Here is a 56,361-nt window from a genome sequence, read left to right as displayed (position 1 = left end):
ATCGTCGAGGACAGCTGGGACGTCGTCGGGCTGCGGGGCACCGGCTCCAAGGACGTCGTCGTCAAGGACGCCTTCATCCCCGAGAACCGGGTCGTCGCGTTCTCCCGGTTCCTCGACGGCTCGCAGCCGCGCGAGGCCGGGCTGACCAACCCGCTGTACCACATCCCCTTCACCACGGCCTTCCCGCTGGGCATCACCAGCGCGGTGATCGGCATCGCCGAGGGCGCGCTCGCCGCGCACCTGGCCTACCAGCGCACGCGGGTGCAGGTGACCGGCACCAAGGTCACCGACGACCCCTACGTGCTCTCGACCATCGGTGCCGCGGCCGAGGAGATCCGGGCCTCGCGCACCGCCATGCTCGACAACGTCAGCCGCTTCTACGACTGGGCCGAGGCGGGTCGCGAGGTCACCTTCGCCGAGCGCGCCGCCTCCCGGCGCACCCAGGTCGCGGCGGCCTGGCGCGCGGTGCGCGCCATGGACGAGGTCGTCGCCCGCTCCGGCGGCAACGGCCTGCGCATGGACAACCCCATCCAGCGGTTCTGGCGCGACGGCCACATGGGCCTCGCCCACGCGATCCACGTGCCCGGGTCGGTCTTCCACGCCTCGGCGCTGACCGACATCGGCATCACCCCGCCGCCCGGTCCGATGCTCTCGATGATCTGAGGAGAACCCCCATGACTGACATCCGCGGACTCGGCTACCTCCGGGTCCAGACCCAGGACGTCCCCCGCTGGCGCGAGCTCACCGTCGAGTGCCTCGGGATGGCCGAGGCCCCCGGCCCGGTCGAGGGCGGGCTCTACCTGCGCCAGGACGAGCGGCAGGCGCGGCTCGTCGTGCTGCCCGGCGACGCCGACCACGTGCTGAGTGTCGGCTGGGAGGTGCGCGACCAGTTCGCCCTCGCCCGCGTCGGCCGCGCCGTCGAGGCCGCGGGCCTCGGCGTCGAGGAGCTCACCCAGGAGGAGTGCGACGACCGCGGCGTCGAGGCGGCCATCCGCTTCGACGACCCCGCCGGCACCCCGATCGAGATCTTCTTCGGGCCCGTGCTCGACCACGACCCGGTGCGGACCAAGTGGATGCAGGAGTTCGTCACCGGCGACCAGGGCATGGGCCACGTGGTGCTGCCGACGACCGCCTTCGACGCCAGCTACGCCTTCTACACCGAGGTCCTCGGCTTCCTGCCCCGCGGCGCGGTGCGGGTCGGCCCGAAGAAGCCGGTCCCGGGCCAGCCGGTCCGCCGCGTGCGCTTCCTCGGCGTCAACCAGCGCCACCACAGCCTCGCGCTCGCCCCCGCCCCGCACGGCGAGGAGCCCGGCCTGGTGCACCTGATGATGGAGGTCGACACCCTCGACGCCGTGGGCCGCGCGCTCGACGAGATCGGCAAGCGGGGCTTCTCGGTCTCCTCCACGCTCGGCCGCCACACCAACGACAAGATGGTGTCGTTCTACGTCCGCGCGCCCGGCGGCTGGGACCTGGAGTACGGCTGCGAGGGCACGCTCGTCGACGAGACGTACTACACCGCCGAGGAGATCACGGCGGACTCCTACTGGGGTCACGACTGGTCCGGGTCCGAGCCGCTCGCGGCGTTCGTCCCCCCGCAGCGGTGATCGCCGCGGGGGCGTCGGGCACGACACGGCCGGTCACCGGCTGCGACGTGCTCGTGGTCGGCTTCGGCTGCGCCGGCGCGACCGCGGCCGTCGAGGCCGCCGAGGCCGGGGCGTCGGTCGTGGTGCTCGAGCGGGCCAGCGCGCCCGGCGGCTCCTCGGCGCTCTCCGGCGGGGAGCTCTACCTCGGCGGCGGCACCTCGGTGCAGCAGGCCTGCGGCTTCGAGGACTCCGCCGAGGCGATGCACGCCTTCCTCTCGGCCGCCCTCGGGCCGCACGCCGACGAGGAGAAGCTGGAGCTCTACTGCCGGGGCTCGGTCGCGCACTTCGACTGGCTGGTCGACCACGGCGTGGTCTTCCAGCCGTCGCTGCACGACCGGCTGACCTGGATGCCCGACACCGACGACGGGTTGATGTGGCTGGGGGAGAACGCCTGGCCGTTCACCACCCTCGCCGCGCCGGCGCCCCGGGGGCACCGCGGCCCGGTGCCGTTCTACGCCGGGCGGGCGCTCATGGACTCCCTGGTCGCCGCCGCCTCCGCGGCCGGCGTGGTGACCCACACCGACACCCGGGCCACCGAGCTGGTCGTCGAGGACGGCCGCGTCGTGGGCGTCCTGGCCCGCCGCTTCGGGCAGGACGTGGAGTACCGCGCCGAGCGCGGCGTCGTGCTCACCACCGGCGGCTTCGTCGACGACGACCGGATGCTCGCCGACCACGCGCCCGCCCTGCTCGGCCGCGGCAAGGTCAGCGACGGCCTCGACGACGGCAGCGGCATCACCATGGCGCTGGCCGTCGGTGCCGCCACCCGCCGGATGGCCGCGCACGAGACCAGCCTGACCTACCTCCCGGCACTCGCCGCGCGGGGCATGCTCGTCGACGCCCGCGGCCAGCGGTTCGTCAACGAGGACGCCTACCCCGGCATCGTCAGCCACGCGGCGGTCGCCCACCGGCCCGCGCCGTACTGGGTCGTCGTCGACGAGACCGGCTTCGAGGAGCTGCCCGAGCGCGAGCGCTGGGGGGTGCGCCCGGCGTACGCCGCCGAGGACCTCGACGAGCTCGGCGCCGAGCTCGGCATGCCGGAGGGCGCCCTGGCGGCCACGGTGGCGGCGTACAACCGCGACGCGGAGCGGGGCGAGGACACCTGGTTCCACAAGGACCCGCGCTGGCTGCGTCCGCTCGTGGCCCCGTACGCCGCGATCGACGTGGCCGCCGGCTTCCACCCCGGCGCCCGCGAGGGCGTCGCCGAGGGCGGGGGCGTCGTCGGCTTCACGCTCGGCGGGCTGCACACCACCCCCGACGGCGAGGTCCTCACCTGGGCCGGCACGCCCGTCCCGGGTCTGTACGCCGCCGGGCGCTCGACCTCGGGCATCCACGGCGACGGCTACATCAGCGGCACCTCCCTCGGTGACGCCACCTTCTTCGGCCGCCTCGCCGGCCGGAGCGCCGCAGCCGGCCCTTCCTGAGCGCCGCCGATCCCGCTCGCACCGTCCCGTCCCTGGAGGAGCCCATGTCCCGTCTCGTCGTCGTCACCGGTGCCGCCTCCGGCATCGGGGCCGCCGTGCGCCGCCTGCTCGAGGAGCGCGGCGACCGTGTCGTCGGGGTCGACCTCGCGGGGACCGAGGTGACCGCCGACCTGGCCACGCCGGAGGGCCGCGCGGCCGCCGTCGCCGGCGTGCTCGAGGCGTCCGGCGGCGTGGTGGACGGCGTCGTGACCTGCGCCGGGCTGTCGGGCGCCTCACCCGCGCTGCCGCACGTGAACTTCTCGGGCAGCACCGACCTGGTCCTCGGGCTGCGCGACGCGCTGGCCGCCTCGGAGGCGCCCCGCGTGGTGCTCGTCGGCTCGATCTCCGCCACCCGGCCGGTCGACGCCGCCCTCGTCGAGGCGCTGCTCGCGGGCGACGTCGCCGCGGCCACGGCCGCCACAAAGGCGGCACTGGCCGACGGCCGGCCCCAGCAGCTCTACCCGTCGTCGAAGGCGGCCCTCGCGCAGTGGGCGCGGCGCACCGCCGTCGCGCCCGGCTGGGCCGACGCCGGCATCGCCCTCAACGTGGTCGCGCCGGGCGTCGTCCTCTCGCCGATGACCGCCGCGCTGGTCGAGGACCCGCGGATGAAGCAGGTCATGGACGCCGCGGTGCCGATGCCGCTGCACGGCTACTCCGCGCCCGAGGACGTCGCCCGGATGATCGGGTTCCTCGTCGCGGCGGGGACCACCCACGTCACGGGCCAGGTGCTCTACGTCGACGGCGGGGCCGAGGCCACGCTGCGCGACCCCGCCCACTTCTGAGGCCCAGGCCCGGTCAGGAGCGGTCCGGACCGGTCAGGCGCGGGGCCGGGTCGCATCCAGGACCAGGTCGACGATGCGGTCGACGGTCTCCGGCGCCGCGGGGGCGCCCCGCGTCAGGGGCGCCAGGAACAGCGGCGAGACCAGGGCGCTGACCACGGTGTCGGCGCGGTGGACCGGCGCCGCGTCCCCGCGCGCGACCGCCCGGGCCAGCATCTGCTCCCAGCCGGCCACGACCGGGGCGAAGTGCTCCTCGACGGCGGCGTTGAAGTCCGGGTGCAGCCGCGAAGCCATGATCCGCGTGATGCTCACGTCGACCGGGTCGGCCGCGAAGCCCGCCACCCGGTGCGCGAAGAGCCGCACGTCCTCGGCCCACGACCCGGTGTCGGGCACCTCGACCAGCCGGACGTGGTGGGTGAGCGCCTCCGCGAGCAGCAGGTCCTGGGTGGGCCACCAGCGGTAGAGCGTGCGCCGGTTGACCCCGGCGCGCTCGGCCACCTCGACGGTGGTGAACGGGAAGCGGCCCTCGGCCAGCAGGTCGTGGACGGCGCGGCCCACCGCGAGGCGGACCTGCTCGCTGCGCCCGCCGGCGCGCTGCCGCTGCCTGACCGTCACCGCCACCGTCCTTCGCTCGCCCCGGGCCCGCCGAGGCGGCACCCCTGCGCGCAGCGTAGTGACGCGCCGGCCCGTCGCGGCCGCCGCCGACGAGGACGGACGGGACGGACGTCCAGACCCGTGTGCCGTTAAGGCATCATGGCGTTGCTTTAACGACGCCGGTCCGCGAGGCTGGGCGCTGCCGCCCCCGCGACCCGCGTGGACCCCGGCGGCGTCTCGAAGAACCGGAGGATGCAGTGAGCGACCCGTCCCGCTACGACCTGGCGGTGGTCGGCGCCGGCCCGCTCGGCACCGCCACCGCGCGCCACGCCGCCGAGTCCGGTGCCTCGGTCCTCCTCGTCGGGCCCGACGAGCCGGCCGACGTCGCCGGCCACGAGGGCACCTGGGCCGGCTCCTACGACCAGGGCCGGCTGTGCCACGTGCTCGAGGTGCCGCTGGTGACCTCCCTGCTGGCCGTGCGGAGCCGGCGGCGCTTCGCCGACCTCGTCGCCCGCACCGGGATCGACTTCCTCACCCCGACCCACTCGGTCACCGTGCTCCCGGGCACGGCCACCCCCGGCACGAGCTCGCTGTGGTTCGACCGGGACGTGCTGGCGGCCAACGCCGCGGACCTCGGTGTGGAGGTGGACCTGCTCGACGAGGCGGAGCTCGCGGCGGCGTACCCGGCCCTGCGGTTCGAGCCCGGCCACGTCGCCGTGCGGCAGCAGGACGCCTTCATCCTCGACCCGCGGGGCCTGGTGCGGGCCGAGCTCGCCGCGGCGCTGGCCGCCGGCACCGACCTCGTGCGCGAGGAGGTCGTGGAGCTGCGCCGCCCGGCCGGCGACACCGGCGTCGAGGTGGTCGCCGCGAGCGGCGCCCGCTGGCGGGCCGACCAGGTGGTGGTCGCCACCGGCGCCGCCACCAACGCCACCGGCCTGCTGGACCGCGCCCTGGTCACGCCCACCTTCGGCGCGACCGTCGTCCTCGCCGAGGTCGACGGGCCCGACGCGGTGCGGATGCCGACGATGATGATGCTCAAGGTGCGCGAGGGCCGGACCGTCTTCGGCGGGATCGTGATGGCGCCGGTGCGCTACCCCGACGGCCGCTGGTACCTCAAGGTCTCGGGCGACAGCCTCCTGCGCAACCCGCTGGACGGCCGCGAGGAGATCGCCGCCTGGGTCCGCACCGGCGGCGACGCCGAGGACCTCGAGCGGACCCGCGAGCTGCTCGCCGAGCTCCTGCCCGACCTGCAGGTCCGCTCGATGCGCACCCGGCCCTGCCTGGTCTGCGCGACGCCGTCGGACCGGCCCTACCTCGACCGCGCCGACGACCGCACCGTCGTGGTCGTCGAGGGGGAGCGCGGCGCGATGGCGGCCGACGAGATCGGCCGGCTCGCCGCCGGGCTCGCGCTCGCCGGCACCTGGACCGACCCGCTGCCGCAGGAGGTGTTCGCCGCCGCGTGGGCCGAGCGCGGCTGGACCACCGCCGGCCACCTGGCCGGCCAGCTCACCGGCCATCCCACCGGTCAGCTCACCGGGGCGGTGGCCGGATGACCCCGCGCCAGGTGGTCGTGCCGGCCGGCCAGGAGCAGACGTACGCCGCGTGGCACCTGGCCCCCGCCGTCCGCGTCGGCGACCTGGTCTGGTGCTCGGGCGTGCTCGGCACCCGCGCGGACGGGTCGGTGCCCGATGACCTCGCCGAGGAGGTCGACCTGGCACTCCGGAACCTCGCCCACGTGCTGGCGGCGGCCGGCGGCGGGCTGGAGCACGTCGTGGAGCTGGTGACCTTCCACCTCGACCTCGCCGGCCAGGTCCCGACCTTCGCGCGGGTCCGCGACCGCCGGCTCGCCGAGCCGTGGCCGGCCTGGACCGCCGTCGGCGCGGCCCAGCTCGGCGGCGGCCTCCACGGCGTGCGGCTCGAGGTCAAGGCGACCGCGCACCTCTGACCCGCCCGCAGGTCGGCCGGTGGTGGGGCCCGGTCAGCGGGACCGGGCGAGCACGGGGGGGTCGGACGGTGCGCATGATCGCGGCGCCCGCTGCCCGATTCGCCCCGAGGAGACCCGATGACCACCCAGGACCGACCCCTGGCGGGACGTGCCGCCCTGATCACCGGCGCCGGCCAGGGGGTGGGGCAGGGCATCGCGCTCGCGCTGGCGAGCGAGGGCGTCTCGGTGGGCGTGGTCGGCCGCACCGCGGCCAAGCTCGAGGAGACCTGCGCGCTGCTGCGGGAGCGGGGGGTCGAGGCCGAGACGTTCGCGTGCGACGTCGCGGACACCGCGGCCGTCCCCGGGGTCGTCGAGGCCGTCGCCGAGCGGTTCGGCCGCCTCGACATCCTCGTCAACAACGCCTACGCCGGCTCCTACGGCCGGCTGCTCGAGCTCGACGACGACGCGTTCCAGCGCGGCTTCCGCACCGGGCCGTTCGCGGCGTTCGCCTTCATGAAGGCCGCCCACCCCCACCTGCGGGCGACCGGCGACGGGTCGATCGTCAACCTGGTCACCTCGGCGATGGTGCGGTGGGACCCCACGACGTACGGCGCCTACGCCGCCGCCAAGCAGGGGCTGCGGTCGCTGACCCGCACGGCCGCGGTCGAGTGGGCGCCGGACGGGATCCGGGTCAACTCCATCGCCCCGCACGCGCTGTCGCCGGGCCTGCGGTGGTGGACCGAGCACCACCCCGAGGAGGCCGAGGAGTTCGTCGCCACCATCCCGATGCGCCGCATCGGCGACTGCGAGGGCGACATCGGCCGGGCGGTCGTGGCGCTGGTCGGCCCCGACCTGCGCTACCTCACCGGCGCCACGGTCCCCCTCGACGGCGGCCAGGCGTTCTTCGGCTGACCGCCGCCCCGAGGGCCGAGGGCCGGCGGGCCGGGGTCGAGGGGGACCGGGCGGTCAGCGGGAGATGTTCTGCACGCCGGTGGTGTCGAGCTGCGCGACGGAGTACGCCGCGAAGGTCTGGTGCGGCGAGCGGCCGGCGAAGTGCGGCACGAGCTGCTCGTCGAGCTCCTCGAGGCTGAAGACGCCGTCACGCGCGGTGAACGTCCGCTCCACCGTGGGCGCCGCCATCAGCGCGACCATGTCGCCGTAGACCACGAAGACCTGGCCGCTGACGGTGGCGCTCGCCGGGGAGGCCAGCCACGCCACGAACGTCGCGACCCGCTCGGGGGCGAGGATGTCGAGCTCGGCGCCGGACGGGTCGGCGTCGAAGACGCCCGCGGTCATCCCGGTGCGGGCCCGCGGGCAGATCGCGTTGGCGGTGACGCCGTACCGCGCCAGGCCCTGCGCGCTCGACAGCGTGAGCGCGGTGATGCCCGCCTTGGCGGCCGCGTAGTTGGGCTGGCCGGCCGGGCCGAAGAGGAACGCCTCGGAGGAGGTGTTGACGATCCGGCCGTAGACGGGGGCGCCGGCGGCCTTCGAGGCGCCGCGCCAGTGCACCGCGGCGGCCCGGGAGAGGGCGGCGTGGCCCTTGAGGTGCACGTCGAGCACCGTGTCCCACTGGCTCTCGTCGAGGTTGAACAGCATGGTGTCGCGGGTGACGCCGGCGTTGTTGACGACGATGTCCAGGCTGCCGAAGCCGTCCACGGCGGCCGCGACCAGCCGGTCGCCCATCGCCCACTGCGAGACGTCGCCGGTGACGGCGACCGCGCCGACACCGAGCTCCCGCGCCTCGGCGGCCACCTCCTCGGCTGCGGGGCCCACGTCGTTGATGACCACGTTGGCGCCGGCGGCCGCGAGGGCGAGCGCCTCGGCGCGGCCCAGGCCGGCTCCGGCGCCGGTGACGACGGCGGTGCGGCCGGCGAGGGGGGTGCTGCTCATCTGTGCTCCTGGCTCGAGGGGGTCGGTGCTCGCACGCTAGGTCGGCCCCCGTGCCCGGGCCGCGGGGCCGTCCGACTGATCGGGACTCGGGGCCCTGTGGCCGCGCCGGTTGCCTAGCCTCCGAGCGCCGCCACCCCGAGGAGACCCCCATGCCCGAGCCCGTCATCGTCGAGGCCGTCCGCACCCCCGTCGGACGCCGGTACGGCGCCTTCGCCGGGCTGCACCCCACCGAGCTGCTCGGCGTCGCCCAGGCCGCGCTCCTCGACCGCGCCGGCGTCGACCCGGCCGTCGTTGGCCAGGTGGTCGGCGGCTGCGTGACCCAGGTGGGCGAGCAGTCCAACAACGTCACCCGCAACGCCTGGCTGCACGCCGGCCTGCCCTACACCACGGCCTGCACGACGATCGACTGCGCCTGCGGGTCCTCCCAGCAGGCCGTCCACCTCGTCGCCGGCCTCATCTCCTCCGGCGCGATCGACGCCGGCATCGGCTGCGGCGTCGAGTCGATGAGCCGGGTCTTCCTCGGCGCGGCGCTCGCGCCCGGCACCGGCATGCCGGTCCCGGACTCCTGGACGCTCGACCTGCCCGACCAGTTCACCGCCGCCGAGCGGATCGCCGAGCGGCGCGGGATCACCCGCGAGCAGGTCGACGCCCTCGGGCTGGCCTCGCAGCGCAAGGCGGCCGCGGCGTGGGCCGAGGGCCGCTTCGCCGACCAGGTCGTCCCGGTCACCGCACCGGTGCTCGGCGAGGAGGGGCCGACCGGGGAGACCGTCGTGGTCAGCCGCGACCAGGGGCTGCGCGAGACCAGCGCGGAGGCCCTCGCCGGCCTCCGGCCGGTCGTGCCCGGCGGCATCCACACCGCCGGCAACTCCTCGCAGATCAGCGACGGTGCTGCCGCCGTCCTGCTGATGAGCCGCGAGCGCGCGGAGGCCGAGGGCCTGCGGCCGCGGGCCCGGATCGTCGCCTCGGGCATGGTCGGCTCGGAGCCGTGCTACCACCTCGACGGGCCGGTCGACGCGACCAGCCACGTGCTGCGGGCGGCCGGCATGGGCCTCGGCGACATCGACCTGGTGGAGATCAACGAGGCCTTCGCCTCGGTCGTGCTGTCCTGGGCGCAGGTCCACGACGCCGACCTCGACAAGGTCAACGTCAACGGCGGGGCGATCGCGCTGGGCCACGCCGTCGGCTCGACCGGCGCCCGGCTGCTGACCCAGGCCCTGCACGAGCTCGAGCGCCGCGACGCCTCGACGGCGCTCGTCACCATGTGCGCGGGCGGCGCCCACGCCACCGCGACGATCATCGAACGGATCTGAGCATGCCCCGACCGACCAGCACCGGCAGCCTCGGGCTCGACCGGGACCACCTCGACCTGCGCGACTCGGTGCGCACCCTGCTCGAGCGGCACGTCCCGGACACGGTCGTCCGCGACGCCGTCGAGGCCGAGGTCGAGCAGCTGCCGCCGTTCTGGGGCGTCGTCGGCGAGCAGGGCCTGCTCGGGCTGCACCTGCCCGAGGAGGTCGGCGGCGCGGGCTGCACGCTGCTGGAGACCGCCGTCGTCCTCGAGGAGCTCGGCCGCGGGATGGCGCCGGGGCCCTACCTCCCGACGGTGCTCGCCTCCGCCGTCCTGCACCGCGCCGGTCACGTCGACCGGCTCCCCGCGCTCGCGGACGGCACGACGCCGGCCGCCGTCGCCCTCGGGGCCGGCACCCTGTGCGGGGTGCGCGCCGAGGACGGCTCGCTGCGGGTGACCGGCGAGAGCGCGCCGGCGCTCGGGGCCCAGGTCGCGGACGTCTTCGTGCTCCCGGTCGACGTCGCCGGCGAGCGGGCCTGGGTCGTCGTCGACCGGGCCGGCGCCACGACGGACCGGGAGCCCAGCCACGACCTCACCCGGCGCCTGTCGCCGGTGGCGGTGAGCGCCACCGTCCCCGCCGACGACGTGCTCGCGGTCGACCCGCGGCTGCCGCTCGACCTCGCCGCGACGCTCCTCGCCGCGGAGGCCTCCGGGCTGGCCGACTGGGCGACCTGGACCGCGGCGGAGCACGCCCGCGTGCGCGAGCAGTTCGGCCGCCCGATCGGCCAGTTCCAGGGCGTGAAGCACCGCACCGCGTGGATGCTCGCCGTCGCCGAGCAGGCGCGGGTCTGCGCCTGGGACGCCGCGCGCGCCCAGGACCCCTCGGTCGACCCGGCGGAGGCGGCGCTCGCCGCGGCCGTCGCCGGCGCGGTCGCCGTCGAGGCGGCGTTCCGCACCGCCAAGGACTGCATCAACACCCTCGGCGGCATCGGCTTCACCTGGGAGCACGACGCCAGCCTCTACCTGCGCCGCGCCCAGACGCTCCGGCTCGTGCTCGGCCCGACCAGCACCTGGCAGCAGCGGGTCGCCGAGCTGGCGCTGGGCGGAGCCCGCCGCGAGCTGGGCATCGATCTCCCGCCCGAGGCCGAGCAGGTCCGCGCCGAGGTGCGTGCCGAGCTCGCCCCGGCGGTCGCGCTGGAGGGTGCCGAGCAGCGGCGCTACCTCGCCGAGCGTGGCTACACCTCGCCCCACCTGCCCGCCCCGTGGGGCAGGGGCGCCGACGCCGTGGCCCAGCTGGTGATCGCCGAGGAGCTGCGCGCGGCCGGCCTGGAGCCCCACGACATGGTGATCGGCAACTGGGTGGTGCCGACGCTGATCGCGCACGGCGACGCCACCCAGCAGGAGCGCTTCCTGCCGGCGAGCCTGCGCGGGGACCTCGTGTGGTGCCAGCTGTTCAGCGAGCCCGGCGCCGGCTCGGACCTCGCCGGCCTGTCCACCCGCGCCGAGAAGGTCGACGGCGGCTGGCGGATCGACGGCCAGAAGGTCTGGACGTCGATGGCGCGCGAGGCCGACGTCGGCATCCTGCTCGCGCGCACGGACCAGGCCGCGCCCAAGCACCGCGGGCTGTCCTACTTCCTGCTGGACATGTCGACCCCCGGCATCGACGTGCGACCGCTGCGCGAGCTGACCGGCGAGGCGCTGTTCAACGAGGTCTTCCTCGACGGCGTGTTCGTCCCCGACGACATGCTCGTCGGCGAGCCCGGCGACGGGTGGCGGCTCGCCCGCACGACGCTGGCCAACGAGCGGGTGGCGCTCTCGAGCGACTCCTCGGCGCTCGGCAGCGGCGGCGAGACGCTGCTCGCCCTCGCCGCCGAGGAGCCGCAGGTCGACGCGCAGCGGCTGACCCAGCTCGGCAAGGTCCTCGGCGACGCGCAGTCCGGCGGGCTCTTCGCCCTGCGCACCGCGCTGCGGCAGGTCGCCGGCGGACAGCCGGGCGCGGAGTCCAGCGTCGCCAAGCTGCTCGGCGTCGCGCACATCCAGGAGGTCTGGGAGACCGCGGTGGACTGGCAGGGCGCGGCGGCGGCCCACGGCGCCCTGCGGCGGCGTACGCCGACGTGGTCGTTCCTGTCCAGCCGCAACCTGTCCATCGCGGGAGGCACGACCGACGTGCAGCTCAACATCATCGGCGAGCGGATCCTGGGGCTGCCCCGGGACGCGGAGCCCGCGCCGAAGCGCTGAAGGAGACTGGCATGCCGATCGACCGATCCGCGGCGCTGGCCGCCGAGCCGACCGTCCGCGAGGTCTCCTGGACCCGTCGCGACGTGCTGCTCTACCACCTCTCGCTCGGCGCCGGCCGGCACGCGGACGCCGATCCCGAGCTGCGCTGGACCTTCGAGCGCGACCTGCAGGTGCTCCCGACCTTCGCGGCCGTCGCGGGCCAGGGCATCTCGGCCGGTGACGTCGCGGCGCCCGGCCTGGCGCTGCCCGGCGTCGACGTCGACCTGCGCCGCGTCCTGCACGCCGGCCAGGCGCACACCGTGCACCGGCCGCTGCCGGTCGAGGGGAGCGCCCGGATCTCCTCCCGGGTCGCGGAGGTCTGGGACAAGGGCAAGGCCGCGGTCGTGGTGCTCGAGTCGACCGCCGTCACCGGCGGCGGGGAGGGCGGCGGCGAGCCGCTGTGGACCTCGCGGATGCAGATCTGGGCGCGCGGCGAGGGCGGCTTCGGCGGCGAGCCGGGCCCCGAGGAGTCGTGGGCCGCGCCCGACCGCGAGCCCGACCACGTCCTGGAGTCGCCCACCACGCCCGGCCAGGCGCTGCTCTACCGGCTCAACGGCGACCTCAACCCGCTCCACGCCGACCCGGTCTTCGCCGCGGCCGCCGGCTTCGACCGGCCGATCCTGCACGGCCTCGCGTCGTACGGCGTCGTGGCCAAGACCCTCGTCGACGGCGTGCTCGACGGCGACGCCGCACGGCTGACCTCGATCGGGGTGCGGTTCGCCGGGGTGCTCGTGCCGGGCGAGACGATCCGCACGTCGGTGTGGCGCGAGGGCGACCGGCTCACCCTCGTCGCCACCTGCCTCGAGCGCGGCGACGCGCCCGTCCTCTCCCACGCGACCGCGGAGGTCACCGCATGAGCCCCGACCGACCCACCCTCACCGCCACGCCCCACAACGTCGGCGTCGACGCGGCCGTGGCCGCCGCCCGCCGGGTGGTGACCGCCCTGCTCCACGCCGGCGACGGGTCGGCCGCCGCGATGGCCGAGGTCGCGAGCCGCCTCACCGCGGTGGCCGAGCACCTCGAGGAGCACGCCCCCACCCGGGACGAGCGCCTCGTCGACATGTGGGCCGGCGAGGGCGTCACCCGGCACGACCCCGTGACCGGCCCGGAGAACGCCGTCGCGCCGCCGCTGCCGCTGAGCGGCCTGCCGGACGGCTCGATCCAGGGGACGGTGACCCTCGGACTGCCCTACCAGGGCCCGCCGGGCTGCGTGCACGGCGGAGTGTCCGCGCTGCTGCTCGACCACACCCTGGGCGTGGCCAACCACTGGGCCGGCGACTCGGGGATGACCGGCACGCTGACGCTGCGCTACCACCGCCCCACGCCGCTGTTCGAGGAGCTGACCGTCCGCGCCCGTCAGGTGTCGGTCGAGGGACGCAAGATCCGCACCACCGGCGAGATCCTCGCCGGCGATGCGGTCTGCGTGTCCGCGGAGGGACTCTTCGTCAACAAGCACCTGCCGCGGCCGCGCTGAGGCCGGCCCCGGTGCGGAGGTCCTCGACCGCCCGCAGGGCGAAGGCCATCGCGGTCCCGATCGGCGCGCCCGGGCCGGGGTAGACCCGGCCGGTGAGGGAGGCGCTCGCGTTGCCGACGGCGTACAGGCCGGGCAGCGGGCGGCCCTCGCCGTCGAGCACCCGCGCCTCGGCGTCGGTGACCAGCCCGCCCTTGGTGCCGAGGTCGGAGAGGACCAGCCGCGCCGCGGTGAACGGCGGCTCGGTGACCGGCACCAGCACCGGGTCGGCGAAGTACCGGTCGTACTCGTCGCGGCCGCGGCCCAGGTCGGTGTCCTCGCCGGCGGCGGCCAGGTCGTTGAAGCGCGCGACCGAGGCGGTCAGCTCAGCGACGGGCAGGCCGACCAGCTCCGCGAGCCCGGCCAGCGTGTCGGCGCGGTGCCAGGTCCCGGCCGCGAGGTGCTCCTCGGGCGTGCCGCCGGGCAGCGAGATGGCCGGGAGCCGGCCGCCGGAGCGGCCGTCGAACACGACGTACGACGGCAGGCGGACCGGGTCGGCCGCCATCTGCCGCCCGAACTGGTCGTAGGGCAGCGACTCGTTCGCGTAGCGCCGGCCGCGGCTGTCGACGACCAGCCCGCCGCGGAAGCCGAGGGTGAAGGAGGCGCTCCCGTCGGGCATCGCGATGCCGGGGCACCACCAGCCCTCGTCCATCAGCGTGGTGGCGGCGCCGAGGCGCACGGCGGCCTCCAGGGCGTCGCCGGTGTTGCTGCCCGCGGGGGCCATCGTCCAGGCGGCGTCGCCCGGGACGCCGTGCCGCGCGCGGGCGTCGGCGTCGCGCTCGAACCCGCCGCAGCCCAGGACGACGCCGTGCCGGCCGGTGTAGCGACGGCGCTCGCCGTCGACGACGGCCTCGACGCCGACGACGCGGCCGTCCTCCTCGACGAGCGCCCCGACGTCCGCGCCGGTGACGACCTCGCCGTGCCCGCTGCGGTCCAGGGCCAGCAGCATCCGGCCGATGAGCGCGCGGCCCTGGCCGAGCGGACCGGCCGCGTGGCCGAGGCCGGCCCGGTCGCGGTCGACCGCGGGCCGGACCAGGTCGGCCAGCGCGCCGATCTCCTCGGCCGGCAGCGGCGTCGGCACGAACGAGCGACCCCCGGGCACCCGGCCGGGGCGGTCGAAGTAGTCGGGGAACGCCTGCCACTCGAACCGGATCGCAGGGTCCTCCTCGAGCGCGGCCACCACCCGGGGCGCCGCCTCGAGGAACGCCTCGCGCCGCTCGGCCTCCTCCTCGCCGAGGAGCGAGGCCAGGTAGGTGCGGGCCGAGGCGGTCGAGTCCGGCACGCCCGCGCGCTGCTGGACCGCGCTGCCGGGGAGCCAGCAGGCGGCGCCGGAGTACGCCGACGTACCGCCGAGCCGGTCGGTCTTCTCCAGCACCACCACCCGCACCCCGGCGCGTGCGGCCAGGACCGCCGCCGCCATCGCGCCCGCGCCCGACCCCACGACGACCACGTCGTACTCCTGCGTCACCCGTTCCTCCTCGTTCGTTGGGGTGCCAGCCCAGCCGAACCGCGCGGTGCCGGCAGTGGCGCGTCTCACTCACCGGTAGCCTGCGGAGGCCCCGTCGGGACGCAGGCGGAGGATGGGGACCCAGACCCCGAGGGAGCACCGTGCCACGAGTAGCCGAGGACCGGGCGCCGGCCGAGCCGACGTCGCCGGAGCAGAAGGAGCGCTACCGCCGCATCCTGCGCGCGGCCGCCCGGCACGGTGCGGTCAAGGAGATGGAGCGGGTCCAGATGCTCGACGTCGCCCGCGACGCCGGCGTCGCGATCGCGACCCTCTACCGCTACTTCCCGTCCAAGACGCACCTGTTCACCGCGCTGATGCGCTCCCAGGTCGAGCGGCTCGCCGAGCTCGCCGTCGAGCCGGTCCCCGGCGAGCCCGCCGAGGAGGCGATCGCCCGGCTGCTCATCCGCTCCGGGCGCTGGCTGCTGAGCACGCCGCTGCTCGCCCACGCGATGATGCAGTCCAACAACGCGACGGTCGCCCAGACTCCCAGTGCCGGCGTCACCGAGGCCTTCACCGACCTGATGCTGACCGCCGGCGGGTTCGAGGAACCCACCGACCACGAGCTGCGGCTGCTCCGCCTGCTCGAGCAGTCGTGGTACGGCATCCTCATCACCGCCCTGAACGGCCACATCACCCACGAGCAGGCCGAGGCCGACACCGTGCTGGTCTGCCGGGCGCTCCTCCGCGAGCGCGAGCCGGTGGACGACCTGACCTCGGCCTGACTCGGCCTGGTCCTGGTCCTCGGCCTGGCCGGGTCCGGGTCCGGGTCCGGGTCCGCTCGAGCGTCCACCATCGTTCAATTGCGCGGTTCTGACCGGGTGGGAGCGCTCCCACCCGGTCGCAATCGTTCAATTGAACGATCGTGTGCGCGGACCACGAGGCGCCCCGGAACCAACCCCGGGTCACCGACCCGGGCACCAACCCCGGGCCACCCGCGCCGGCTCACCGACCCCGGGGTCACCCGCGCCGGGTCAGGCGCTGACCTCGCGCCGGATCACCTTGCCGGTCGCGTTGCGGGGGAGCGGCGTGGTGCTGAGGCGCCACTGCGTCGGCACCTTGAAGTAGGCCAGCGCCTCGGCCGCGTGCTCGCGCAGGCGCGCGTCGAGGGTGTCGAGGTCGGCCTCGGGCCGGGGGACGACGACGGCCGCGACCTCCTGGCCGAGGTCGGGATGGTCGACGCCGATGACGATGCACTCGGCGACGTCGGGGTGGTCGGCCAGCACGCCCTCGACCTCGGCGGGGTAGACGTTCTCCCCGCCCCGGATGATCAGGTCCGAGCGGCGGCTGCTGAGGCTGACCCGGCCCTGCTCGTCACGGACGCCGAGGTCGCCGGTGTGCAGCCAGCGGTCGGCCCGGATGGCCTGGGCGGTGGCGTCCTCGTCGCCCCAGTAGCCGAGCATGTTGTAGGCGCTGCGCACGCAGATCTCGCCCTCGACGCCGGCGGGCACGGGCCGGCCCTGGCCGTCGCGGACCTCCATCTCGACGCCGACGATGGGGTTGCCGAGGGTGCCGGGCGCCTCGGCGAGGTCCATGGGGGTCGCGACGGCCACCGCGGTGCACGACTCGGTGAGGCCGTAGCTGTCGACCAGCGACGAGGCGAACGGCAGGTGGTCGCGCAGCCGCTGCTTGAGCTGCGGCGAGGACGGGGCCGAGGCGAGGGCGAAGGCGGTGAGGGAGGAGGTGTCGTAGCCGGACAGGTCGGCCTCGAGCAGGCGGCTGGCCATCGTCGGCACCGCGCCCCAGTTGGTGACGCGCTCGCGCTCGACGAGCCGCATCACCGGGTCCACCTGGAACGAGCCGAGGTGCAGGGCCACCTTGCTGCCGGTCGCGAGCCGCGGCACGACGATGTTGTGCAGGCTCGCGATGTGGAACAGCGGCATCACCATCAGGTAGGTGCGGTCGCGCGGGTCGGTCGGGTCCCCGAAGGCGCCGAGGAGCGCGTCGCTCATCCGGTGGTACTCCACGACCGAGAGCAGGTTGCGGTGGGAGTGCGTGGCGCCCTTGGGCCGGCCCGAGGTGCCGGAGGTGTAGAGGATGACCGCCGGGTCGTCCTCGGCCACGTCGGCCGAGGGCAACGGCGCGTCGGGGTGGGCCTGCGCGAGCCCGCGCACGTCCTCGAGGCCCAGCACGGGGACGGTGGTGTCCCCGAGCAGCGCGCGCCGCCGGTCGTCGGCGACGACGAGCACCGGCTGCGCGTGCTCGATGCCGAAGGCCAGTTCCCGGGCCGACCACCAGGCGTTGAAGCCGACGGTCACGGCGCCGATCGAGGCGGCCGCCCAGAAGGTGAGCATCCACTCCACGCTGTTGGCGGCGGCGACGGCCACGCGGTCGCCGGGGCGTACGCCGTGCTCCTCGCGCAGCGCCTGGGCCAGGGACGAGACGAGCGCGGCGTGCTCGGCGAAGCTGATCCGCTCCTCCAGCGTGGCGACGTACGTGCGGTCGCCGTGCGCGACGGACTCGGCCAGCAGCTCGTGCAGCGCGCGGCGCCGGTTCGCGAACAGGGTGACCGGCGCGCCGAGCACCTCCTCGCGGACCAGCTCGAAGGGCGCGCCCGGAGCGGTCAGCCCGGTGACGACCTGGCGGGCGGCGAGACGGGGGTCGGCCTGGGTGGTCATGCGCGCTCCTGCGGAAGGCTGGGATGGATGCCCGCCGGCGTGCCCGGCGGGCCGGCGACGGCGTGGACGACGGTGTGGACGACGGTGTGACGACGGCGACAGTGTGACGTCGCCCGGCCCGCGCACCACGGTCCGTACCGATGAGCGGGACCGCCCGTCCGGACCTGCCCGATCCGGCCGGTGTCCGTCTCGTGCCGCTGTCCCGCTCACCGGGATCAACCGTGCTGGCGTGGTCGGGGTCACACACATGCTCAGCCCGCAGGTCCGGGTTCCTGCCGCCGCCGACGAGGGGCCAGACGCACTCCCGGCTGACAACCGCCACCTGCCGCCCGATGGCGGTCAGCGACGAAGGAGATCGACCCAGATGAGAACTCTCAGGAGCGTGCGCAGCGCCCGGGTGGGCGCCGTCGCCCTCACCCTGGCGCTCGCCGCCAGCGCCTGCGGCTCGGACCGCGACAGCGACGACGCCGGCCAGGCGAGCGGGGACGGCGCGTCCACCTCGGCCGCGGCGTCCGCCACGACGTTCGGCGACCTCGAGTCGCCCTGCGGGGACGGGGACGCCTCGGGTGCGACCGACCAGGGCGTCACCGACGAGACCATCACCATCGGCTACGGCGACGACCGCGGTTTCGCCTCGGCGCCCGGCCTCAACGAGGAGATGGGCGACGCCGTCAAGGCGATGATCGCCTGGTGCAACGAGCAGGGCGGCATCAACGGCCGCGAGGTCGTCGGCAACCAGTACGACGCCGCGATGACCAACGCCGCCGCGGTCATGCAGAAGTCCTGCAAGCAGGACTTCATGCTCGTCGGCCAGGGCTTCGCCTACGACGAGGCCGCCGAGCAGTTCCGCGTCGGCTGCGACCTGCCGACCGTCGCCGGCTTCGTGATCGGCCCCAACTCCTCGATGGGCCCGGACAAGTTCGAGTCCGTGCCGCTGCCGCTGGACTACTACAACGCCGCGAACCTCGCCTCGGGCATGGAGGTCCACCCCGAGATCGAGGAGGGCGTCACCGCCCTCGGTTCGACCTCGCCGGCCATCGCGCAGGGCGTCGAGAAGGTCAAGGAGGTCTACGGCGAGCTCGGCGCGAACGTCGAGGAGTGCGGAGTCACCCTCAGCCAGGAGGGCGAGGCCAACTACGTGCCGTTCGCCGAGAAGCTCAAGGACTGCGGCGCCTCCGCCCTGTGGATCACGAACAGCCCCAGCCCGATCGCCTTCGGCCTGCTCGAGGCGCTGCAGCGGGTGGACGCCGACCTGACCTACGTCTTCGAGTCGACCTGGTACAACGACGTCACCCGTGACTGGAACGCCCAGTCCGGTGCCGCCGACGGCATGGTCAGCGGCATGGTGTTCCAGCCGTTCGAGAACGCCGACGTCGTGCCGGCCGTCCAGGACTACCTCGACATCCTCGAGGGCGCGGGCGCCGACCCGGGCCTGCTGAGCATGCAGGCGGTCTCCGCCTTCCTCCTGTGGGCCGACGTCGCCCAGGACTGCGGCTCGGACCTGACCCGCGAGTGCATGGTCGCCGGCCTCTCCGACGTCCACGAGTGGAGCGGTGGCGGGCTGCACGCCCCGAGCGACCCGGGCGCGAACATGCCGCCGGAGTGCGCGCTGGTCGTCGAGCTCCAGGGCGACGCCTTCGAGCAGGTCTTCCCTGCGGAGAAGGGCGAGTTCAGCTGCGACGAGGCGTACGTCGTCGAGACCGACCCCGCGGCGTCCGGCGTGACGCTCAACGAGGACCGGATCTCCACCGCCTTCCTCAAGTAGCCCATCCCGGCCCCGGCCGGCCGCGCACGTCGCGGTCGGCCGGGACCGGGCCCCACCCGTCCGACGGACGTCCGAGGTGAGCCCCGCATGACCCTCTTCCTGACCTTCACCGTGCTCGGCCTCGTGCTGGGCGCGGTCTACGCGATCGCGGCCTCCGGCCTCGTGCTGACGTACAACACGTCGGGCATCTTCAACTTCGCCCACGGCGCCCAGGCGATGATCGGCGCCTTCCTCTACTACCAGCTGCAGGTGGTGTGGGGCGTCCCGGCGCTCCTGAGCGTGCTGGTGCTGCTGCTCGTCGTCGGCCCGTTGATGGGCTTCCTGCTGCACCGCTTCATCATGGGCGGCCTGCGCGACACCGCGGACGTCACCAAGATCGTGGTCACCGTCGCGATCCTGCTCGGCTTCGTCTCGCTGTCGCACTGGGCGTGGGACCCGCAGGAAGCCCGGATGACCAAGATGTTCTTCGGCGTCGACAGCTACGTCACCGTCGGCGGCGTCGTCGTCCGCTACCACGAGATCATCTGCCTCCTCGCCGCCGCGGCGATCGCCATCGGGCTGCGGCTCCTCTTCACCCGGTCCCGCGTGGGCGTGCTGATGCGGGCCACCGTGGACGACCCGGACCTGCTGCGCCTCAACGGCCACGACCCCGAGCGGATCGCCGCGACCGCCTGGGCGCTCGGCTCCACGCTCGCCGTGCTGGCCGGCATCCTGATCACCCCGGTCGCGGGCGGCGCGCTGGAGGCCAACGCCCTGACCCTGCTGGTCATCGACGCCTTCGCCGCCGCTCTCTTCGGCCGCCTGCGCAGCATCCCGCGCACGTTCGTCGGCGCCATCGTCCTCGGCCTCGCGAGCACCTACCTGGTGGCCTACGCGCCGAGCGAGTGGAGCTGGGTCACCAACCTGCGTGACGCCCTGCCGATGATCATCCTCTTCATCGTGCTGCTGGTCCTGCCGCAGGACCGGCTGCGCGGCGCCGCCGTGCGCACCCGCGAGCGCTACGAGGTGCCCACCGTGCGCCGGGCGGCGGTCTGGGCGGGCGTGATGGTCCTCGCGACCGTCGCCTTCCGCCAGCTGATCGACGACTCGAGCGTCGGCACCCTCGTGCTCGGCCTGTCCTTCGCGATCATGGCCCTCTCGCTCACCCTGCTCACCGGCTACGCCGGCGAGCTCAACCTCGCGCCGGTCTCCTTCGGCGCGATCGCGACGATCGTGGCGTTCCACAGCGGCATCGAGGGCGAGGGCCTCGACGCGCGGATGAACGTCGTCGGGCTGGCGCTCGGCGTGCTGGCCGCCGCCCTCACCGGCGCGCTGGTGGCGCTGCCGGCGCTGCGGCTGCGCGGGCTCTACCTCGCGCTCGCGACGCTCGCCTTCGGCGGGCTCGTCTCCTCGATGGTGCTGCGCGAGACCCAGGAGCGCTCCTGGTTCGGCCAGGACCTCGCGCTGTTCCCCAACGGCAACCTGATCGTCTCCCCGCTCGCGGTGGGCCCGCTCGACCTCGGGGACCAGACGACGTTCCTCTACACCGCCTCCGCGGTCTTCGCCGTGCTGGGCGTCGGCGTCGTCGCGCTGCGCAACAGCGGGTACGGCCGCCGCCTGGCCGCCATGAAGGACAGCCCGGCCGCGGCCGCGATGCTCGGCCAGCGCCTGCCGCTGCTGAAGCTGTCGGTCTTCATGATCTCCACCGGCATGGCCGGCCTCGGCGGCGTCTTCATGTCGATGGCGCTGAGCTCGGTGACGGCCGACCACTTCGTCTACACGCTGAGCCTCTCGCTGGTCATGCTCACCGTCGTCGGCGGCATCGGCTACGTCAGCGGCGCGCTCGTCGGCGGCCTGCTCGCCGGCGGGGGCTTCGCCCTCATCGTCGGGTCCTTCAACGAGCTCTCGATCGAGCACCCGGTGCACGCCGAGACCTTCGGCGTCCTGTCCCATCTCTTCCTCGTGCTGACCGCGCTGATCGGCATCGGGGTCGGGGACAACCCGAGCGGGAACATGCACGCCATCTTCCGCGGCCAGCGGGTCCTGGCCCGCGCGCCCGAGGTGCGGTACGCCGCGCTCGCGCTGACCACGGTGCTGTACGCGCTGGCCTACACCGAGGTCATCGGCACCTGGACGTTCTCCCTCCTGGTGCTCGTCCTGTGGCTCGCGCTCCCGGCGATCGGCACCGCCCTGCGCGCCGAGAAGATCCTGCCGCCCGAGGCGGTCGCGGCCCGCCGCGCGACGCCGCTGGAGCTGGTCGGCATCGACACGCCGTACCCGCCGCTGCTGGCCGAGCACCTCGACCGGGAGCTCGGCCTGCCCGCCCGGCACCGCGCCACCGTCCCGGCGCCGCCGGTCGCCGACGCCACCGCCCGCACCACCACCGGCCCCGTCGCCGGGGAGGAGGCCCAGCATGTCCCCGTCTGAGACCGTGCTCGAGACCACCGGGGTCGTGGTGCGCTTCGGCGGCAACACCGCCGTCGACGACGTCGGCATCGACATCCGCGCGGCCGGCGTCACCGGGCTGATCGGCCCCAACGGCGCCGGCAAGACCACGCTCTACAACTGCATCACCGGCATGCAGCGGCCCGACGCCGGCCGGGTCGTCTTCGACGGCCAGGACGTCACCGGCCTCGCCCCCGGGGCCCGGGCCCGGCGCGGCATGGCCCGGACCTTCCAGCGGCTCGAGCTGTTCCTCTCCCTCAGCGTCCGCGACAACCTCCGGGTGGCGGGCGACATCGTCCGCGCCAACACGCGGCGCAAGCTCGACGTCGAGGCCGAGACCGACCGCGTCCTGGAGCTCACCGGCCTCACCGACGTGGCCCACCTCGACGTCTCCGACATCCCCACCGGCCGCGCCCGCGTGGTCGAGGTGGCGCGGGCGCTGATGACCCGGCCGCGGCTGCTGCTGCTCGACGAGCCGGCCTCGGGCCAGACCGAGCAGGAGACCGAGAAGTTCGCCGCGATGCTCCGCGCGCTGGCCGACGACGGGCTGGCGATCTGCCTGGTCGAGCACGACCTGCCGCTCGTCATGGGCCTGTGCTCGCGGATCCACGTGCTCGACCACGGGGTGCTCATCGCCTCCGGGACGCCCGCCGAGGTGCAGGCCTCGCCGGCCGTCATCGAGGCCTACATCGGAGCGGAGGTCGTCGCATGACGGTCACGAGCCCGGTCGCGGGGCACGACGCCGCGGCCCCGGAGGAGCCGGTCGTCGAGCTGGTCGGCGTGCGGGCGGCGTACGGCGCCATCGAGGTGCTCAAGGGCGTCGACCTCGTCGTGCCCGTCGGCTCCGTGGTCGCCCTGCTCGGACCCAACGGCGGCGGCAAGACCACCACCATGAAGATCGTCAGCGGCCTGATGCCGACGACCGCCGGCGAGCTGCGGCTCTCCGGCCGCAACGTCACCGGCATCACCGCGACCGAGGCCAGCCGGCTCGGCGTCTGCTCGATCCCCGAGGGCCGCGGCGTCTTCGCCAACCTCACGGTGCGCGAGAACCTCTGGGTCGCCACCGGGACCGGCACGCCGCTGGCGGAGGTCGAGGAGGCGGCGTACACCCGCTTCCCCAAGCTCGGTGACCGCCGCAACCAGCTCGCCGGATCCATGTCCGGCGGCGAGCAGCAGATGCTCGCGCTCTCCCGCGCGCTGGGCACCAGTCCCGCCGTGCTGCTGCTCGACGAGCTGTCGATGGGGCTCGCGCCGATGATCGTCTCGCAGATGTACGACATCGTCGGCCAGCTGGCCGAGGAGGGCATCTCGATCCTGCTCGCCGAGCAGTTCGCCCGCGTGGTGCTCCCGATCGCCGACACCGCCGCCCTCATGCTCGGCGGCCGCATCGTCGCCGTCGGCGACCCCGCCGACATCGAACACGAACTCTCCACCACCTACCTGGGAGGCTGACATGCTCACCGAAGAACGACGCGCCGAGTTCCACCAGCAGGTCGCGGCCACGAAGCTCAAGGCCGACGGGTCCAAGGGCGACCGCCCGGTGCGCGTCATCGGCATCCTGCTGATGCTCGGCGGCACCGTGGGCGCGTTCGTCGCCTACAACGCCTCGCTGGCCCAGTCCGACACCCGCGACATCACCTCCAGCCTGATCATGGCCGTCGCGTGCCTGGCGCTGACCGTCGTCGGGGCGGCGATGTACGTCGCCACCGCGGTCACCAAGGTGCTGCGGCTGTGGCTGCTGCGCCAGCTGGTGGAGGGCCAGAACCAGACCGACCAGCTCACCGCCGCGCTGCGCGAGCGCGGGTGAGCGAGCACCCTCTGGACCGGCTGGACGCCACCGGCCTCGCCGCAGCGGTCCGCGCGGGCGAGGTCGGGGTCCGTGAGGTCGTCGAGGAGTCGATCGCCCGGATCGAGGCCCGGAACCCGGCCGTCAACGCCGTGGTCCACGCCCGCGTGGACGCGGCGCTCGCCGAGGTCGACGCGGGCCTGCCCGACGGACCGCTGCGCGGAGTCCCCGTGCTGGTCAAGGACCTGTACGCCGACGTGGCCGGCCTGCCCTCGACACGGGGCAGCCGGCTCTTCGCCGACCACGTGGCGAGCGCCGACAGCGAGCTGGTCCGCCGCTACAAGCGGGCCGGCGCGGTGGTGCTCGGCACGACGAACGTGCCCGAGCTCGGCTACAACGCCAGCACCGAGGGACAGCTGTTCGGTCCGTGCCGCAACCCGCGCGACCCCGGGCGTTCCTCCGGAGGGTCGAGCGGCGGGTCCGCGGTGGCCGTCGCGACCGGGATGGTGCCGGTCGCGACCGCCAGCGACGGGGGCGGGTCGATCCGCATCCCGGCGTCGATGAACGGCCTCGTCGGGCTCAAGCCGGGCCGCGGCCGGGTCAGCCCGGCGCCTTACCCCTCCACGCTCGCCGGCCCGGTGAGCGTGCACCACGCCCTGACGACCACGGTCCGCGACAGCGCCCTGCTGCTCGACGTGACCCACGGCTCGCTGCCCGGCGACGCCTTCGGCGCCCCCACGCCCGAGGCGCCCTTCGTCGAGCTCGCCGGCCGCGACCCGGGCCGGCTGCGGATCGGCATGGCGCTCGCCCCCGGTGACGGGGAGCCCGCCTCGCGGGAGGTGGTCGCGGTGCTGCGCCGCGCCGCCGACCTGCTCGCCGACCTCGGCCACGAGGTCACCGAGACCACCCTGGACTACCGGCTCGAGGAGTCCCAGGGCGGTGGGGCGGTGCTCATGGGCGCCGGCCTCGTCGCCGGGGTCGACGCGCGGCTCGCCGAGCTCGGCCGCGAGCTGCGCGAGGACGACCTCGAGCCGTTCACCCGGCTCCTGCTCGACCACTACCGGGCGACGCTCACCGGCGCGGACGTCGCCCGTGCGCTCGAGACCGCGCAGCGGGTCGGCTGGCGGCTGGGCAGCCAGCTGCGCACCCACGACGTGCTGCTCACCCCGACCCTCGCCGACCCCGTCCCGCCCCTGGGGCTGCTGGACACGACCCGGCCGGAGTCGATCTGGGAGCACGCGGGCCGCGTCTCGGCGTTCACCAGCGTCTTCAACCTCACCGGCCAGCCGGCGGTGTCGCTGCCGCTCGGCACCGACGCCACCGGGCTGCCGATCGGGGTGCAGCTGGCCGCCGACCTCGGTGGCGAGGGTCTCCTCCTGGCGCTCGCGACCCAGGTCGAGCGCGCCGCGCCCTGGGCCCGTCGCGCCCCCGGCTGCTGACGCGCACGGGCGCCGGCCGGACGCCCCGGTCGCCGGCCGGGGACCTCCCGATCAGCGGGACCGTCCCCGGTCGGCGACCCGCCCACGCACCTACGGTCGGCCTGCCGGCGGCACCCCCGCGCCCTCGGCTCGCGACCTCGGACCGACCCCACACGGAGGGTGCGTTGAACCTGCACGAGACGCCGGCCCAGCAGGCGCTGCGCACCGAGCTCCGCTCCTACTTCGCCGGGCTGCTGCCGCCGGACGAGCTGCGTGCGGTCGCCGAGCAGGGCGCCGGCGGGCCACGCTTCCGGGAGGTCGTGCGGATGCTCGGCCGCGACGGCTGGCTCGGCGTCGGCTGGCCCACCGAGTACGGCGGCCGGGGGCTCGGCCCCGAGGAGCAGTTCATCTTCTACGACGAGGTGCAGCGGGCCGGTGTGCCGTTCCCGCTGGTCACCGTCAACACCGTCGGCCCCACGCTCATGGAGTTCGGCACCGACGAGCAGAAGGCGACGTACCTGCCGAGCATCCTGCGCGGCGAGACGGTCTTCGCGATCGGCTACACCGAGCCCGGCGCCGGCACCGACCTGGCCTCCCTCACCACCCGGGCGGTCCGCGACGAGGCGACCGGCGACTTCGTCGTCGACGGGTCCAAGATCTTCACCACCGGCGGCAACACCGCCGACCACGTCTGGCTGGCCTGCCGCACCGACCCCGACGCCCCCAAGCACCAGGGCATCTCGATCCTCGTCGTGCCGTGCGACGACCCCGGGTTCAGCTGGAGCCCGATCCGCGCGGTCGGCGGCATGAGCGTCACCGCGACGTACTACAGCGGCATCCGCGTGCCCGCGGCCAACCTCGTCGGCGGGCTGCACGAGGGATGGCGGCTGATCACCGCCCAGCTCAACCACGAGCGGGTCGCGCTCGCCGCCCTCGGCGGCCGGATGATCCAGCTCTGGGAGCAGGTCGTCGCGTGGGCCCGGGAGACCGGCGCCACCGAGCTGCCCTGGGTGCGCTCCGAGCTCGCGCGCGCGCACGCCCGCCTCGAGGCGATGCGCCTGATGAACGGCAAGCTGACCGCCGAGGTCGCCGGCGGTGCGCTGAGCGGCACCACCGCCGGCGCGGCGAAGACCTACGGCACCGAGACCCACGTCGAGGTCCAGCGGATCCTCGCCCACGTGCTCGGCGCGGGTGGCCGGATCCGCCCGGGCTCGCCGGCCGCCGTGCTCCACGGGCAGGTCGAGCAGATCTCGCGGCAGGGCATCGTCAACACCTTCGGCGGCGGCGTCAACGAGGTGCTGCGCGACATGATCGCCACCCAGGGCCTGGGCCTGCCGAGGTCGCGCCGGTGAGCGCGGTGGAGGCAGGCGCCGGGGAGACAGGCGCGGTGGCCGGCGCGACGTACGACGCGCGGCTCGAGGCGTTCGTCGGCGCCGTCCTGCAGCCGCGGACCCCGGCGCAGGACCCGGTGAACGTCCCGATGATCCGGCACTGGGTCGAGGCCATGGAGCTGACCGACCCGGTGCACCTCGACGTCGAGGCGGCGCGCGCGACCGGCCGCGAGGACGTGGTCGCGCCGGCCGCGATGGTGCAGGCCTGGGTGATGCGGGGGTACGCCGCGACCGTGCGGCCGGTGGCCGGCGGCGGTCGGTTCGCCGAGCTGGTCGACCTGCTCGGCGAGGGCGGCTACACCTCGGTCGTCGCCACCGACTCCGACCTCGAGCTGGTCCGCGAGCTGGTGCCCGGCGACCACGTCTCGGTCGAGGAGGTGGTCGAGTCGATCAGCCCCGAGAAGCGCACCGGGCTCGGCGCGGGTCGCTTCGTGACGACGCTGAAGACCTACCGCGACGCCGACGGGGAGGTCGTGGCCACCCAGCGCTGGCGGACCCTCCGCTTCGCGCCGGCCACCCCCCAGGAGCCCGCGGCACCGGAGGAGCCGGCCGCGCTCCGGCCGCGTCCGGCGACCAACCGCGACAACGCCTTCTGGTTCGACGCGGCCCGCGAGCACCGGCTGGTCATCCAGCGCTGCACCGGCTGCGGCACGCTGCGGCACCCGCCCGGGCCGATGTGCCCGCAGTGCCGCAGCCTGGCGTGGGACACCGTGACCGCGAGCGGGCGCGCGACGCTCTACAGCTGGGTCGTCGCCCACCACCCCCGCCACCCCGCGTTCGACTCGCCGTACGTCGTGGTCGTGGTGGACCTGGCCGAGGGCACCCGGCTGATCTCCAACGTCGTCGACCTGGCCCCCGAGGACCTCGAGGTCGGCATGCCGCTCGAGCTCCGCTGGCTCGACGCCGACCCCGATCTGACGCTGCCCGTCTTCGGGCCCGTCACCCAGGAGGACTGATGGACTTCACCCTCGACGAGGACTCCCTCGCGGTGCAGGGCCTCGCCCGCGAGATCCTCACCGACCGGGCGACCACGGCCCGGGTGCGCGAGGTCGAGACCAGCGACACCCGCGTCGACGAGGAGCTGTGGGCCGCGCTCACGAGCGCCGGCCTGACGGGACTGCTCGTGCCCGACGAGCACGGCGGCGCCGGGCTGGGCCTCGAGGCGCTGGCGGTGCTGCTGGAGGAACAGGGGCGCACCGTCGCCCCCGTCCCGGTGTGGCCGACGGCGGTCGCCACGCTGGCGCTGGCCCGCGCGGACGCCGCCGGCGGTGCGCACGGCCCGCTGCTGACCGGCATCGCGAGCGGCTCGGCGCGGGTCACCGTCGCGCTGGAGGAGTACGGCGCCGCCGACCCGGCCGCGCCGTCGACCTCCGCGTCCGAGGTCGGCGGCCGCTGGCTGCTGACCGGGGTCAAGGCCGCGGTGCCCTCGCCCGTCGGCGCCGGGCACGTCCTGGTCTCGGCCGCCACGCCCGACGGACCGGGGCTGTTCCTGGTCGCCGCGCACGCCGAAGGCGTGCGGTGGGAGACCATGCCGGTCACCACCCACGACCTCGCCGGCGAGCTCACCCTCGACGGCGCGGAGGGGCAGCCGGTCGGCTCCGGCGCGGCCCTGGCGGAGACGCTGCGGGACGCCCGGATCGCGCTGGCCGCCCTCCAGCTCGGCGTCGCGCAGGGCGCGCTCGCGCTCGCCGCGTCGTACCTCGCCGAGCGCGAGCAGTTCGGCCGGCCCCTCGGCAGCTTCCAGGCGGTGCAGCACCAGCTGGCCGACTGCTGGATCGACATCGACGCGCTGCGGGTCACCCTGGCGCAGGCCGTGTCCGACGCGGAGGCCGACAGCCCGTCGGCGGCCGCCTCGGCGCTGGTCGTCAGCTGGTGGCGCGCCCAGGCCGGTCTCGACGTGGTGCACCGCGTGCAGCACGTCCACGGTGGCATCGGCGTGGACGTCGACTACCCCGTGCACCGCTTCTTCCTCTGGGGCAAGCAGCTGTCGGGCACGCTCGGCGGTGCGGCGGCGACGCTCGCCGACCTCGGGGACGTCGTCGTCCGCGACGGGGTCGCGTCGTGACGGCCGTGGGCGAGGTGCTCCCGCCCCAGGACGTGCCGCTGACCCGCACGATGATCGTGGCGACCGCGATCGCCAGCCGCGACTACCAGGACGTGCACCACGACCCGGACCTCGCGGCCGCGCGCGGGTCGCGCGACATCTTCATGAACATCCTGACCAGCAACGCGCTCGCCGAGCGCTACGTCCGCGACTGGGCCGGCCCCGCGGCGCGCGTGCGCCGGATCAGGATCCGGCTCGGCGTCCCCAACCACCCCGGCGACACGATGACGCTGACCGGCGAGGTCGCCTCCGTCGACGGCCCGCAGGTCGAGGTGGCGGTGCGCGGGGAGAACTCGCTCGGCACCCACCTGAGCGGCTCGGTCACCGTCGAGGTCCCCGAGGAGCAGGCATGAGCACGCACCCGAGGGGCGTGCGCGGCTCGGCCGCGATCGTCGGCATCGGCGCCACGGAGTTCTCCAAGGCGTCGGGGCGCAGCGAGCTCCAGCTGGCCTGCGAGGCGGTGAGCGCCGCGCTCGACGACGCCGGCATCGCGCCGGCGGAGGTCGACGGGATGGTCACCTTCACCGCCGAGTCGAGCTCGGAGAACCACGTCGCCCGCAACCTCGGCATCGGCGACCTCACCTTCTTCTCCCGCGTCGGGCACGGCGGCGGGGCCGCCTGCGGCACGGTCGCGCACGCGGTCGCCGCGATCGAGGCCGGCCTCGCGTCCGTCGTGGTGTGCTGGCGGGCGTTCAACGAGCGGTCCGGCGAGCGCTACGGGCTCGGCCAGGCCGACCGGGCGATGGACACCAGCGCCGACCGGGCGGCGTACAGCTGGATGACGCCGTACGGCCTGTCCACCCCCGCGCAGTGGGTGGCGATGGCCGCGCGCCGCTACATGCACGAGTACGGCGCCACCTCCGAGGACTTCGGCCGGGTCGCGGTCGTGGACCGCAAGCACGCCGCGACCAACCCGCACGCGTGGTTCCACGGCCGCCCGATCACCCTCGAGGAGCACCAGGCCTCGCGCTGGATCGCCGAGCCGCTGCACCTGCTCGACTGCTGCCAGGAGACCGACGGCGGCCAGGCGCTGGTCGTCGTCGCCGCCGACCGCGCGCGGGACCTCGCGCAGCGGCCCGCCTGGGTGCTCGGTGCCGCGCAGGGCCAGGCCGCCGACCAGCACATGATGACCTCCTACTACCGCCCCACGATCTCGGGCCTGCCCGAGATGGGCGTCGTCGCCGACCAGCTGTGGCGCCAGAGCGGGCTCGGGCCGGCCGACGTGCAGGCGGGCATCCTCTACGACCACTTCACGCCGTTCGTGCTGCCCCAGCTCGAGGAGCTCGGCTTCTGCGGGCGCGGCGAGGCGCGGCACTTCATCGCCGACGGCCACCTCGAGCTCGGCGGGTCGCTCCCGCTCAACACCCACGGCGGCCAGCTCGGCGAGGCCTACCTGCACGGCATGAACGGCATCGCGGAGGCGGTGCGCCTGGTGCGCGGCACCTCGGTCAACCAGCCCGCCGACGTCCACCACGTGCTCGTCACCGCCGGCACCGGCGTGCCCACGAGCGGGCTCGTCCTCGGGGACGTCGCGTGAGCGCCGGGGCGTGGGCCGGCCGCCCGCTCGGCGAGCGGACGGTGGCGTACGACGAGCGCGACGCGATCCTCTACGCGCTCGCCGTGGGGGCGGGCGCCGAGGACCTCGACCTGGTCTTCGAGGAGCGGCTGCGGGTGCTCCCGACCTTCGCGCTCACCCTCGCGCAGTGGGCGCCCGACGCGCTCGGGTCGCAGGGCGCCTTCGACACCACGACCGCCGTGCACGGCGCGCAGCGGCTCGAGGTGCTCCGCCCGCTGCCGCGTGCCGGAGAGCTGCGGCTGCAGGCCCGGGTCGGTGCGGTCTGGGACAAGGGCTCGGCGGCGGTCTTCGACGTCGAGGTCGAGAGCGACCACTTCGTCGCGACCTGGTCGATCTTCGCGCCCGGCGCCGGCGGGTTCGGCGGCGAGCGCGGCCCGTCCGCGCCGCGCGAGGACCTGGCCGGCGCGGAGGAGGTCGAGGTGGCGACGTACGCCACCCAGGCGGCGACGTACCGCCTGCTCGGCGACCGCCACCACATGCACGTCGACCCCGACGCGGCGCGGGCGGCCGGTCAGCCGCGGCCGTTCCTGCACGGGCTGTGCACGCTGGCCGCGATCACGCTGGGCGTGGCCGGCCGCGTCGGCGCCCACCCGGCCGACTTGCGCACGCTGGCCGGCCGGTTCGCCGCCCCGGTCTTCCCCGGTGAGCGGCTCGTCGCCCGGGTGGCGCCCGGCGGGGAGACCCGCTTCGACGCCACGACCGGCGACCGCTCGGTGATCACCGGCGGCCGGGTCTCCTTCGGCTGAGCCTCACGCGGGAGGGCGCGCGCCGCGCGCCATCCCGCGGGCGTCGAGCCCGGCCAGCGAGTCGCCCTGCACCTCGGCGTTGTGGGCGTGCGCGACGTGGTGGAGGCCGAAGACCGAGTCCATCCCGGCGTGCATGCCCATCAGGTCCTCGGCCTGGTTCACGGCCTTCTTGGCCAGCGCCAGCCCGAACGGCGGCATCTGCGCCACCCGGCCGGCCAGGTCGCCGACCGTGGCGCGCAGCTCCTCCCGGGGCACCACGCGGTTGACCATGCCCAGCTCGCGGGCGCGCTCGGCGGAGAACCGGTCGCCGGTGAAGAGCAGCTCCTTGGCGGCGCGGGGGTTGGTGACCCACGGGTGGGCGAAGTACTCCACGCCGGGGATGCCCATCCGCACGACCGGGTCGGCGAAGAACGCGTCGTCGGAGGCGACGATGAAGTCGCACGACCACGCGAGCATGAGGCCGCCGGCGATGCAGGCGCCGTGCACCATCGCGATCATCGGCTTCGGGACCGCCCGCCAGCGGCGGCACATCCCGAGGTAGACCTCCGACTCACGGGCGAAGCGCTGGTCGGCGCCCTCGCGATCCACGTGGTCCCACCACACGACGGCCCGCCGCTCGAAGCTCTGGTCGACGTCGCGGCCCGGCGTGCCGATGTCGTGGCCCGCGGAGAAGTGGTCGCCGGCGCCCGCCAGCACGATGACCCTGACCTCGGGGTCCTCGACGGCGCGGCGGAAGGCGTCGTCGAGGGCGTAGGTCATCCGCGAGTTCTGCGCGTTGCGGTACTGCGGCCGGTTCATCGTCACCCAGGCGGTGTGGTCGGTCACCGCGTAGGTGACGACCGGCTCGTCGGACGGGCTCGGGGCGGGTTCCTGGGCCATGGCGCGACCCTCCCAGCCGACCTGCCGGCCCACCGCGCCGCGGACCGCTCAGTGGGACCCCCGCCGGCCCCGGTGAGTGGGACGCCGGAGCGCGCCGCTGGCGCGGCGGCGAGCACAGTGCCCGGCGTGACGACCATCGACCTCACCGGCCGCGTGGCCCTCGTGACCGGCGGCAGCAAGGGCATCGGGGCCGCCGTGGCGCAGGTGCTGGTGTCCGCCGGCGCGCGGGTGGTGACCTGCTCGCGCTCGCCCGTGGACGCGCCGGCGCCGGGCACCGAGCACGTCACCTGCGACGTCCGCGACGCCGCGTCCGTCGACGCGATGGTCCAGGACGTCGCGGCCCGCCTCGGCCGGCTCGACGTGGCGGTCAACAACGCCGGCGGCGCGCCGTACGCCCCGGCCGCCGACGCCTCCCCGCGCTTCCACGACCGGGTCGTCGCGCTCAACCTGATGGGCCCGCTGGCCCTCGCCCAGTCCGCCAACCGGGTCATGCAGCAGGCGCCCGGCGGCGGCGCGATCGTCAACGTCTCCTCGGTCTCGGCGCTGCGGCCCTCACCGGGCACCGCGGCGTACGGCGCGGCGAAGGCCGGCCTGGACTCCCTCACCCGGTCGCTGGCGATCGAGTGGGCCCCGCGCGTCCGGGTGAACGCCGTGAACGTCGGGCTGTGCCGCACCGAGCTGACCGGCGACCACTACGGCGACGACGCTGGCGTGGCCGCGATCGAGAGGACGATCCCGCTGGGCCGCATGGCCCGGCCGGAGGAGGTCGCCAACGTCGTCGCGTTCCTCGCCTCCGACCTGGCGTCCTACGTCAGCGGTGCGACGGTCGCGTGCCACGGCGGCGGCGAGCCGCCGGCGTTCCTCCTCGCCCAGGGGCGACCGGGCTGACCCGCGGTCCGTGCTCGACGGGGCGGGGGAGACCCCGCCCGTGGAATGTTCGGGCGGCCACGTTGTTGGGACCCCCATGACCACCCTTGCTGAGCAGAGCGGAACGTTCACGATCGGCGGCGACCTGACGGTGCGCCGCCTGGGCTACGGCTCGATGCAGCTGACCGGACCCGGCGTGTGGGGCGACCCGCGCGACCCCGGCGAGGCCGTGCGCGTGCTGCGTCGGGCCGTCGAGCTGGGCGTCGACTTCATCGACACCGCCGACTCCTACGGTCCGGTCGTCGCCGAGCAGCTGATCCGCGAGGCGCTGCACCCCTACGACGGCGTCGTCGTCGCCACCAAGGTCGGGCTGACCCGGCAGGGCCCGGACGTGTGGACCCCCGTCGGCCGCCCGGCGTACCTCCGCCAGCAGGCCGAGCTCTCCCTGCGCAACCTCGGCGTCGAGCGGATCGACCTCCTGCAGCTGCACCGGATCGACCCCGAGGTCCCGCTCGAGGACCAGGTCGGTGAGCTCGCGAAGCTCCAGCAGGAGGGCAAGGTCCGCCACATCGGCCTCTCCGAGGTCTCGGTCGAGGAGGTCCGACGGGCCGGCGAGGTCGCCCCGATCGCGACCGTGCAGAACCTCTACAACCTCGCCGACCGCTCCGCCGAGGAGCTGCTCACCCACGCCGAGGAGCAGGGCATCGGGTTCATCCCGTGGTTCCCGCTCGCGACCGGCCAGCTCTCCGGGCCCGACAGCCCGCTGACCGCGATCGCGCGGGAGAAGGGCGTCTCCGCCTCCCAGCTCGCGCTGGCCTGGCTGCTGCGCCGCTCCCCGGTCATGCTGCCGATCCCCGGCACCTCCAGCGTCGCCCACCTCGAGGACAACATGGCCGCCGCCGCGATCGAGCTGGGCGAGGAGGAGTTCGCCGCGCTCGAGGCCGCCGTCTGACCCGGGCGGGTCGTCAGTCGGACGTGACCCGCGTCCGGGCGCACGCGACGACCGCCGGCAGGTCGAGCCCGTAGGTCGGGCCGCCGCCGGCGGCGTACGTCGCCAGGTTGCCGGCGCCGCGCTCGACCAGTCTCGCGGCCCCGACCGCGTTGCCCCGGGCGTGGTGGGTGAGGCCGACGCAGAGCTGGGCCAGCCCCTGCCACAGCGGCCGCTCGGCCTCGGGCCCGGACTTCCAGCGCACCTCGAGCGCCTCGTGCGCGGCGAAGGGGCGGCCCTGCTCGAGCAGCTCGCGGGCGTAGGCGAGCGTCCCCTCGCCGGGCAGCGGCTCCTCGGAGATCGGCTCGACGCCGGGCCGCCCGTACGGCAGCGGCCGGCCCAGCTCGTCGCGCGGCCGTGCCTGCTCGGCGCGGCCCTGGCCGTTGCGGTCTCGCTCCATGGCACGACCCTCCCACCGTGCCGGTGGCCGCCGGGCGGTCAGCCCGCAGTCAGCTCCCGGGGAGGGGCACGCGGAGGAACCGCGGGCGGTAGAGCAGCGGGTCGTCGAGGACCTGGCCGACGTCGGTGCGGTTGCGGCTGTAGGACACGACCACCGACCCCGGCCGCGGGATGAGGTCGGGGTGGGCGAGCGGCATGTAGCGCAGCGCCCCGGTCGTGCTGTCCGAGGGCAGGGCGGCCACCGGCGGCTGCGCGGTGAACGGGCCGGTCGGCCCGGGCGCGGTCCAGAAGACCAGGTCGGAGCCGAGGAACTCCCCGCGCTTGCTGAAGGCGTGCCAGGTGCCGTCGCGCTCGAAGACCGTCAGTGTCTGGGACGTTCCGCCCTCGGCCGGGACCAGCTCCGCCGCGGCGGCCGGGTCGGCGACCCAGGCGGTGCCGTCCCAGTAGCGCCAGCGGTCCGGCTCGAGCACGTCGACGGGCCGGACCCGCGCGACGCGCAGCGAGAAGCCGGTCGGCGCGGCGGTGTCGGGCCGCGCGGTGCCGTACAGGTGCAGCCAGCCGTCGCCCAGCGCCGTCGCCGCGCCCCACATCGGCCGGGTGGGGTCGGGGGAGTCGGGGCCGACGTCGACGCGGTCGACCAGCTGGGGCGTGCCGCCCGCGGGGACGACGAAGAGGGCGACGGCCGGGCCGAGGTTCTCGAAGCCGAAGGCGTCGTCGCGGTCGGTGCTGCGGACCCGTTGCGCGGTCACCGTGACCAGGTCGTAGCCGGGCCGCGGCGTCGCGACGACCGACATCGGCCAGTAGCCGACCTCCCGGTCCCGGTCGGGGATGACCGCCCCGCCGCCGGCCGGGACGACGACCTGCAGGCAGCCCGGCTCGACCACGAGCATCGAGTTGCGGACGAACCGCTGCTCGCCGCCCGTCCCGCGCAGGGTGTCGCCGAAGAGCCACACGCTGCGTCCGTCCTGCAGCTCGGCCTGGGCGCCGACGTCGCCACCGCGGAACTGCGGCGACCCGCGCAGCTCGGTGATCCGGTTGAGGTCGGCCACGGTGCGCACGGGCCCGGTGGGCTCACAGGTGGTGGCCGAGGCGAGGCTGGGGTACGCCGCCGCGTCGTCGGCGCCGGGCAGCAGGGTCAGGGTGAGGACCGCGCCCGCGGCCAGGGTGGCGAGCACGGCGACGAGCTGGAGCCGCCAGCGGGCGGTGGTGGGTACGTCGTCGGCCGGGCCGCCCGCGGCAGGAGGTGCCGCGGGGCTGTGCCGGACCCCGTCGAACCGGGTCAGCGCCAGCACCAGCAGGCCGGTCGCCGCCACCGCGCCGAGGAACCACAGGGCGGGCCCGGCGTCCGCGACCCCGACCCCGGCCCCGGCCCGGACGCCGTCGCCCGTCGCGCCGGCCGTCGTCCACCGCACGACCTCGGCCCAGGGGCCCGGCAGGAGCAGCGGGTCGTCGGCCACCAGCAGGGGCGCCGGCACGACCAGCAGCGCCGCGGCGGCCAGCAGGAGACCGGCCAGCCCGAGCAGCGCCTCGAGCGCGAGGGTCAGCAGGCCCGCGGCGAGGACGCCGAGCGCCAGCGCCGCGGCCACCTCGACCGCCGCCCCGCCCGGGACACCCGGCAGCAGCGGCGCGAGGACGGCGGCCGCCGCGGCGAGCGCCCCCACCGCCACGAGCCGCAGCAGCCCGCGCGGCAGCGTGCGCGCGAACGGGCCCCAGACCAGGGACACGACGAGCACCAGCCCGAACGCGGCGGCCGCGGTGAGCAGGCCCAACGCGGCGTACGCCGGGGCGTCGCGCACGGGCCCCGCCCGCTCGACCGCCACCGTGCGGCCGCGGCGCTCCTCCGCCGCGCGGACCTCCCGCACCAGCGCCCGGTCGAGCTCGGTGGTCCGCAGGCGGGGGAGCAGCAGCGTGTCCTCGGTGCTCCGCAGGCGGACCAGGACCACCGCGACGACCTCGCCCGCGGCCAGCGCCCGCTCCGCCTCGGCCCGGTCGTCCGCCGGGGCCGCGTCGAACGGTGCGCCCGGCAGCGCGTCGACGTCGTCGGCGAGCGGCCCGACCACCACCTCCGGCCCGACCAGGAGCACCGGCGCGCGGTGGGTGCGCCCGGCCGCCGCGTCGTCGAGGGTGGGCAGGACCGCCACCAGGGCGGCCAGCAGGACCACCAGGCCGGCGAGCGTCCGCAGGCGCCGGCGAGTGGTCACCGGGCCAGTGTGCCGGGCCGGTGGGCCGGGTCCGCGTGCCGAGTCCCGTGCGCTGCGTCCGTGCCGGGTCAGCCGGCGAGGAGCAGCGCGAGGCCGGTCGTGGCGGCGCCGGCGAGCCACGCGGCGCTGCACGCGACGAACGGCGCCCACTCGCCCGTGCGGCGCCCGCGGACGCCGAGGTAGCCCCACGGCCCCAGCGTGGCCAGGTGCCAGGCCATCCGGCCTGTCGCGCGTGCCCCCACGACCCGGCCCCAGCCGCGCAGGTCGGCCAGGTCGCGGACCACCGCCACCAGCCACACCGCGACCGTGCCGAGGGCCAGCGCCAGCCCGGCGTCGACGGCGAGGCCACCGGGCAGCAGCACCAGCACCGGCCCGAGGAGCACCAGCCACGCGTGGGCCAGCGCCAGCTGCCAGGCCGGCTCGCGGGCGTACGCCGGCAGCGCCGCGCGCCACGGCGTACCGGGTGGCACGACGGGTGGCACGACGGGTGGCAGCGCACGGTCCGCGGCCGGCGCGGGCGGGCCGGTGTCGTCGCGGCGGGATGTCGGTGTGGGCGTGGGTGTCGGGGTGGGTGTCGGGGTGGGTGTCGGGGTGGGTGTCGGGGTGGGGTCGGGCTCGGGCGGCGCCGGCACCAGCCGCAGGTGCGGTGCGGCGCTCGTCGAGGGCCTGACGCCGACCGGGGTCATGTCCGGTGCGGGGGCGAGGGGCTCGGCTGTCACGGCACGGAAGTACCCCACGGCCGGGCGGCCACGCCAGCCGGTCCGCGCGCGATCCCGGTCACGTCGCAGGCGTCGTCGCCCGGGTGGGTACCGGTCCGGGCATGACGCAGACGCCCGGAGAGCCGACGACCGGTACGACGCCCCCCGTCGAGCCCGGCCCGCCCACATCGACGACCCCGGAACCGGCCCCTGCGGGGCGCCCCGGCGGCGACCCGCTCCGTGGCTCGCTGACCAGTGGCGTGTGGGCCGCGATCGTGGCGTTCGGCATCGTGCTCGTGCTGCTCGTCGTGTTCATCGCGCAGAACACCGAGCCGGTGCTCGTCCGGTTCCTCGGCTTCGAGGGCGAGACGCCGCTCGCCGTCGCCCTGCTGATCGCGGTCGCCGCCGGGCTGCTGCTCACCGCCCTCGCCGGCACGCTCCGCCTGTGGCAGGTGCGCCGCCGGGTCCGCCGCGAGGCGAAGCGGCACTGACCCGCGCGGCCGGCCCGCCGCCGTACCCGATCGCATCCGGGTGCCACTTCGCGGCCTTTCCTGACGCTTCACGGCCATGGCGATGGCCGCGGAGCATCAACATCCCAAGTGAACTTGGGATGTTGACCGTCCCGCTCAGGCCTCCGCGCGAGCCGCACGCAACCGGGCGTCGACGGCGGCGGGCGAGAGCTCGTGGTCGATGACGAGGGCGGCGCAGCCGACCAGGCCGGCGGAGTCGCCGTAGGCGGCGGGGGCGAAGCGGAGGTCGCGGGTGACCGAGCCGGCGGCGCGGGCGTAGACCGACTCGCGCATGCCGGCGGTGTAGAGGTCGAAGGCCGAGCCCATGTCCCCGCCGACGACGACGGTCTGCGGGTGGAGCAGGTTGACGGCGACGGCGAGCACCTCGCCGACCCGCCGGCCGCTCTCGCGCAGCAGGCTGCGGGCGACGGGGTCGCCGTCGAGCGCGAGCCCGACGAGGTCGCGGACGTGACGGGCCTCGGCGCCGCCCTCGACGAGCCGGTTCACCATCGCCCATCCACCGGCGACGGTCTCGAGGCACCCGTGGGCGCCGCAGCGGCACAGGAGCTCGTCGGCGCCCTCGACGCGGGTGTGCCCGAGCTCGCCGGTGACTCCGCGGGAGGCGTTGACGAGCCGGCCGTCGGCGATGACGCCGATGCCGAGGCCGGTCGAGGCCTTGATGACCAGCACGTCGCTGCCGAGCGGCGCCGGCCCGAACAGCTCGGACCGCGTCAGCGCGGAGGTGTCGTTGGTGACGTGGAGCGGGGCCGCGCAGGCGCCGGTGAGGTACGGCGCCAGGGGCACGCCGTCCCAGCCCTTCATCACCGGGGCGTCGAGGCTGACCCGCCGCTCGGGGTCGACCGTGCCGGGCAGGGAGAGGCCGATCCCCAGCACGGGCGGCTCGACCCCCTCGAGCAGCGTCCGCAGCCGGTCGGCGACGTCGGTCATCACCGCGTCCGGCCCGCTGCCGACCTCGTGGTCGCGGGTGTCGCCGACGATCTCGCGGCCCTCGAGGTCGAAGACGCCGACCTGGGTGCGGGAGCGGCCGACGGCGATGCCGACGACGACCGCGGCGTCGACGTTGAAGACCAGGGCGCCGGCGGGGCGGCCGCCGGTGGAGGCAAGCGAGCTGGCCTCGACGAGCAGCCCGGCCGCGACCAGGGCGGATACCCGCTGCGACACGGCGGTCCGGGAGAGGCCGGTGGCGCGACCCAGGTCGGCGCGGGTCGTGGCCTCGCCGCTGCGCACCAGCGCCAGCAGACCGCCCGCGGTGGTCTCGGGAAGGGACACGGACGCGCTCACCGGAGGATGAAAGCACGGAACTTTGTCCACGAAAAGTCGTAAGTGGGGTTGTATCGATCCAAAAGTGCTGAGACCGTGGATCCCATGCACGCGAACCCGGACCAGCCCGCACCCCACGCGGCCCTGCCCGAGCACTGCGACTTCACCGTCTTCGGCGGGACCGGCGACCTCGCCCTCCGCAAGCTCCTGCCCGCGCTCTACCACCGCGACCGCGAGGGCCAGCTGCTCCCCGGCCACCGCATCGTCGGCGTCTCCCGCAGCCCGATCGACACCGACGGCTACCGGACGATGGTCCGCGAGGCGCTCGCCACCCACGTGCCGGCCGCCGAGCTCGACCCGGTCGCGGTCGACCGCCTGCTGGGGCGCCTGCACCACCTCGACCTCGACGCGCACACGGCCGAGGGCTGGCACGAGCTGCACGGCCTGCTCAAGGACCGCCCGGGCGCCGACGAGACCGTCCGCGTCTACTACCTCGCGGTCGCCCCCGGCCTGTTCGGCCCGACCTGCGAGCGTCTCGACGAGCTCGGGCTGGTCGACGAGCGCTCCCGCGTGGTGATGGAGAAGCCGATCGGCCACGACCTCGCCTCGGCCCGCGCGGTCAACGACGCCGTCGGCCGGGTCTTCGCCGAGCACCAGGTCTTCCGCATCGACCACTACCTGGGCAAGGAGAGCGTCCAGAACCTCCTGGTCACGCGGTTCGCCAACGCCTTCCTCGAGCCGCTGTGGAACAGCCGCTGGGTCGACCACGTCCAGATCACCGTCGCCGAGACGGTCGGGGTCGGCAAGCGCGGGCCGTACTACGACAACGCCGGCGCGCTGCGCGACATGGTGCAGAACCACCTCCTGCAGCTGCTGTGCCTGGTCGCCATGGAGCCCCCGACGTACGTCGGCCGCGAGACGGTCCGCGACGAGAAGCTCAAGGTCCTCCAGGCGCTCAAGCCGCTCACCCCCGCCGACGTCGACCGCGACACCGTCCGCGGCGTCTACGAGGGGTACTCCGACGAGGTCGGGCACCCCGAGAGCCGCACCGAGACGTTCGTGGCGCTCAAGGCCGAGGTGCAGAACTGGCGCTGGGCCGGCGTGCCGTTCTACCTGCGCACCGGCAAGCGGCTGGACCACCGGGCCTCGGAGATCGTCGTGGTCTTCAAGGAGCCGCCGCACGCGATGTTCCCGCACAGCGAGGGCACGACCACGGCCAACCGGCTGCACATCCTGGTCCAGCCCGACGAGGGCATGAAGCTGCACCTGACCGCCAAGGAGCCCGGCCCGGGCGGCATCCGGCTGCGGCCGGTCTCGCTCGACCTGTCCTACGCCACGGCGTTCGACCAGCGCTCGCCCGACGCCTACGAGCGGCTGCTCATGGACGTCGTCCGCGGCAACCCGACGCTGTTCATGCGCCGCGACGAGGTCGAGGCCGCCTGGACCTGGGTCGAGCCGATCCTCGCCCGCTGGGCGCAGCGCTCCGCGGAGCTCGAGGAGCGCCCCGAGGCCTACCCCGCCGGCTCGACCGGCCCCACCGCCGCCGCCGACCTCCTCGGTCGCGACGGCCGCACCTGGCAGGAGACCGACCAGTGACCAGCCCGCAGACGCACCCCGTCGTGGCGGCCGTGACCGCGCGGATCACCGAGCGCAGCGCCGCCGGCCGTGCGGCGTACCTCCGCCGCGTCGAGCAGGCCGCCGACCGCGCCCCCGCCCGGCACCGCCTGGCCTGCGCGAACCTCGCGCACGGCTTCGCCGCCTCCGAGCCCGACGGCAAGGCCGCCCTCCGTGGGCGGACCAAGCCGAACGTCGCCATCGTGACCAGCTACAACGACATGCTCTCGGCGCACCAGCCCTTCGGCACCTACCCGCCGGTGCTGAAGCGGGCCGTCGTCCGCGCCGGGGGCGTCGCCCAGGTCGCCGGCGGCGTGCCGGCGATGTGCGACGGGATCACCCAGGGCCGCGACGGCATGCAGCTCTCGCTCTACAGCCGCGACGTGATCGCGATGTCGACGGCGATCGCGCTCTCCCACGACATGTTCGACAGCGCGCTGATGCTCGGCGTCTGCGACAAGATCGTGCCGGGCCTGCTCATCGGCGCGCTGTCCTTCGGCCACCTCCCGACCGTCTTCGTGCCGGCCGGGCCGATGGCCTCGGGGCTGCCGAACGGCGAGAAGGCCCGGGTGCGCCAGCTGTACGCCGAGGGCAAGGTCGGCCGCGAGGAGCTGCTCGAGGCCGAGGCGGCGTCGTACCACTCCGCCGGGACCTGCACGTTCTACGGCACCGCCAACTCCAACCAGCTGATCATGGAGGTGCTCGGGCTGCACCTGCCCGGCTCGTCCTTCGTCAACCCTGGCACCCCGCTGCGCGAGGCGCTGACCCGCGCCGCCGCCGCCCGGGCCGTCCAGATCACCCGGCAGGGAGGCGAGCCCACGCCGATCGCGAAGATCGTCGACGAGAAGGCCGTCGTCAACGCCTGCGTCGCGCTGCTGGCCAGCGGCGGCTCGACCAACCACACGCTCCACCTCGTCGCGATCGCCCGCGCCGCCGGGATTACGCTGACCTGGGACGACCTCGCCGACCTCTCGGCCGTCGTCCCGCTGCTGGCGCGGGTCTACCCCAACGGCGCGGCGGACGTGAACCACTTCCACGCCGCCGGCGGCATCGCGTTCCTCGTCCACACCCTGCTGCGCGCCGGGATGCTGCACGAGGACGTGTGGACGATCGCCGGGCGGGGCCTGCGGCACTACACGACCGAGCCGGTCCTGCGCGGCTCCGGCGAGACCGGCGACCTGACCTGGGAGGAGGGCCCCAAGGCGAGCCTCGACCGCGACGTGCTCCGCCCGGCCGACGACCCGTTCTCGGCCACCGGCGGCCTCGAGGTCCTCCACGGCCCGCTCGGCACCGCGGTCGTCAAGACCTCCGCGGTCGAGCCCGAGCACCGCGTCGTCACCGCCCCCGCGATGGTCTTCGACGACCAGGCCGACCTGCTCCAGGCCTTCCAGGACGGACTGCTGGACGGACGCGACCTGGTCGCGGTCGTCCGCTACCAGGGCCCCGCCGCGAACGGCATGCCCGAGCTGCACAAGCTCACCCCCGCCCTGGGTGTCCTCCAGGACCGCGGGCAGCGGGTCGCGATCGTCACCGACGGCCGGATGTCCGGCGCGTCGGGCAAGGTCCCGGCCGCCATCCACGTCACGCCGGAGGCCGCGCTGGGCGGACCGCTCAGCCGGGTGCGCGACGGGGACCTGGTGACCGTGGACGCCGAGCGCGGCCTGCTGTCCGTCGAGACCGACGACGGCGCCGACCTCGCCTCCCGCGAGCCCACCGGCCGTGCGCCGGAGGGCGAGGAGTGGGCCGGCACCGGCCGCGAGCTGTTCGCGGCGTTCCGCGCCACGGTCGGCCCCGCCGACGCCGGCGCGAGCGTCTTCCCGGCGTACGACGCCCCCGCCCAGCCCACCCCCCGCCCGCTCACGACCGAGGTGACCGTTGCCCAGCCCGTCTGAGTCCTCCGTGCTCGACGCCCTCGCCGCCCGCACGCCGGTCGTGCCGGTCGTCGTCGTCGACGAGCTCGACCAGGCGGTGCCGGTGGCCCGCGCGCTCGCCGCGGGCGGGGTGCCGGTCGTCGAGCTGACCCTGCGGACCCCGGTCGCCCTCGACGCGGTCCGCGCGATCGCCGCCGAGGTGCCGGAGGTGCTCGTCGGCGCCGGCACGATCGTGACGCCCGGCCAGGCCGAGCAGGCGCGGGCCGCGGGGGCGCAGTTCCTCGTCTCCCCGGGCGCCACGCCGGCGCTGCTCGCGGCCATGACCGACACCGGGCTGCCGTTCCTGCCGGGCACCGCCACGGTCTCGGAGGTGCTCGCGGTGCTCGAGACCGGGCACGACGAGATGAAGCTGTTCCCGGCCGAGGCCTCGGGCGGTGCCGCGTTCCTGTCCTCGGTGGCCTCGCCGGTCCCCGCGGCGCGGTTCTGCCCCACCGGCGGCGTCACGCCGGCCAACGCGGCGGCGTACCTCCGCCTGCCCAACGTCGCCTGCGTCGGAGGCACCTGGCTCACCCCGCGGGACGTCCTCGCCGCCGGCGACTGGGCGCGCGTCACCGAGCTGGCCCGCGCCGTGGACGACCTGCGCGCCTAGCGACGGCGGCGTCCCCGGTCGACCCCGTGGGGGAAGGGCGGGGACGTCCGCTCCGGGATACTGGCCCGGTGGCCGCCCCTCGACGTCGCTGGACCCCGACCCTGCTGGTCGTGGTCGTCGCGCTGATGATCAACCTGCCGGTCCTGCACGGGCTCTACCTCGACCAGCGGCTGTCCTCCTCCGGCGTCGAGGGCATCGCGCGCGTCGAGGCGAACCGCGAGGCCGGCGGCGGGCACTTCCTCAAGTACGTCGTCGACGGGTCCTCCTTCACCACGAACGTCGAGGAGGACGTCTACGACCAGGCCGTCCGCACCGGCGAGGTCGGCGTGCGGATGCTCCCCGGCGACGCCTCGGTCCACCGCGTCGACGGCGAGGTCGTCAGCCGGGCCGGACTGGTCGTCACGCTCGTCGCGGACGCCGCGCTCGCGCTGATGCTCCTCCTGCTGTGGCGCTTCCGCGGTCGGCTGCGGCCCCAGCTGCGGATCGTCGCGATGCAGGACGTCGAGCGCTGCCCGCCGGGCGCCGTGCTGGACCGCATCGAGGGGGACTGGTACGTCGTGTGCGGGGACGTCCTCGAGATCGGCGACGACGAGCTGGTGCTCGACCTCGGCGACCGGCGCGTGCAGGTGCTGCTCGACGGCCACACCAATCCCGTCGGCCACCAGCAGCCGGCCAAGGTGACCGGCCGGATGGTGGGCTGACGCGTCACCGGCGGACTGCCATGCTTCCGGGCATGACGACCCTGCACGACTTCTCCGCGCGCGGCATCGACGGCAGCGACGTCGACCTGGCGGCGTACTCCGGCCAGGTGGTGCTCGTGGTCAACACCGCCTCGCAGTGCGGGTTCACCCCGCAGTACCAGGGGCTTCAGGCGCTGCACGACCGGTTCGCCGGCCGCGGCTTCGCGGTGCTCGGCTTCCCGTGCGACCAGTTCGGCGGCCAGGAGCCCGGCACCGACGAGGAGATCTCCGGCTTCTGCGAGCGCACCTTCGGCGTCACGTTCCCGCTGTTCTCCAAGGTGGAGGTCAACGGCGCCGGGGCGCACCCGGTGTTCGGCTACCTGCGCCGGGAGAAGGGCGGGCTGCTCGGCGACCGGATCAAGTGGAACTTCACCAAGTTCCTCGTCGGCCGCGACGGGCGGGTCATCGAGCGCTACGCGCCGACGACGAAGCCGGAGCGGATCGCGGCCGACGTCGAGGCCGCCCTGGGTGCCGAGGTGCAGGGCTGATGGCCCGCTTCACCTCCGGCACCAGGGCCGAGGCGGTCGTCCTCGCCCCGCGTCAGGCGATCTGGGACGTGCTGACCGACCCGGCGCTGGTGGCCGAGCTGACCCCGCTGCTGCGGCGCATCGACGCCGAGGGCGAGCACTGGACCTGGCACATGACCGGCCTCGACGTGCTGGGCGTGCAGGTCTCGCCGACGTTCACCGAGCGGATGTCCTACCGCGAGCTCGAGCGCATCGACTTCACCCACGAGCCGCCCGCCGGCGTCACCGAGCGGGCGGGCGTGGAGGGCTGGTACGTCCTCACCGAGGTCCCCGAGTCCGAGGGCGGCGGCACCCACCTGGCCACCAGCCTCGACATCACCCTCGAGCTGCCGCTGCCGAAGCTGTCCTCGCCCGCCGTCACCGCCGCGATGCGGGGCGTGATGGGCCAGATGGGCGAGCGGTTCTCGCGGAACCTGCTCGCCCACCTGGGTGTCGGCCAGCGCTGAGCCGACGCGTGCCCGGCCCGGCGCCGGCGGTCAGACCCGCTGGTGCTCGCCGGTGGCCGCGGTGGCGCCGACCTCGCCGGGGACGAGCTCGCCGCCCCGGTTCCGCTCGAGCTTCTCGCCCTCGACGTCGACGTTCGGCAGGATCCGGTCGAGCCAGCCCGGCAGCCACCAGGCCTTCTCGCCCATCAGGTAGAGCAGCGCCGGCACGAGCGCCATCCGGATGATGAAGGCGTCGAGGAAGACCGCCACGGCGAGGGCGAAGCCCATCGACTTGATGATCGGCTCGTCGATCAGGATGAACGCGGCGAAGACCGAGATCATGATGACCGCGGCGGCCGCCACCACCCGGGCGCTGTTGCGGAAGCCGTCGACCACGGCGTCGCGGGTGCCCATGCCGTGCACGTGCGCCTCGCGCATCCGCGTCACCAGGAACACCTGGTAGTCCATCGCCAGGCCGAAGACCAGGCCGATGAGGAAGATCGGCATGAAGCTGACGATCGGCTGGCCCTCGACCAGGCCGAAGGTGCCCTCCTGGAAGACCGCGACGGTGATGCCGAGCGTGGCCAGCACCGAGAGCAGGAAGCCCAGCGTCGCCGTGAGCGGCACGAGGATCGAGCGGAAGACGATCATCAGCAGGATGAACGCCAAGCCGATGACGACGAGCAGGTAGATCGGCAGCGCGTCGCTGAGCCGCTCGGAGACGTCGGTGAAGATCGCCGTCGTGCCGGTGACGCCGAGCTCCGCACCGGTGCTGTCCTCGACGCCGGCCTGGCCGTCGCGGAGGCTGGTGAGCAGGTCCTCGGTCGCGGTGTCCTCGGGGCCGGTCTCGGGCGTGATGAGCACCTGCGCGCCGGTGCCGTCCTCGTTCTGCCCGACGACCTGCGCGTTGCGCACGTCGTCCTGGCCGGCGGCCCACTCCACGACCTCGCCGTACGCCGCCGGGCGGTCGTCGGCGGGGACGTCGCGGCCGTCGACCACGACGAGCAGCGGGGCGTCCCGGCCGGGGCCGAACGCGTCCGCGACCAGGTCGGAGGCCTTGCGCTGGGTGCTGTCGGCCGACGCGGTGCTGTCGGTCGGGAACGCCAGGTGCAGGTCCTTCATCGGGATGGCGAGCGCACCGAGGGCGACGACCACCAGCAGGACCACCGCGACCGGGGCGCGGCCGACCAGGCGGGCCCAGCGGACGCCGTTGTTGAGGATGCTGCCGTCGTGGTCGCGGGCGGGCCGGTAGCGGCGCACGCGGCCGGCGAAGACCTTGGAGCCGAGCATGCCGAGCAGCGCGGGCAGCAGGGTGAGCGCGACGAGCACGGCGACCAGCACGGTGCCGGCGGCCGCGATGCCCATCGAGGTGAGGAACGGGATCCGGACGACCGAGAGCGCGGCGAGCGCGATAAGCACGGTCAGGCCGGCGAAGACGACGGCCGAGCCGGCGGTGCCGACGGCCAGGCCGGTGGCGTCCTGCCGGTCGGAGGTGTGCTCCATCTCGGCGCGGAACCGGGCGAGGATGAACAGGCAGTAGTCGATGCCGACCGCGAGGCCGATCATCGTGGCGAGCATCGGGGTGGTCGAGCCGATGTCGGTGAAGGCGGTCATCAGGCTGATGCCGGTGACGCCGAAGCCGACGCCCACCGCGGCGGTGACGATCGGCAGGCCGGCGGCGACGAGCGAGCCGAAGGTCAGCACCAGCACGACGAGGGCGACCGCGATGCCGATCAGCTCCGAGGTACCTCCGATGTGCGGCATGCCCTGGCTGCCCAAGCCGTTCGCCTCGACGGTCAGGCCGCTCTCGCGGGCCTGGGCCATGACGTCCTCGAGGTCCTCGATGGTGGTCGGCTCGACGTCGGCGACCGACGCGACGGCGAAGTCCCAGGTGATGGTGCCGACGCGGCCGTCCTCCGACAGCGGGGAGAGCGCGGCGGCGTTCGTCTCCGCGACCTCCGGGTCGCTGCCCGACTCCCGCGCGGCGTCGACCAGCTGTCGGCGCTGCTGCTCGGCGGCGGTCACCGGGTCCGCGAGCGGCGCCTCGGGCATCTGCGGCAGCTCGGCGAGGTCCGCGACGAGCGCCTCGGTGGCCTCGGTCCACTCCGGGTCCGCGAGCCGCTCGCCCTCGGGGGCGGCGACGACGACGTTGACGGTCGCCCGCTCGGAGGGGTCCGGTGCGCCGGGGAAGAGCTCGGCCTGCATGTCGGAGGCCTTCTCCGAGGGGATGCCCGGGATGGAGAAGGAGTCGCTCATCGGCTTCGCGAAGGCCGCGACCGAGGCGCCGAGCGCGACGAAGAGCACGACCCACGTCGCGATGACGAGCGGCCACCGCCGGTAGGCGGTGAGTCCGAGGCGGTGCAGCAGGGTGGCCATGGGGTTCCTCAGGTGGGAGTGGTGACGGGTGGGGATCAGGCGAGGAGCCGCCGGGCGGCGGCGAGGTGCTCGTCGAAGAGGTCGGCCAGCGGCCGGTCGTCGCCGGCGACGTACGCCGCCATGACGCTGTCGAACACGGTGACCAGCAGCCGGACGAGCAGCCGGGCCCGCATGCCGCTGAGCTCGGGGTCGCGCCGGGCGACGAGCCCGGCGATGTCGGTGCAGACCTCCTCGAAGCGGCCGTGGACGGTCATCAGCAGCCGCGGCGTGGTGGTGAGGATGTGCTGGAGCCGGTGGACCCGGTCGCGCTGGACGTCGGTGTCGGCCAGGATCACCCGCGCGAGGACCGTGAGGTCGTCGACGAGGTCGCCGTGCGGGCCGCCCCGGACGAACTCCTCGCGGACCTCCCCGGGGATCGACGGCACGTTCCCGAGCACCGCGTCGAGCTTGCTCGGGAAGTAGTTGAACAGCGTCCGCCGCGAGACGTCGGACGCCGCGGCGAGGTCCTCCATCGTGAAGCCGTCCAGGCCGTGCTCCTCGACCAGGCGCTGGGCGCAGTCGGAGATGCGGTCCTCGGTGTCGCGGCGCTTGGCGTCGCGGCGGGACAGCTGGGTTGCACTTCCGGACATGGAGTGCAGTCTTGCACTAGCAGCCAAGTGCGTGCAAAAAGGTGACGGTGGTCACGCGAGGGCTCGGAGAGCCCTGTGTGACTTGCCGGTAACCGGCGGCGGCGCGGAGAGTGGGCCGGTGACCAGCCGACCAGCCGCCACCACCTCGTCGTACTCCATCACCATGCGGCTGCACACCGCCCCGGACCACGGGGTGGTGGGCGCGGTGGCGACCACCATCAGCGAGGCCGGCGGGATCGTGACCGCGATGGACGTCTCGGAGTCCAGCCACGAGCGGCTGGTGGTCGACGTGACGTGCTCGGCCAGCGACGCCGACCACGCCAAGCTGCTCGAGCAGGCCGTCGACGCGATCGACGGCGTGACGGTCCACAAGACCAGCGACCGGACGTTCCTGCTCCACCTCGGCGGCAAGATCGAGGTCGGCTCCAAGGTGCCGATGCGCAACCGCGACGACCTCTCGATGGCCTACACGCCGGGGGTCGGCCGGGTCAGCAGCGCGATCGCCGAGCACCCCGAGGACGTGTGGCGGCTGACGACCAAGGGCAACACGGTCGCGGTGGTCACCGACGGCTCCGCGGTCCTCGGCCTCGGCAACATCGGCCCCGGCGCGGCGCTGCCGGTGATGGAGGGCAAGGCGGCCCTGTTCAAGCGGTTCGCCGGCATCGACGCCTGGCCGATCTGCCTGGACACCCAGGACACCGACGAGATCGTCCGCGCGGTCGAGATGATCGCGCCCGGCTTCGGCGGCATCAACCTCGAGGACATCGCCGCCCCACGCTGCTTCGAGATCGAGCGGCGGCTGCGGGCCAGCCTCGACATCCCGGTGTTCCACGACGACCAGCACGGCACGGCCATCGTCGTGCTGGCCGCGCTCACCAACGCCCTGCGCGTGGTCCACAAGCAGCTGGAGTCGGTCCGGGTCGTCGTCTCCGGTGGCGGCGCCGCGGGCACCGCGATCGTCACGCTGCTCCTCGCCGCCGGCGTCACCGACGTCGTGGTGGTCGACCGCCAGGGCGCGCTGTGCGCCGACGACGACTCGCTGACCGGCGCGCACCGCCAGCTCGCCGAGGTCACCAACCCGCGCCGGGTCACCGGCGACCTGCACACCGCGCTCACCGGCGCCGACGTCTTCATCGGCGTGAGCGCCCCCCGGATCCTCCAGCCCGAGTGGATCCAGGACATGGCCGACGACGCCGTCGTCTTCGCGCTGGCCAACCCCGACCCGGAGGTCGACCCCGTCGAGGCCGCCAGGTACGCCGCGGTCGTGGCCAGCGGCCGCTCGGACTACCCGAACCAGATCAACAACGTGCTGGCGTTCCCCGGCGTCTTCCGCGGCCTGCTCGACGCCCGCGCCTCGGAGATCACCGTCGAGATGCTGCTGCGAGCCGCCCGCGCGATCGCCCTCGTCGTCCAGGACGACGAGCTCAACCCGTCGTTCATCATCCCGACCGTCTTCCACCCCGACGTCCCCAAGGCCGTCGCGGCGGCCGTCCGGGGCGCCTGAGCCCGGCCTCGACGCGGTCGCCCGCGCCTGTGGGGTGACCTCCGGCGGGCGGAAGTTTCATCGGCCGGCCGACGCAACCGGCGGCTGGACGATGAAGTTCCATCGGCCGACCGGGAGATTCATCGGCCGGCCGATGAAGCTCGCGACTGCCGCGCCGGACGCCGGCGAGGGCTCAGTCCGGGATCCCGCGCACCTCGGCGGGGTCGCGCTGCTCGACGACCCGGCGCAGCGCCAGGTCGCGGGCCTGGACGGTCGGCGCGGCGACCGTCACCGCGTACGGGTGCTCCCGGTAGGCCGAGGTCAGCCGCACCAGGCCGGACCCGTCCGGCTCGGGGAGGCGCCAGACCCACCGGTTGACGCTGCCGTCCGCCGCCCGAGCCGCGGCGCGGTCGCCGGCGGCGTACACCCGGCGCAGGCGCCGCAGGTTCCCGCGCACGTCGCGCGCCGCGGCGTACGTCACCACGACGGGTGCGCCGGCGACCCGGACGCGGCAGCGCCAGGTGGTCCGTCGCTCGCCCTCCGCGCCCGAGCAGGCCGGGTCGTCGAGGTCGATCGACGGGAAGACCCAGGCCAGGCCCTCGAGGCCGCGGGGACGGCTGCAGCCCGCGACGCCGTCGCGGCTGCTGGTGCCGTCCCAGCAGCGGGCCGGGCCGCCCGAGGCGTCGGCGGCGTCCGGGTCGGCGAGCAGGAGCCGGGCGCCGAAGCCGGCCGCGGCGAGGAGCAGCACGACGAGGGGTACGACGACGAGCGGCGTGCGTGACACCGGGACCTCCTCGAGCCGGACTCCGTCCGGGCATCGTGCCGTGGCCCGGCGCCCCTGGGAAGAGGTCAGCCGCCGACGGCGTGCAGCGCGGCGCCGACGACGCCCGCCTTGTTGCGCAGCGTGGCCGGCACGATCTCGGTGTCGAGCCGCAGCAGCGGCAGGAACTCGTCGGCCCGCTTGCTGATCCCGCCGCCCACGACGAACAGGTCGGGGGAGAAGAGCCGCTCGAGGTGGCGGTAGTACGCCGTCAGCCGCTCGGCCCACGCCGCCATCGAGAGGTCCTCGCGCTCCCGGGCGCTGTTGGCGGCGCGGTGCTCAGCGACGTGGCCGTCGATCACGAGGTGGCCGAGCTCGCTGTTGGGGACCAGCCGGCCGTCGTGGACGAGCGCGGAGCCGATGCCGGTGCCGAGGGTGGTGACGACGACCAGGCCGTCGCGACCACGCGCCGCGCCGTACCGCACCTCGGCGAGGCCGGCGGCGTCCGCGTCGTTGACGACGTGCACCTCGCGGCCGGTGGCCTCGGTGAACAGCGCGTCGGCGTCGGTGCCGACCCACGCGGGGTCGATGTTGGCGGCCGAGCCGACGACGCCACGGCGGACGATGCCCGGGACGGTCACGCCGACCGGCCCGTCCACGTCGGGGAAGGCGTCCAGCAGCTCGCGGAACACCGCGGCGACGACGTCCGGGGTCGACGGCTTCGGGGTCCGGACCCGGACCCGCTCGGCGGCGAAGTCGCCGGCCGCGAGGTCGACCGGTGCCCCCTTGATGCCCGTGCCGCCGAAGTCGATGCCGATGGGGGTGGTCGTGGTGGCCATCGGCCCATCCCACCACGTCCGGGGCCGATGAGTCCGGGCCGCCGGGCCGGTCTGTGGTCCTGCGCGGTGCGAGCACGGCGGAAATCGGCTCGCCCCGCGCGGGGGCGCGCCGGGACACTGCCCGGGCCAGGCGGACCCGGCCAGACAGCGAAGGAGCGCGGATGATCCACGCACGAGGGCTCGTGCAGACCTTCCACACCGGTCGTGGGAAGGAGCGCAAGGAGGTCCACGCCGTCGACGGCGTCGACCTCGACGTCGAGGAGGGGGAGGTGGTCGGCTTCCTCGGCCCCAACGGGGCCGGCAAGACCACCACCCTGCGGATGCTCACCACCCTGCTGCGACCGACCGCCGGCACGGCGACCGTCGCGGGGTACGACGTGGCGACGCAGCCGGTGCAGGTGCGGCGCAGCATCGGCTACTGCAGCCAGGTCGGCTCGACCTTCTCCGGCGCCTACGCCGGCGACGAGGTCGTCGACCACGGGATGCTCTACGGGATGTCGCGCAAGGACGCCGTCGCGAAGGGCCAGGAGCTCTTCGACCGGCTCCAGCTCGACGGCCTGTGGCGCCGGATGCCCAAGAACATGTCGGGCGGGCAGAAGCGCCGCCTCGACATCGTCATGGGGCTCATCCACTCGCCGTCGCTGGTCTTCCTCGACGAGCCGACGACGGGGCTGGACCCGCAGGCGCGGGCCAACCTGTGGGAGCACATCGCGGGCCTGCGCACCGAGCAGGGCGCGACGGTGTTCCTCACGACGCACTACCTCGACGAGGCCGACGCGCTGGCCGACCGCATCGTGATCATCGACCGTGGCCGGATCGTCGCCAGCGACACCAGTGACAACCTCAAGGCGCAGGTGGCCGGCGACCTGGTCGACCTCGAGGTCAGCGCCGACGAGCACGTCGCGGTCGCCCGCGACAAGCTCGGGTCGCTGGCCCCCGACGTCGCCGTCGAGGGCCGCCACGTCCGGGGCCGGGTCTCCCGCGCCGGCCGCGCGGTGCCGGGCCTGCTGCGCGACCTGGAGTCGGCCGGGGTCGCCCTCGACTCGATCGAGGTGGCCCGGCCGACCCTCGACGACGTGTTCCTCACCCTGACCGGCCGGTCGCTGCGGGACGCCGAGGCCACGGCCGAGGCGACCGACCCGCCCGGCGGCGTACCCCCGGAGGCGGGGGCGACGCCGTCTCCGACGACCACCACGACGAGCACGGGAGCCGCGCGATGACCACCTTCCTGCGCGAGACGTCGATCGTCTTCAACCGCCAGCTGCGGATGAACCTGCGCAACCCGGCCTGGGTGATCATCGGGATGCTGCAGCCGGTGCTCTACCTGCTGCTGTTCGGGCCGCTGCTCGAGCCGGTGATCGGCCAGCTCGGCGTCAACCAGTACACCTGGTTCGTCCCCGGGATGCTCGTCCAGCTGGGCATCTTCGGCGCGTTCTTCGCCGGGTTCAGCCTGATCGGGGAGTGGCGCGAGGGCGTGATCGAGGCCGAGCGGGTGACCCCGGCGAGCCGGTCGGCGCTGCTGATGGGTCGGCTGGGCCGTGACCTGCTGCAGCTGCTCGTCCAGGCGCTGATCCTCGTCGCGCTCGGCCTGGTGATGGGCATGGACTGGAACCCCGGCGGCATCCTGCTCGGCATCGTGCTGACGATCCTGCTCGGCGGGGCCTGCGCCGCGGCGTCCAACGCGTTCGCGCTCACCGTCAAGAGCGAGGACGTGATGGCGCCGGTCATCAATCTCGTGATGATGCCGGTGCTGCTGCTGTCCGGGATCCTGCTCCCGATGAGCTTCGGCGCGGCCTGGCTCGACACGCTGGCCGACTTCATGCCGATCCGCCACGTCGTCGACGCCGTCCGCGGTGCGTTCTTCGGCGAGTTCGACGCCTCCACGATGGGCTGGGGCGTCGGCTGGACGGTCGTGCTCTTCGGCCTCGCCGTCTGGTGGGGCACGGCGGTCTTCCGGCGCGAGAACGCCTGACCGCGGGCCGGCTCGCGGCCGCGCCAGTTTCAGCGGCCCACCGGGAGCTTCATCGGCCGGCCGATGAACGTGGCGGCTGGCCGATGAAACTTCATCGTCCCTCCGCGAGATTCGTCGGCCGGCCGATGAAACAGCGCCCCATTCGCAGTCCGGCAGGTTTACATCGACGTACCTCTTGTCAAACGGGGTGTACAGACCCTACGGTTCTGTCAACCGCACCGGCAGGAGGTACGTCGATGAGCGCCATCCCGAACACGACCGTCCCCCAGGGCTCGACCGAGCAGTGGACGGACAAGAAGCGCTACCTGTGGCTGATCGGCCTGGTGGTCCCGTCCCTGGCCTTCCTGGCGTACGCCGGGTGGAAGCTGACCGGCTTCGGCGGGTTCTTCTGGATCGGCCCGGTCGTGATCCTGGTGATCGTGCCCGCGATCGACCTGGTCGCCGGTCTCGACCGCTCGAACCCGCCCGACGACGTGATCGAGGCACTCGAGCAGGACCGGTACTACCGGTGGATCACCTACCTGTTCCTCCCGGTGCAGTACGCCGGGTTCCTCGGCGCGATGTACCTCATCGCCGCGGGCGACCCGCTCTCCGGGATCGGCCGGGGCGCCGGCGACCTGGCGACGTGGGAGGCCGTCGGCCTGGCGATCTCGATCGGCTGCATCGGCGGCATCGGCATCAACACCGCCCACGAGCTCGGCCACAAGAAGGAGAGCCACGAGCGCTGGCTGTCGAAGATCGCGCTCGCGCAGAGCTTCTACGGGCACTTCTACATCGAGCACAACCGCGGTCACCACGTCCGCGTCGCCACCCCGGAGGACCCGGCGTCCTCGCGCGTCGGCGAGAGCTTCTACCGGTTCTGGCCGCGCACGGTCCTCGGCTCGCTGCGCTCGGCGTGGCACCTGGAGAAGCGCCGCTACGCCCGCAAGCAGCAGCACCCCTTCCGCCTCGGCAACGACGTGCTCAACGCGTGGCTGATGTCGGCGGTGCTCTGGGGCGCGGTCGTCGCCTGGCTCGGCGTCGAGGTGCTGCCCTACCTCGCGCTCCAGGCCGTGATCGGCTTCTCGCTGCTCGAGGTCGTCAACTACATGGAGCACTACGGGATGCTGCGGCAGAAGGTCGGCGCCGGCGAGCGGCAGCGCTACGAGCGCGTGGACCCCTCGCACTCGTGGAACTCCAACAACATCGCGACCAACGTGCTGCTCTACCACCTGCAGCGGCACAGCGACCACCACGCGAACCCCACGCGCCGCTACCAGACGCTGCGGGACTTCGAGGAGTCCCCGGTCCTGCCCACGGGGTACGCCGGGATGATCGTGCTCGCACTGTTCCCGCCGGTCTGGCGCCGGGTGATGGACCCCCGCGTGCACGGCCACTTCGGCGGCGACATGAGCCGCGCGAACATCCAGCCGGGCAAGCGGGAGAAGGTCCTCGCGGCGTACCCCGCCCCGGTCGTGGAGCCCACCGCCGCCGAGCGCGCGGACCTCACGCCCGGTGCGGTCGAGGAGGTGCTCGCCGCCCGCTGCCCGAGCTGCGACTACGTCTACGACGTCGAGACCGGCGACGAGCACGAGGGCTTCGCCGCCGGCACCGCCTGGGCCGACATCCCGCAGGACTGGTGCTGCCCCGACTGCGGGGTGCGCGAGAAGGTCGACTTCGTGCCGCTGGCCCGGGCGGACGCCTGATGGGCGCGCCCACCGGCGCGGTGCGGATCACCGTGGACCGCGACCTGTGCGAGGGGCTCGGGATGTGCGAGGCGATGGCCTCGGACTACTTCGAGCTCGACGACGACGAGGTCATGCACGTCCTGGACGAGACGCCGGCCGAGGCCGACCGCGGGCGGGTCCACGCCGCCGTGGAGGCCTGCCCGGTCCTGGCCCTGCGCCTCGACCCGGCCTGAGGGCCGGTTCCAGACGACCTCGTGCCGGTGGCCGGCGCGTCCCCCCACCGTCCGGACGCCGGCCCGAGGTCACCTTCCTAGACTGGTCGTCATGACCCCGCCCGCCGCAGCGCCGACCACGACGCGCGACCGGGTGGTCGACGCCGCGGTGCGGATGACGACCGAGCTGGGCTGGTCCCGCGTCACGATGGTGCGCCTCGCCGACGAGGTCGGCGTGAGCCGGCAGACCGTGTACAACGAGATGGGCACCAAGGCGGGGCTGGCCGAGGCGATGGTGGCCCGCGAGCTCGACCGCTTCCTCGGCGTCGTGACGCTCTCCTTCGACCACCACCCCGACGACCTGGTGGCCGCGATCCGGGGGGCGACCCGCGCGGTCCTCGAGCTGGCCCAGGACAACCCGCTGCTGCACGCGGTGGTGAGCGCGACCCACGGCGCCGACACCGAGCTGCTGCCGCTGCTCACCACGCAGGCCGAGTCGCTGCTCAGCGCCGCGCAGGCCGTGGTCTCCGAGCGGGTGGCGCCGTACGACGTGGACCTGGAGCCCGAGCAGCTCGTCGCCGCCATCGACATGGTCGTCCGGGTCGTGCTCAGCCACGTCATGCAGCCCTCGGCCCCGCCGGCGCAGACCGCCGACGGGATCGCCTGGCTCGCCGGCCGCGTGCTGCGTCTGCGGGTGGGGTGAGCGGCCCCGCCGCGGTCCGGCTCGGCACGCCGACCGGCCGGGCCGTGGTCGCCGCCGCGACGCTCGGCTCCGGGCTGACCCTCCTCGACGGCACGGTCGTCAACGTCGCGCTGGTGCGGATCGGCGAGGACCTCGACGCCTCGCTCGCCCAGCTGCAGTGGGTGACCAACGGCTACCTGCTCTCCCTGGCCAGCCTGATCCTCCTCGGCGGGTCGCTCGGCGACCGGTTCGGCCGCCGCCGCGTGTTCGTCGTCGGCACGGTGTGGTTCGCGCTCGCCTCGCTGGCCTGCGGGCTGGCGCCGACCGCGGAGACGCTCATCGCCGCGCGCGTGCTCCAGGGCGTCGGCGGGGCGCTGCTCACCCCCGGCAGCCTCGCGATGATCCAGGGCGCCTTCGTGGCCGAGGACCGGCCGCGGGCGATCGGCGCCTGGTCGGGCCTCGGCGGCATCGCCACCGCGGTCGGGCCGTTCGTCGGCGGCGTGCTCATCGACCACGCGAGCTGGCGGTGGATCTTCCTGGTCAACCTGCCCCTGGCCGCGCTCACCGTGGTCGTCGCGCTGCGGGCCGTGCCGGAGACCCGCGACCCGCACGCGTCCGGGCGGCTGGACCTGCCCGGCGCCGCCCTCGCGACCCTCGGCCTGGCCGGCACGACGTACGCCCTCATCCAGTGGGGCGACGGCCTCGCCCTGCCCGCGGGGGCCCTCGCCGTCCTGGCGCTCGTCGCCTTCGTGGTGGTCGAGCGCCGTCGCCCGGACCCGATGCTGGAGCCGGGGCTCTTCGCCGACCGCACCTTCAGCGCCGCGAACGCGATGACGCTCCTGGTCTACGCCGCGCTCGGGGCGGTGATGTTCTTCCTCGTCATCCAGCTGCAGACCGTCGGGGGGTACGCCGCGCTGGCCGCCGGCACCGCGACGCTGCCGGTGACCGTCTGCATGCTGCTGCTCGCCGCCCGCGGGGGCGCGCTCGGCGCCCGGATCGGCCCGCGCATCCCGATGACCGTCGGCCCGATCGTGATGGCGGTCGGCGTGCTCCTGCTCCTGGCCGTCGGCGAGGACGTCGACTACGTCGCCGACGTGCTGCCCGGGCTGACCGTCTTCGGGCTGGGCCTGGCGCTCATGGTCGCGCCGCTGACGGCCACCGTGCTGGCGGCCGCCCCCGACGAGCAGGCGGGGCTGGCGAGCGGGGTCAACAACGCCGTCGCGCGAGCCGGTTCGCTGCTGGCCGTCGCCGCGCTGCCGGTCGCCGTCGGCCTCGGCGGCGAGCAGTACGCCGACCCGGTCGCCCTCGACGCGGCGTACCGCTCCGCGATGCTCGCCTGCGCCGTCCTCCTCGTGCTCGGCGGGCTGGTCTCGTGGTTCGCGGTCCGGCCCGACGT

General features: G+C 74.8%; 53 protein-coding genes (2 of these 53 running past the window's edge). 40 read left to right on the top strand and 13 right to left on the bottom strand.

Going from position 1 to position 56,361, the window contains the following annotated elements; all coding sequences use genetic code 11:
• The 4 genes in view from QWY28_RS04390 to QWY28_RS04375 are tightly spaced (at most 44 nt apart) and all read left to right on the top strand, a layout consistent with a single transcriptional unit that may run on beyond the window.
• Window positions 1–663, top strand: the 3' portion of a protein-coding gene (locus tag QWY28_RS04390; protein WP_300951089.1) for an acyl-CoA dehydrogenase family protein. 522 nt of this gene lie to the left of the window's left edge; the window shows 663 of its 1,185 coding nt (coding positions 523–1,185); its start codon lies beyond the left edge, outside the window; it ends in the stop codon at window positions 661–663.
• Between the two features lie 11 nt (window positions 664–674).
• Window positions 675–1,604: a VOC family protein gene (locus QWY28_RS04385; RefSeq protein WP_300951088.1), complete on the top strand. Its 930-nt coding sequence runs from the start codon at window positions 675–677 to the stop codon at window positions 1,602–1,604.
• Window positions 1,601–3,064: an FAD-dependent oxidoreductase gene (locus tag QWY28_RS04380; protein ID WP_300951087.1), complete on the top strand. Its 1,464-nt coding sequence runs from the start codon at window positions 1,601–1,603 to the stop codon at window positions 3,062–3,064. Before QWY28_RS04385 ends, QWY28_RS04380 begins: the two co-directional genes overlap by 4 nt.
• 44 nt (window positions 3,065–3,108) lie before the next feature.
• A complete protein-coding gene (locus QWY28_RS04375; RefSeq protein WP_300951086.1) occupies window positions 3,109–3,885 on the top strand; it encodes an SDR family oxidoreductase in 777 nt (258 codons plus the stop codon).
• A 33-nt stretch (window positions 3,886–3,918) separates the two neighbouring features.
• Here QWY28_RS04375 and QWY28_RS04370 read toward each other — a convergent pair whose 3' ends face one another.
• A complete protein-coding gene (locus tag QWY28_RS04370; RefSeq protein WP_300951085.1) occupies window positions 3,919–4,497 on the bottom strand; it encodes a TetR/AcrR family transcriptional regulator in 579 nt (192 codons plus the stop codon).
• A gap of 236 nt (window positions 4,498–4,733) precedes the next feature.
• Between QWY28_RS04370 and QWY28_RS04365 the strand changes: the two genes are divergently transcribed.
• From QWY28_RS04365 to QWY28_RS04355, 3 genes are all read left to right on the top strand, one after another.
• Window positions 4,734–6,029: an NAD(P)/FAD-dependent oxidoreductase gene (locus tag QWY28_RS04365; RefSeq protein ID WP_300951084.1), complete on the top strand. Its 1,296-nt coding sequence runs from the start codon at window positions 4,734–4,736 to the stop codon at window positions 6,027–6,029.
• Entirely contained in the window at window positions 6,026–6,421 is a 396-nt protein-coding gene (locus QWY28_RS04360; protein WP_300951083.1) for a RidA family protein, read from the top strand. The genes QWY28_RS04365 and QWY28_RS04360 overlap by 4 nt, the downstream gene beginning before the upstream one ends.
• Before the next feature lie 117 nt (window positions 6,422–6,538).
• The gene (locus tag QWY28_RS04355) at window positions 6,539–7,312 is read left to right on the top strand and encodes an SDR family NAD(P)-dependent oxidoreductase (RefSeq protein WP_300951082.1); all 774 of its coding nucleotides are present in this window, start codon (window positions 6,539–6,541) and stop codon (window positions 7,310–7,312) included.
• Window positions 7,313–7,366: 54 nt separating this feature from the next.
• On the opposite strand, the gene QWY28_RS04350 is transcribed toward QWY28_RS04355, so the two are convergent.
• Window positions 7,367–8,290, bottom strand: a complete 924-nt coding sequence (locus QWY28_RS04350) for an SDR family NAD(P)-dependent oxidoreductase (RefSeq protein ID WP_300951081.1) — start codon at window positions 8,288–8,290, stop codon at window positions 7,367–7,369.
• Window positions 8,291–8,439: 149 nt separating this feature from the next.
• On the opposite strand from QWY28_RS04350, the gene QWY28_RS04345 reads away from it, so the two are divergent.
• Genes QWY28_RS04345 through QWY28_RS04330 form a run of 4 tightly spaced genes read left to right on the top strand, consistent with a single transcriptional unit; the run spans window position 8,440 to window position 13,329 of the window.
• Window positions 8,440–9,600 (top strand): steroid 3-ketoacyl-CoA thiolase, encoded by a 1,161-nt coding sequence (locus QWY28_RS04345; protein ID WP_300951080.1) that lies wholly within the window; start codon window positions 8,440–8,442, stop codon window positions 9,598–9,600.
• A 2-nt stretch (window positions 9,601–9,602) separates the two neighbouring features.
• Window positions 9,603–11,816 carry an acyl-CoA dehydrogenase family protein gene (locus tag QWY28_RS04340; RefSeq protein ID WP_300951079.1) on the top strand — a complete coding sequence of 738 codons (2,214 nt, stop codon included), beginning with the start codon at window positions 9,603–9,605 and terminating at the stop codon, window positions 11,814–11,816.
• Between the two features lie 11 nt (window positions 11,817–11,827).
• Window positions 11,828–12,712, top strand: a complete 885-nt coding sequence (locus QWY28_RS04335; RefSeq protein ID WP_300951078.1) for a MaoC/PaaZ C-terminal domain-containing protein — start codon at window positions 11,828–11,830, stop codon at window positions 12,710–12,712.
• On the top strand, window positions 12,709–13,329 hold the full coding sequence (locus QWY28_RS04330; RefSeq protein WP_300951077.1) for a PaaI family thioesterase: 621 nt from the start codon (window positions 12,709–12,711) through the stop codon (window positions 13,327–13,329). The genes QWY28_RS04335 and QWY28_RS04330 overlap by 4 nt, the downstream gene beginning before the upstream one ends.
• On the opposite strand, the gene QWY28_RS04325 is transcribed toward QWY28_RS04330, so the two are convergent.
• On the bottom strand, window positions 13,301–14,833 hold the full coding sequence (locus QWY28_RS04325; protein ID WP_300951076.1) for an FAD-dependent oxidoreductase: 1,533 nt from the start codon (window positions 14,831–14,833) through the stop codon (window positions 13,301–13,303). The genes QWY28_RS04330 and QWY28_RS04325 overlap by 29 nt on opposite strands.
• A gap of 140 nt (window positions 14,834–14,973) precedes the next feature.
• On the opposite strand from QWY28_RS04325, the gene QWY28_RS04320 reads away from it, so the two are divergent.
• Window positions 14,974–15,594 (top strand): TetR/AcrR family transcriptional regulator, encoded by a 621-nt coding sequence (locus QWY28_RS04320; protein WP_300951075.1) that lies wholly within the window; start codon window positions 14,974–14,976, stop codon window positions 15,592–15,594.
• A gap of 249 nt (window positions 15,595–15,843) precedes the next feature.
• Here QWY28_RS04320 and casG read toward each other — a convergent pair whose 3' ends face one another.
• The gene (gene casG / locus QWY28_RS04315; RefSeq protein WP_300951074.1) at window positions 15,844–17,487 is read right to left on the bottom strand and encodes a steroid-24-oyl-CoA synthetase; all 1,644 of its coding nucleotides are present in this window, start codon (window positions 17,485–17,487) and stop codon (window positions 15,844–15,846) included.
• A gap of 364 nt (window positions 17,488–17,851) precedes the next feature.
• Between casG and QWY28_RS04310 the strand changes: the two genes are divergently transcribed.
• From QWY28_RS04310 to QWY28_RS04255, 12 genes are all read left to right on the top strand, one after another.
• On the top strand, window positions 17,852–19,252 hold the full coding sequence (locus QWY28_RS04310) for an ABC transporter substrate-binding protein (RefSeq protein WP_300951073.1): 1,401 nt from the start codon (window positions 17,852–17,854) through the stop codon (window positions 19,250–19,252).
• 87 nt (window positions 19,253–19,339) lie between these two features.
• Window positions 19,340–21,658 carry a branched-chain amino acid ABC transporter permease gene (locus tag QWY28_RS04305; RefSeq protein ID WP_300951072.1) on the top strand — a complete coding sequence of 773 codons (2,319 nt, stop codon included), beginning with the start codon at window positions 19,340–19,342 and terminating at the stop codon, window positions 21,656–21,658.
• Complete coding sequence (locus tag QWY28_RS04300; protein ID WP_300951071.1) at window positions 21,645–22,388, top strand: ABC transporter ATP-binding protein; 744 nt, start codon at window positions 21,645–21,647, stop codon at window positions 22,386–22,388. The genes QWY28_RS04305 and QWY28_RS04300 overlap by 14 nt, the downstream gene beginning before the upstream one ends.
• Window positions 22,385–23,128: an ABC transporter ATP-binding protein gene (locus QWY28_RS04295; protein ID WP_300951070.1), complete on the top strand. Its 744-nt coding sequence runs from the start codon at window positions 22,385–22,387 to the stop codon at window positions 23,126–23,128. The genes QWY28_RS04300 and QWY28_RS04295 overlap by 4 nt, the downstream gene beginning before the upstream one ends.
• A 1-nt stretch (window position 23,129) precedes the next feature.
• Window positions 23,130–23,483, top strand: a complete 354-nt coding sequence (locus tag QWY28_RS04290; RefSeq protein WP_300951069.1) for a hypothetical protein — start codon at window positions 23,130–23,132, stop codon at window positions 23,481–23,483.
• Window positions 23,480–24,901 carry an amidase gene (locus QWY28_RS04285; protein WP_300951068.1) on the top strand — a complete coding sequence of 474 codons (1,422 nt, stop codon included), beginning with the start codon at window positions 23,480–23,482 and terminating at the stop codon, window positions 24,899–24,901. Before QWY28_RS04290 ends, QWY28_RS04285 begins: the two co-directional genes overlap by 4 nt.
• A 164-nt stretch (window positions 24,902–25,065) precedes the next feature.
• Window positions 25,066–26,232: an acyl-CoA dehydrogenase family protein gene (locus QWY28_RS04280; protein ID WP_300951067.1), complete on the top strand. Its 1,167-nt coding sequence runs from the start codon at window positions 25,066–25,068 to the stop codon at window positions 26,230–26,232.
• Entirely contained in the window at window positions 26,229–27,227 is a 999-nt protein-coding gene (locus QWY28_RS04275) for a bifunctional MaoC family dehydratase N-terminal/OB-fold nucleic acid binding domain-containing protein (protein ID WP_300951066.1), read from the top strand. Before QWY28_RS04280 ends, QWY28_RS04275 begins: the two co-directional genes overlap by 4 nt.
• The gene (locus QWY28_RS04270) at window positions 27,227–28,336 is read left to right on the top strand and encodes an acyl-CoA dehydrogenase family protein (RefSeq protein ID WP_300951065.1); all 1,110 of its coding nucleotides are present in this window, start codon (window positions 27,227–27,229) and stop codon (window positions 28,334–28,336) included. Before QWY28_RS04275 ends, QWY28_RS04270 begins: the two co-directional genes overlap by 1 nt.
• Window positions 28,333–28,728 carry a MaoC/PaaZ C-terminal domain-containing protein gene (locus QWY28_RS04265; RefSeq protein ID WP_300951064.1) on the top strand — a complete coding sequence of 132 codons (396 nt, stop codon included), beginning with the start codon at window positions 28,333–28,335 and terminating at the stop codon, window positions 28,726–28,728. The genes QWY28_RS04270 and QWY28_RS04265 overlap by 4 nt, the downstream gene beginning before the upstream one ends.
• Entirely contained in the window at window positions 28,725–29,912 is a 1,188-nt protein-coding gene (locus QWY28_RS04260; protein ID WP_300951063.1) for a lipid-transfer protein, read from the top strand. Before QWY28_RS04265 ends, QWY28_RS04260 begins: the two co-directional genes overlap by 4 nt.
• A complete protein-coding gene (locus tag QWY28_RS04255; protein WP_300951062.1) occupies window positions 29,909–30,697 on the top strand; it encodes a MaoC/PaaZ C-terminal domain-containing protein in 789 nt (262 codons plus the stop codon). The genes QWY28_RS04260 and QWY28_RS04255 overlap by 4 nt, the downstream gene beginning before the upstream one ends.
• 3 nt (window positions 30,698–30,700) lie before the next feature.
• Here QWY28_RS04255 and QWY28_RS04250 read toward each other — a convergent pair whose 3' ends face one another.
• Window positions 30,701–31,576, bottom strand: a complete 876-nt coding sequence (locus QWY28_RS04250; protein ID WP_300951061.1) for an enoyl-CoA hydratase — start codon at window positions 31,574–31,576, stop codon at window positions 30,701–30,703.
• A gap of 126 nt (window positions 31,577–31,702) precedes the next feature.
• On the opposite strand from QWY28_RS04250, the gene QWY28_RS04245 reads away from it, so the two are divergent.
• Entirely contained in the window at window positions 31,703–32,464 is a 762-nt protein-coding gene (locus QWY28_RS04245; RefSeq protein ID WP_300951060.1) for an SDR family oxidoreductase, read from the top strand.
• Between the two features lie 76 nt (window positions 32,465–32,540).
• The gene (locus QWY28_RS04240) at window positions 32,541–33,395 is read left to right on the top strand and encodes an aldo/keto reductase (RefSeq protein ID WP_300951059.1); all 855 of its coding nucleotides are present in this window, start codon (window positions 32,541–32,543) and stop codon (window positions 33,393–33,395) included.
• Window positions 33,396–33,408: 13 nt separating this feature from the next.
• Here the strand turns inward: QWY28_RS04240 and QWY28_RS04235 are convergent, their stop codons facing one another.
• From QWY28_RS04235 to QWY28_RS04225, 3 genes are all read right to left on the bottom strand, one after another.
• The gene (locus QWY28_RS04235; RefSeq protein WP_300951058.1) at window positions 33,409–33,831 is read right to left on the bottom strand and encodes a DUF309 domain-containing protein; all 423 of its coding nucleotides are present in this window, start codon (window positions 33,829–33,831) and stop codon (window positions 33,409–33,411) included.
• Window positions 33,832–33,880: 49 nt separating this feature from the next.
• The gene (locus tag QWY28_RS04230) at window positions 33,881–36,031 is read right to left on the bottom strand and encodes a DUF5005 domain-containing protein (RefSeq protein ID WP_300951057.1); all 2,151 of its coding nucleotides are present in this window, start codon (window positions 36,029–36,031) and stop codon (window positions 33,881–33,883) included.
• Window positions 36,032–36,099: 68 nt separating this feature from the next.
• The gene (locus QWY28_RS04225) at window positions 36,100–36,750 is read right to left on the bottom strand and encodes a hypothetical protein (RefSeq protein ID WP_300951056.1); all 651 of its coding nucleotides are present in this window, start codon (window positions 36,748–36,750) and stop codon (window positions 36,100–36,102) included.
• Window positions 36,751–36,851: 101 nt separating this feature from the next.
• On the opposite strand from QWY28_RS04225, the gene QWY28_RS04220 reads away from it, so the two are divergent.
• On the top strand, window positions 36,852–37,220 hold the full coding sequence (locus QWY28_RS04220) for a lipopolysaccharide assembly protein LapA domain-containing protein (RefSeq protein WP_300951055.1): 369 nt from the start codon (window positions 36,852–36,854) through the stop codon (window positions 37,218–37,220).
• A 135-nt stretch (window positions 37,221–37,355) separates the two neighbouring features.
• Here QWY28_RS04220 and QWY28_RS04215 read toward each other — a convergent pair whose 3' ends face one another.
• The gene (locus QWY28_RS04215) at window positions 37,356–38,540 is read right to left on the bottom strand and encodes an ROK family transcriptional regulator (RefSeq protein WP_300951054.1); all 1,185 of its coding nucleotides are present in this window, start codon (window positions 38,538–38,540) and stop codon (window positions 37,356–37,358) included.
• Between the two features lie 84 nt (window positions 38,541–38,624).
• Here QWY28_RS04215 and zwf point away from each other — a divergent pair, with 84 nt between their 5' ends.
• From zwf to QWY28_RS04185, 6 genes are all read left to right on the top strand, one after another.
• Window positions 38,625–40,115 (top strand): glucose-6-phosphate dehydrogenase, encoded by a 1,491-nt coding sequence (gene zwf / locus QWY28_RS04210; protein WP_300951053.1) that lies wholly within the window; start codon window positions 38,625–38,627, stop codon window positions 40,113–40,115.
• Window positions 40,112–42,025, top strand: a complete 1,914-nt coding sequence (gene edd, locus QWY28_RS04205; protein ID WP_300951052.1) for a phosphogluconate dehydratase — start codon at window positions 40,112–40,114, stop codon at window positions 42,023–42,025. The genes zwf and edd overlap by 4 nt, the downstream gene beginning before the upstream one ends.
• Window positions 42,009–42,653 (top strand): bifunctional 4-hydroxy-2-oxoglutarate aldolase/2-dehydro-3-deoxy-phosphogluconate aldolase, encoded by a 645-nt coding sequence (gene eda, locus QWY28_RS04200; protein WP_300951051.1) that lies wholly within the window; start codon window positions 42,009–42,011, stop codon window positions 42,651–42,653. The genes edd and eda overlap by 17 nt, the downstream gene beginning before the upstream one ends.
• A 68-nt stretch (window positions 42,654–42,721) precedes the next feature.
• Window positions 42,722–43,354 carry a hypothetical protein gene (locus QWY28_RS04195; protein ID WP_300951050.1) on the top strand — a complete coding sequence of 211 codons (633 nt, stop codon included), beginning with the start codon at window positions 42,722–42,724 and terminating at the stop codon, window positions 43,352–43,354.
• Window positions 43,355–43,386: 32 nt separating this feature from the next.
• The gene (locus QWY28_RS04190) at window positions 43,387–43,881 is read left to right on the top strand and encodes a glutathione peroxidase (protein ID WP_300951049.1); all 495 of its coding nucleotides are present in this window, start codon (window positions 43,387–43,389) and stop codon (window positions 43,879–43,881) included.
• Complete coding sequence (locus QWY28_RS04185; protein WP_300951048.1) at window positions 43,881–44,366, top strand: SRPBCC family protein; 486 nt, start codon at window positions 43,881–43,883, stop codon at window positions 44,364–44,366. Before QWY28_RS04190 ends, QWY28_RS04185 begins: the two co-directional genes overlap by 1 nt.
• 30 nt (window positions 44,367–44,396) lie before the next feature.
• On the opposite strand, the gene QWY28_RS04180 is transcribed toward QWY28_RS04185, so the two are convergent.
• Together QWY28_RS04180 and QWY28_RS04175 are read right to left on the bottom strand one after the other, a co-directional pair.
• Entirely contained in the window at window positions 44,397–46,721 is a 2,325-nt protein-coding gene (locus QWY28_RS04180) for an MMPL family transporter (protein WP_300951047.1), read from the bottom strand.
• A 35-nt stretch (window positions 46,722–46,756) separates the two neighbouring features.
• Entirely contained in the window at window positions 46,757–47,350 is a 594-nt protein-coding gene (locus QWY28_RS04175) for a TetR/AcrR family transcriptional regulator (protein ID WP_300951046.1), read from the bottom strand.
• 163 nt (window positions 47,351–47,513) lie between these two features.
• Here QWY28_RS04175 and QWY28_RS04170 point away from each other — a divergent pair, with 163 nt between their 5' ends.
• Window positions 47,514–48,854 (top strand): NAD-dependent malic enzyme, encoded by a 1,341-nt coding sequence (locus QWY28_RS04170; protein ID WP_439117227.1) that lies wholly within the window; start codon window positions 47,514–47,516, stop codon window positions 48,852–48,854.
• A gap of 172 nt (window positions 48,855–49,026) precedes the next feature.
• On the opposite strand, the gene QWY28_RS04165 is transcribed toward QWY28_RS04170, so the two are convergent.
• Entirely contained in the window at window positions 49,027–49,617 is a 591-nt protein-coding gene (locus tag QWY28_RS04165) for a hypothetical protein (RefSeq protein ID WP_300951042.1), read from the bottom strand.
• A 65-nt stretch (window positions 49,618–49,682) separates the two neighbouring features.
• Complete coding sequence (gene ppgK / locus QWY28_RS04160; RefSeq protein WP_300951040.1) at window positions 49,683–50,432, bottom strand: polyphosphate--glucose phosphotransferase; 750 nt, start codon at window positions 50,430–50,432, stop codon at window positions 49,683–49,685.
• Between the two features lie 161 nt (window positions 50,433–50,593).
• On the opposite strand from ppgK, the gene QWY28_RS04155 reads away from it, so the two are divergent.
• From QWY28_RS04155 to QWY28_RS04130, 6 genes are all read left to right on the top strand, one after another.
• The gene (locus tag QWY28_RS04155) at window positions 50,594–51,652 is read left to right on the top strand and encodes an ATP-binding cassette domain-containing protein (protein ID WP_300951038.1); all 1,059 of its coding nucleotides are present in this window, start codon (window positions 50,594–50,596) and stop codon (window positions 51,650–51,652) included.
• Window positions 51,649–52,404, top strand: coding sequence for an ABC transporter permease (locus QWY28_RS04150; protein WP_300951037.1), 756 nt, complete (start codon window positions 51,649–51,651; stop codon window positions 52,402–52,404). The genes QWY28_RS04155 and QWY28_RS04150 overlap by 4 nt, the downstream gene beginning before the upstream one ends.
• Window positions 52,405–52,640: 236 nt before the next feature.
• Entirely contained in the window at window positions 52,641–54,089 is a 1,449-nt protein-coding gene (locus QWY28_RS04145; protein WP_300951036.1) for a fatty acid desaturase, read from the top strand.
• The gene (locus QWY28_RS04140) at window positions 54,089–54,304 is read left to right on the top strand and encodes a ferredoxin (RefSeq protein WP_300951035.1); all 216 of its coding nucleotides are present in this window, start codon (window positions 54,089–54,091) and stop codon (window positions 54,302–54,304) included. Before QWY28_RS04145 ends, QWY28_RS04140 begins: the two co-directional genes overlap by 1 nt.
• Window positions 54,305–54,395: 91 nt before the next feature.
• Window positions 54,396–54,986, top strand: a complete 591-nt coding sequence (locus tag QWY28_RS04135; protein WP_300951034.1) for a TetR/AcrR family transcriptional regulator — start codon at window positions 54,396–54,398, stop codon at window positions 54,984–54,986.
• Window positions 54,983–56,361, top strand: the 5' portion of a protein-coding gene (locus QWY28_RS04130; RefSeq protein WP_300951033.1) for an MFS transporter. Its footprint extends 13 nt past the window's final position; only the first 1,379 of its 1,392 coding nucleotides appear in the window; it begins with the start codon at window positions 54,983–54,985; its stop codon lies beyond the right edge, outside the window. The genes QWY28_RS04135 and QWY28_RS04130 overlap by 4 nt, the downstream gene beginning before the upstream one ends.

Origin of the sequence: Nocardioides oceani, assembly GCF_030412965.1 — a bacterium.
Lineage (GTDB): Bacteria > Actinomycetota > Actinomycetes > Propionibacteriales > Nocardioidaceae > Nocardioides > Nocardioides oceani.
This window is presented reverse-complemented; position numbering and strand designations above follow the sequence as displayed.

Coding starts and splice junctions, on each gene's coding strand:
- QWY28_RS04385 (WP_300951088.1), top strand. CDS start 675: ATGACTGACATCCGCGGACTCGGCTACCTCCGGGTCCAGACCCAGGAC.
- QWY28_RS04375 (WP_300951086.1), top strand. CDS start 3,109: ATGTCCCGTCTCGTCGTCGTCACCGGTGCCGCCTCCGGCATCGGGGCC.
- QWY28_RS04360 (WP_300951083.1), top strand. CDS start 6,026: ATGACCCCGCGCCAGGTGGTCGTGCCGGCCGGCCAGGAGCAGACGTAC.
- QWY28_RS04355 (WP_300951082.1), top strand. CDS start 6,539: ATGACCACCCAGGACCGACCCCTGGCGGGACGTGCCGCCCTGATCACC.
- QWY28_RS04350 (WP_300951081.1), bottom strand. CDS start 8,290: ATGAGCAGCACCCCCCTCGCCGGCCGCACCGCCGTCGTCACCGGCGCC.
- QWY28_RS04345 (WP_300951080.1), top strand. CDS start 8,440: ATGCCCGAGCCCGTCATCGTCGAGGCCGTCCGCACCCCCGTCGGACGC.
- QWY28_RS04340 (WP_300951079.1), top strand. CDS start 9,603: ATGCCCCGACCGACCAGCACCGGCAGCCTCGGGCTCGACCGGGACCAC.
- QWY28_RS04335 (WP_300951078.1), top strand. CDS start 11,828: ATGCCGATCGACCGATCCGCGGCGCTGGCCGCCGAGCCGACCGTCCGC.
- QWY28_RS04330 (WP_300951077.1), top strand. CDS start 12,709: ATGAGCCCCGACCGACCCACCCTCACCGCCACGCCCCACAACGTCGGC.
- casG (WP_300951074.1), bottom strand. CDS start 17,487: ATGACCACCCAGGCCGACCCCCGTCTCGCCGCCCGCCAGGTCGTCACC.
- QWY28_RS04310 (WP_300951073.1), top strand. CDS start 17,852: ATGAGAACTCTCAGGAGCGTGCGCAGCGCCCGGGTGGGCGCCGTCGCC.
- QWY28_RS04305 (WP_300951072.1), top strand. CDS start 19,340: ATGACCCTCTTCCTGACCTTCACCGTGCTCGGCCTCGTGCTGGGCGCG.
- QWY28_RS04300 (WP_300951071.1), top strand. CDS start 21,645: ATGTCCCCGTCTGAGACCGTGCTCGAGACCACCGGGGTCGTGGTGCGC.
- QWY28_RS04295 (WP_300951070.1), top strand. CDS start 22,385: ATGACGGTCACGAGCCCGGTCGCGGGGCACGACGCCGCGGCCCCGGAG.
- QWY28_RS04290 (WP_300951069.1), top strand. CDS start 23,130: ATGCTCACCGAAGAACGACGCGCCGAGTTCCACCAGCAGGTCGCGGCC.
- QWY28_RS04270 (WP_300951065.1), top strand. CDS start 27,227: ATGGACTTCACCCTCGACGAGGACTCCCTCGCGGTGCAGGGCCTCGCC.
- QWY28_RS04260 (WP_300951063.1), top strand. CDS start 28,725: ATGAGCACGCACCCGAGGGGCGTGCGCGGCTCGGCCGCGATCGTCGGC.
- QWY28_RS04250 (WP_300951061.1), bottom strand. CDS start 31,576: ATGGCCCAGGAACCCGCCCCGAGCCCGTCCGACGAGCCGGTCGTCACC.
- QWY28_RS04240 (WP_300951059.1), top strand. CDS start 32,541: ATGACCACCCTTGCTGAGCAGAGCGGAACGTTCACGATCGGCGGCGAC.
- QWY28_RS04235 (WP_300951058.1), bottom strand. CDS start 33,831: ATGGAGCGAGACCGCAACGGCCAGGGCCGCGCCGAGCAGGCACGGCCG.
- QWY28_RS04220 (WP_300951055.1), top strand. CDS start 36,852: ATGACGCAGACGCCCGGAGAGCCGACGACCGGTACGACGCCCCCCGTC.
- zwf (WP_300951053.1), top strand. CDS start 38,625: ATGCACGCGAACCCGGACCAGCCCGCACCCCACGCGGCCCTGCCCGAG.
- QWY28_RS04190 (WP_300951049.1), top strand. CDS start 43,387: ATGACGACCCTGCACGACTTCTCCGCGCGCGGCATCGACGGCAGCGAC.
- QWY28_RS04185 (WP_300951048.1), top strand. CDS start 43,881: ATGGCCCGCTTCACCTCCGGCACCAGGGCCGAGGCGGTCGTCCTCGCC.
- QWY28_RS04180 (WP_300951047.1), bottom strand. CDS start 46,721: ATGGCCACCCTGCTGCACCGCCTCGGACTCACCGCCTACCGGCGGTGG.
- QWY28_RS04175 (WP_300951046.1), bottom strand. CDS start 47,350: ATGTCCGGAAGTGCAACCCAGCTGTCCCGCCGCGACGCCAAGCGCCGC.
- QWY28_RS04170 (WP_439117227.1), top strand. CDS start 47,514: ATGCGGCTGCACACCGCCCCGGACCACGGGGTGGTGGGCGCGGTGGCG.
- ppgK (WP_300951040.1), bottom strand. CDS start 50,432: ATGGCCACCACGACCACCCCCATCGGCATCGACTTCGGCGGCACGGGC.
- QWY28_RS04155 (WP_300951038.1), top strand. CDS start 50,594: ATGATCCACGCACGAGGGCTCGTGCAGACCTTCCACACCGGTCGTGGG.
- QWY28_RS04150 (WP_300951037.1), top strand. CDS start 51,649: ATGACCACCTTCCTGCGCGAGACGTCGATCGTCTTCAACCGCCAGCTG.
- QWY28_RS04145 (WP_300951036.1), top strand. CDS start 52,641: ATGAGCGCCATCCCGAACACGACCGTCCCCCAGGGCTCGACCGAGCAG.
- QWY28_RS04140 (WP_300951035.1), top strand. CDS start 54,089: ATGGGCGCGCCCACCGGCGCGGTGCGGATCACCGTGGACCGCGACCTG.
- QWY28_RS04135 (WP_300951034.1), top strand. CDS start 54,396: ATGACCCCGCCCGCCGCAGCGCCGACCACGACGCGCGACCGGGTGGTC.